At 59.7% G+C, this 49772-nt stretch carries 39 protein-coding genes, 3 tRNA genes and 3 pseudogenes; 21 read left to right on the top strand and 24 right to left on the bottom strand.

All coding sequences use genetic code 11. The features are described 5' to 3' along the window. Both tnpA and A3220_RS10220 read left to right on the top strand, forming a co-directional pair. On the top strand, positions 1-331 hold a 331-nt coding region (gene tnpA, locus A3220_RS10225), incomplete at its 5' end, for an IS200/IS605 family transposase (protein WP_062374703.1). A gap of 263 nt (positions 332-594) precedes the next feature. Beyond that, complete coding sequence (locus A3220_RS10220) at positions 595-1014, top strand: HIT family protein (RefSeq protein WP_044630150.1); 420 nt, start codon at positions 595-597, stop codon at positions 1012-1014. Between the two features lie 2 nt (positions 1015-1016). Here the strand turns inward: A3220_RS10220 and A3220_RS10215 are convergent, their stop codons facing one another. From A3220_RS10215 to A3220_RS10200, 4 genes are read right to left on the bottom strand one after another with little or no spacing between them, the layout of a single operon-like run. After that, a complete protein-coding gene (locus A3220_RS10215) occupies positions 1017-2021 on the bottom strand; it encodes a nickel/cobalt transporter (protein WP_054641560.1) in 1005 nt (334 codons plus the stop codon). A 58-nt stretch (positions 2022-2079) separates the two neighbouring features. Continuing rightward, positions 2080-2706: a DUF1007 family protein gene (locus A3220_RS10210; RefSeq protein ID WP_063610164.1), complete on the bottom strand. Its 627-nt coding sequence runs from the start codon at positions 2704-2706 to the stop codon at positions 2080-2082. 44 nt (positions 2707-2750) lie between these two features. Then, a complete protein-coding gene (locus A3220_RS10205; protein ID WP_062363573.1) occupies positions 2751-3125 on the bottom strand; it encodes a hypothetical protein in 375 nt (124 codons plus the stop codon). After that, entirely contained in the window at positions 3122-3697 is a 576-nt protein-coding gene (locus A3220_RS10200; RefSeq protein WP_054641561.1) for a hypothetical protein, read from the bottom strand. The genes A3220_RS10205 and A3220_RS10200 overlap by 4 nt, the downstream gene beginning before the upstream one ends. Positions 3698-3814: 117 nt before the next feature. On the opposite strand from A3220_RS10200, the gene A3220_RS10195 reads away from it, so the two are divergent. Both A3220_RS10195 and A3220_RS10190 read left to right on the top strand, forming a co-directional pair. After that, positions 3815-4948, top strand: coding sequence for a glycerate kinase (locus A3220_RS10195; RefSeq protein WP_062374701.1), 1134 nt, complete (start codon positions 3815-3817; stop codon positions 4946-4948). A 246-nt stretch (positions 4949-5194) separates the two neighbouring features. Next, complete coding sequence (locus tag A3220_RS10190; protein ID WP_058577861.1) at positions 5195-5671, top strand: Dps family protein; 477 nt, start codon at positions 5195-5197, stop codon at positions 5669-5671. A 106-nt stretch (positions 5672-5777) separates the two neighbouring features. On the opposite strand, the gene A3220_RS10185 is transcribed toward A3220_RS10190, so the two are convergent. Both A3220_RS10185 and A3220_RS10180 read right to left on the bottom strand, forming a co-directional pair. After that, complete coding sequence (locus A3220_RS10185) at positions 5778-7235, bottom strand: aminoacyl-histidine dipeptidase (RefSeq protein ID WP_062374700.1); 1458 nt, start codon at positions 7233-7235, stop codon at positions 5778-5780. 32 nt (positions 7236-7267) lie between these two features. Continuing rightward, the gene (locus A3220_RS10180) at positions 7268-9472 is read right to left on the bottom strand and encodes a GNAT family N-acetyltransferase (RefSeq protein ID WP_062374698.1); all 2205 of its coding nucleotides are present in this window, start codon (positions 9470-9472) and stop codon (positions 7268-7270) included. Between the two features lie 332 nt (positions 9473-9804). Between A3220_RS10180 and dctP the strand changes: the two genes are divergently transcribed. The 4 genes from dctP to A3220_RS10160 all read left to right on the top strand — a co-directional run bounded on the left by dctP (position 9805) and on the right by A3220_RS10160 (position 14678). After that, positions 9805-10908 (top strand): TRAP transporter substrate-binding protein DctP, encoded by a 1104-nt coding sequence (gene dctP, locus A3220_RS10175; RefSeq protein WP_044630143.1) that lies wholly within the window; start codon positions 9805-9807, stop codon positions 10906-10908. A gap of 77 nt (positions 10909-10985) precedes the next feature. Continuing rightward, complete coding sequence (locus tag A3220_RS10170; RefSeq protein ID WP_062374696.1) at positions 10986-11489, top strand: TRAP transporter small permease subunit; 504 nt, start codon at positions 10986-10988, stop codon at positions 11487-11489. Continuing rightward, on the top strand, positions 11486-12814 hold the full coding sequence (locus A3220_RS10165) for a TRAP transporter large permease subunit (protein ID WP_062361834.1): 1329 nt from the start codon (positions 11486-11488) through the stop codon (positions 12812-12814). The genes A3220_RS10170 and A3220_RS10165 overlap by 4 nt, the downstream gene beginning before the upstream one ends. Positions 12815-12977: 163 nt before the next feature. Then, on the top strand, positions 12978-14678 hold the full coding sequence (locus tag A3220_RS10160; protein WP_062374694.1) for an iron ABC transporter permease: 1701 nt from the start codon (positions 12978-12980) through the stop codon (positions 14676-14678). 27 nt (positions 14679-14705) lie between these two features. On the opposite strand, the gene A3220_RS10155 is transcribed toward A3220_RS10160, so the two are convergent. Further along, complete coding sequence (locus A3220_RS10155; protein ID WP_062361828.1) at positions 14706-15803, bottom strand: ABC transporter ATP-binding protein; 1098 nt, start codon at positions 15801-15803, stop codon at positions 14706-14708. Between the two features lie 224 nt (positions 15804-16027). On the opposite strand from A3220_RS10155, the gene A3220_RS10150 reads away from it, so the two are divergent. Beyond that, positions 16028-17053 carry a Fe(3+) ABC transporter substrate-binding protein gene (locus A3220_RS10150; RefSeq protein WP_062374693.1) on the top strand — a complete coding sequence of 342 codons (1026 nt, stop codon included), beginning with the start codon at positions 16028-16030 and terminating at the stop codon, positions 17051-17053. Between the two features lie 113 nt (positions 17054-17166). Here the strand turns inward: A3220_RS10150 and polA are convergent. After that, positions 17167-19933: pseudogene (polA, locus tag A3220_RS10145) on the bottom strand (DNA polymerase I). 173 nt (positions 19934-20106) lie between these two features. On the opposite strand from polA, the gene A3220_RS10140 reads away from it, so the two are divergent. Both A3220_RS10140 and speA read left to right on the top strand, forming a co-directional pair. After that, on the top strand, positions 20107-21066 hold the full coding sequence (locus A3220_RS10140; protein WP_062361845.1) for a homoserine kinase: 960 nt from the start codon (positions 20107-20109) through the stop codon (positions 21064-21066). Further along, positions 21063-22985, top strand: coding sequence for a biosynthetic arginine decarboxylase (gene speA / locus A3220_RS10135; protein WP_062374691.1), 1923 nt, complete (start codon positions 21063-21065; stop codon positions 22983-22985). Before A3220_RS10140 ends, speA begins: the two co-directional genes overlap by 4 nt. Before the next feature lie 88 nt (positions 22986-23073). On the opposite strand, the gene A3220_RS10130 is transcribed toward speA, so the two are convergent. The 4 genes from A3220_RS10130 to A3220_RS10105 all read right to left on the bottom strand — a co-directional run bounded on the left by A3220_RS10130 (position 23074) and on the right by A3220_RS10105 (position 30226). Then, positions 23074-23739 (bottom strand): fumarylacetoacetate hydrolase family protein, encoded by a 666-nt coding sequence (locus tag A3220_RS10130; RefSeq protein WP_062374689.1) that lies wholly within the window; start codon positions 23737-23739, stop codon positions 23074-23076. A gap of 127 nt (positions 23740-23866) precedes the next feature. Next, on the bottom strand, positions 23867-24793 hold the full coding sequence (thpD, locus tag A3220_RS10125) for an ectoine hydroxylase (RefSeq protein WP_062374687.1): 927 nt from the start codon (positions 24791-24793) through the stop codon (positions 23867-23869). 205 nt (positions 24794-24998) lie between these two features. Next, complete coding sequence (locus A3220_RS10120; protein ID WP_062374686.1) at positions 24999-25655, bottom strand: IS701 family transposase; 657 nt, start codon at positions 25653-25655, stop codon at positions 24999-25001. Positions 25656-26677: 1022 nt separating this feature from the next. Further along, the gene (locus A3220_RS10105) at positions 26678-30226 is read right to left on the bottom strand and encodes a DEAD/DEAH box helicase (RefSeq protein WP_062374681.1); all 3549 of its coding nucleotides are present in this window, start codon (positions 30224-30226) and stop codon (positions 26678-26680) included. Positions 30227-30528: 302 nt separating this feature from the next. Here A3220_RS10105 and A3220_RS17955 point away from each other — a divergent pair. The 5 genes and pseudogenes from A3220_RS17955 to A3220_RS10080 all read left to right on the top strand — a co-directional run. Next, positions 30529-30699 (top strand): annotated as a pseudogene (locus A3220_RS17955) (DNA-binding protein); the annotation flags it as partial. 35 nt (positions 30700-30734) lie between these two features. Beyond that, on the top strand, positions 30735-31304 hold the full coding sequence (locus tag A3220_RS10100; RefSeq protein ID WP_011786806.1) for an Hsp20/alpha crystallin family protein: 570 nt from the start codon (positions 30735-30737) through the stop codon (positions 31302-31304). 95 nt (positions 31305-31399) lie between these two features. Continuing rightward, positions 31400-34249, top strand: a pseudogene (clpK, locus tag A3220_RS10095) (heat shock survival AAA family ATPase ClpK). 222 nt (positions 34250-34471) lie between these two features. Then, positions 34472-34966 carry a PAS domain-containing protein gene (locus A3220_RS18315; RefSeq protein ID WP_197746130.1) on the top strand — a complete coding sequence of 165 codons (495 nt, stop codon included), beginning with the start codon at positions 34472-34474 and terminating at the stop codon, positions 34964-34966. 28 nt (positions 34967-34994) lie between these two features. Next, the gene (locus A3220_RS10080; protein ID WP_044630465.1) at positions 34995-35465 is read left to right on the top strand and encodes a phosphate-starvation-inducible PsiE family protein; all 471 of its coding nucleotides are present in this window, start codon (positions 34995-34997) and stop codon (positions 35463-35465) included. Positions 35466-36070: 605 nt separating this feature from the next. On the opposite strand, the gene A3220_RS10075 is transcribed toward A3220_RS10080, so the two are convergent. From A3220_RS10075 to A3220_RS10045, 7 genes are all read right to left on the bottom strand, one after another. Further along, a tRNA-Thr gene (locus A3220_RS10075) sits at positions 36071-36146 on the bottom strand. 72 nt (positions 36147-36218) lie between these two features. Next, positions 36219-36293 (bottom strand) — tRNA-Gln (locus tag A3220_RS10070). Between the two features lie 6 nt (positions 36294-36299). After that, positions 36300-36375, bottom strand: a tRNA-Phe gene (locus A3220_RS10065). 152 nt (positions 36376-36527) lie between these two features. Continuing rightward, a complete protein-coding gene (locus A3220_RS10060) occupies positions 36528-36803 on the bottom strand; it encodes an oxidative damage protection protein (RefSeq protein WP_044630464.1) in 276 nt (91 codons plus the stop codon). 51 nt (positions 36804-36854) lie between these two features. Further along, entirely contained in the window at positions 36855-37952 is a 1098-nt protein-coding gene (gene mutY / locus A3220_RS10055; RefSeq protein ID WP_058577851.1) for an A/G-specific adenine glycosylase, read from the bottom strand. A 103-nt stretch (positions 37953-38055) separates the two neighbouring features. Then, positions 38056-40389, bottom strand: a complete 2334-nt coding sequence (locus A3220_RS10050; protein ID WP_044630462.1) for an AsmA family protein — start codon at positions 40387-40389, stop codon at positions 38056-38058. After that, positions 40389-40871, bottom strand: a complete 483-nt coding sequence (locus A3220_RS10045) for an acetyl-CoA sensor PanZ family protein (RefSeq protein ID WP_044630461.1) — start codon at positions 40869-40871, stop codon at positions 40389-40391. Before A3220_RS10045 ends, A3220_RS10050 begins: the two co-directional genes overlap by 1 nt. Before the next feature lie 173 nt (positions 40872-41044). Between A3220_RS10045 and hisB the strand changes: the two genes are divergently transcribed. The 4 genes from hisB (at position 41045) to hisF (ending at position 43887) form a co-directional block, all read left to right on the top strand. Further along, positions 41045-41638 (top strand): imidazoleglycerol-phosphate dehydratase HisB, encoded by a 594-nt coding sequence (hisB, locus tag A3220_RS10040; RefSeq protein WP_044630460.1) that lies wholly within the window; start codon positions 41045-41047, stop codon positions 41636-41638. Positions 41639-41717: 79 nt separating this feature from the next. After that, the gene (gene hisH / locus A3220_RS10035; protein ID WP_058577848.1) at positions 41718-42359 is read left to right on the top strand and encodes an imidazole glycerol phosphate synthase subunit HisH; all 642 of its coding nucleotides are present in this window, start codon (positions 41718-41720) and stop codon (positions 42357-42359) included. Positions 42360-42370: 11 nt separating this feature from the next. After that, positions 42371-43117 (top strand): 1-(5-phosphoribosyl)-5-[(5-phosphoribosylamino)methylideneamino]imidazole-4-carboxamide isomerase, encoded by a 747-nt coding sequence (gene hisA, locus A3220_RS10030; RefSeq protein ID WP_062361792.1) that lies wholly within the window; start codon positions 42371-42373, stop codon positions 43115-43117. Continuing rightward, positions 43114-43887: an imidazole glycerol phosphate synthase subunit HisF gene (gene hisF, locus A3220_RS10025; protein WP_044630457.1), complete on the top strand. Its 774-nt coding sequence runs from the start codon at positions 43114-43116 to the stop codon at positions 43885-43887. Before hisA ends, hisF begins: the two co-directional genes overlap by 4 nt. A 27-nt stretch (positions 43888-43914) precedes the next feature. Here the strand turns inward: hisF and A3220_RS10020 are convergent, their stop codons facing one another. Further along, complete coding sequence (locus tag A3220_RS10020) at positions 43915-44523, bottom strand: YjaG family protein (RefSeq protein WP_054645224.1); 609 nt, start codon at positions 44521-44523, stop codon at positions 43915-43917. A gap of 140 nt (positions 44524-44663) precedes the next feature. Here A3220_RS10020 and A3220_RS10015 point away from each other — a divergent pair, with 140 nt between their 5' ends. Then, positions 44664-45356, top strand: coding sequence for a type 1 glutamine amidotransferase (locus A3220_RS10015; RefSeq protein ID WP_062374679.1), 693 nt, complete (start codon positions 44664-44666; stop codon positions 45354-45356). Positions 45357-45375: 19 nt separating this feature from the next. On the opposite strand, the gene mnmH is transcribed toward A3220_RS10015, so the two are convergent. From mnmH to A3220_RS09995, 4 genes are all read right to left on the bottom strand, one after another. After that, complete coding sequence (mnmH, locus tag A3220_RS10010) at positions 45376-46464, bottom strand: tRNA 2-selenouridine(34) synthase MnmH (protein ID WP_062374677.1); 1089 nt, start codon at positions 46462-46464, stop codon at positions 45376-45378. Further along, positions 46461-47498 (bottom strand): selenide, water dikinase SelD, encoded by a 1038-nt coding sequence (gene selD, locus A3220_RS10005; protein ID WP_062374675.1) that lies wholly within the window; start codon positions 47496-47498, stop codon positions 46461-46463. Before selD ends, mnmH begins: the two co-directional genes overlap by 4 nt. Positions 47499-47562: 64 nt before the next feature. Beyond that, on the bottom strand, positions 47563-48933 hold the full coding sequence (gene radA / locus A3220_RS10000) for a DNA repair protein RadA (RefSeq protein ID WP_044630452.1): 1371 nt from the start codon (positions 48931-48933) through the stop codon (positions 47563-47565). Between the two features lie 119 nt (positions 48934-49052). Next, on the bottom strand, positions 49053-49772 hold a 720-nt coding region (locus tag A3220_RS09995; protein WP_062374673.1), incomplete at its 5' end, for a group II intron maturase-specific domain-containing protein.

Raw genomic sequence — 49772 nt, 5'->3', positions numbered from 1 at the left:
CAAGGTGTTTACCGGCGCGCATCTCAACTCCCTCGAATTACTTTTCGACCGAGTGTGTCGGGACTTCGAGGCGGAGCTACAGGAGTTCAACGGTGAAACCGATCACGTCCATTTGCTTGTCAACTTTCCACCCAAAGTGGCGGTATCCAGGCTGGTGAATAGTTTGAAGGGGGTATCCAGCCGGCGGATGAAGTTACTACACCCTGAACTGGTGCAGCCCGCCTACCGGAAGAACTCGCTGTGGAGTCCAAGCTACTTTGCGGGAAGTGTCGGAGGCGCCCCCCTGAGCATGGTCAAACAGTATATTGAGCAACAATCGAGGCCGGACTAGGGGCGCTCTCGCGCCCCTCGCTATCCATCCTCGCACTAGAAGAAGTACGGGGTTTTTCGCGATGTTCGATAAAGCTAGTCGCCAGTAGTTTTTTCATGGTGTTCTCCTTAACAAGTCATTCAACATCGGGAAGCTCCGGCGGCAGCCTTACCGCCTGGGAGTGTTTTCAGCGTAACAGGTTTTAATCATTTCGCCTGTTTTCCCTGACATAACCGTTGCCTGCTATGATGCTAGTCTAACCGTTTGGCTTAGGAGCACTCCGTTTGGCAACCTTTGAAATCGATCCACGCTTAGAGGCCGATACCTTTCCCCTCGCCGACCTACCGCTTTGCCGCGCTCTGCTGATGAACGATGCTCGCTACCCTTGGGTGGTGCTAGTGCCCAGAGTAGCATCGGTCAGCGAAGTGTTTGAACTCAGTCAAGAGGAGCAGGCGCAGCTCTGGCAGGAGGCCACTCAACTGGGAGCGGCCATGAAAGAGGCCTTCCAGGGCGACAAGCTCAATATCGCCACGCTGGGCAACGTGGTCAGCCAGCTACATATCCATTTAGTGGTGCGCTATACCGATGACGCCAGCTGGCCCGCGCCGGTGTGGGGCAACGGCACTCCCAAGCCTTATGAGCTCGCCCAGCAGGGGGAGCGACGGGAACAGCTGCTAGCGCAAATTGAGGGGCTGTCGCTTTAAGCTCAACCGCCCAGCATTGAGCCACGCGCGGGCGGCTCGTTGAGTAACGGGCCGCTGGCAGGCTGCGCCGCACCGGCCAGCGCCAAGGAAATCCCCAGCGCAACAATCACTGCCCCACCGGTGAGTGCCACCCAGCCCGCGGCTTTTTCGACCCGCTGCTGACTCTGCTTTTGTAGCCGCTTGGTGGCCCATCCTCGGGCCACGATACTCGCCAGGGCCAGTATCGATACGGTAATGCCCGTGCCCAGCGACATCGCCACCACCGACGCGACCCCCACGTAAAATTGGCCTAAAAGGCTTGCGGCACCTAGCATCAAGATCGCTCCGCTGCAGGGGCGCACACCAATCGCCCCGACGGTCATCAAGGCCGTACGCCAATCCAACGCCTGCTCGGGTTCAAGATGATGGGCACCGCCACAGCAGTGGGTATGGCCGTGGCTGTGGCTGTGGCTGTGGTCATGAGCATGCGTGTGCTCTATCACAGGCTTATTGCTAGCCGCGTAGACGTGGCGCAGCTGCTTCACCGCTCGCCAGCAGAGCCAAGCGCCCAATAGGGCTACCAGCAGAAAGCTGGCCTGCTCCACCCATACCACGCTGCCCATGGCTTGACGCGTCACCCAGCCCAGCCCGTGTACCAATATCGCCACCATCGCAATGGCCGTCACGCCCTGCAGTAGCGAGGCAGCAAACGAGAGCCCTAGCGCCCGGCGAGTCGCACCGCCATGAGACGCCAAATAGGTGGCCAATACTGCTTTACCATGCCCAGGCCCTGCGGCATGAAACACGCCGTAGGCGAAGCTCACGCCAAGCAGCGTTAGCCACGTGCCGGTGGAAGGCGTGCGTGACAACTCGGTAATCGCCAGGGTCAGGCTGCGGTGTAGTTCTCGCTGCCACGTAAGTAGCTGCAGGCTGGCACCCTGTAAGTTCGCCTGTACCGCCCACACCAGCAGCGCCACGCCTAATAGCACCAGGGCACCAGTGGCCAACTGTCGTCCCGTTAACGGCATTCCCCCTCCGCACAAAAGATATAAAGTAACACTTTATACATGACCAGCCAGTAGGCCGCTAGCGGCAATCCACCCGCCCTGTTTCCGCAAAGTGGCGGCCTAATCCCGGTTCGCCTTCCTCGTCCACGTCTAGTAGTGACGCCTGCAACACCTTCTCCGGATCGGGGTCGGCGGGTAGCACGCTTAGCGTGCAATCGGGTTCGCCGTTGAGAATCAGCGCCTGAGGAGAGGGCTCGTCGCCCTCTTCCTCATGTACCATCTCGATGTAGTACGTGGGGTCAAAGACTTGATACTCCAGCACCTGACCGCTCAAAGGCTGGGGTGAGGTCAGCGGTAAAATAAACATAAACGTTAAACGGCCGTCCCGCTCCAGTGCGGTGTACTCGGTGACCTCGCCAAACGTCTGCGGCTTGTCGCCGATCCGCACCTCGGTAAAGTAGTGCTGAGGAGTCAAGTTATTGCGAATCTCACTGCCCAACTGATCCAGCCCCTGCTCCAGGCTCGTGCCTGGTACCTGCTGCAACTCCTCCATGACGACCAAGCTATAAAAGGGGTCCATTCGCCACGTTTGATGAAGCCCGGTGACTGCACCGTCGTCGTTGGTAATGACCCGCACGCTCATATCGATCCAGCCATGGGGGTGCGCCATAGCTAAAGGGCTAGCCAACAGGCTACCCACCACCAACGCCTGACAGGTGCGCCGAACCGATACCCGTGGCCATGCTCTTATCACGGTAATTCTCCTAATTTGCGCTGTAACTCCACGAGCCAGGGATCTAGCACATAAGGCGGTATCGGCTGGCTACCGCGCAGTGCTGACACGCTCACTAAGCTGCCTCCTTGTGCATCGCTTACTTGTAGTTGGATGCGATACTCCGGCCAGCGTGCCAGGCTTGCCTCGGCGCGCCCTAAGGTCAAGTCAGCGTGGCGTATCACATAGCCCTGCTCCACCATCAGTGCCACCGCCTCGCGGAAGGTTTGCTCCATTGGCGCGCTATAGCGCAGCTCGCGCGGTTCAAGGGGTTGCGTGGTGGCACAGCCTGCCAGCCACAGCGTGGCGCATAGCGTGAGCGCTACCCATGAGGTATGGCGGAATGGTGTCATGATGCCCCCTGCGGTGTGACGGATGACGAAAAAGCGTCCTGGAAACGGCCACAGAAATCATCGTTACTGGCGCTATAGGACTCTCGCAGGTCGCCCAGGTGGTCAAAGCGGCGAATGTCCCTTGAAATGCGCAGATGGCCATCGCGGGCAAGCAGCGATACCCGCTCTACCTCAACGGGCTGCTGGCCAAAACCTGGGCCGAAGGAGCCACCCACGCCAATCCCTACGCCGCGACCAATACCAAACCCGCCAAACAGGCGGAAGCCGCTGCCGTAGCCATAGTCGTAGTCATAGCGGTCGTAGTAGCCGATCAGCTCGCGCTCCCGGGAGGCACTCACTAGCCCAAGCTCCGTATCAGTGGTCTCCAACGAAAACCCCCAGGCTTCCAGCACATCGATGCTTGCCGTCAAAACGCTCAGCGTTTCATCCGGTGCAGACTGGTCGGTGGGAGGGTCGGTGGGAAAGTAACAAGCCGCCGCTGGCGCAGGCTCCGCTTGGGGCAGCCGGTCAGGAACCGTCTGACAACCCGCCAGTGCCAACAGGCAGGTAATGCTAAGGGGTATGGCCTTCATGATAAATCCTCTCGCTACCTGCGTGGCTGGTGTGTCACCAAGCAGCGCGCTAAGCTCGCCAACAGACATTAAAAAGAACGACAACACGCTGAGACAACGTTTTAAGGAGGTTGTGCGATGAATGTACTGCTTTGCCCTGACAGTTTTAAGGACGCCTTGGGCGCCGAAGAGGCCGCCAAGGCCATGGTACAAGGTATTCAACGGGCAGCGCCCAACGCCATCACACAGCTCTGCCCCCTGGCGGATGGCGGCGAAGGCAGCCTTGATGCCTTAATTGCCGCCACCCATGCCGAGCGCCGTACGCTCACGGTGCAAGACGCCCTTGGGCGGCCACACCAAGCCGCCTGGGGCTGGCTAAGCGAGCAGCGTACCGCGTTTATCGAGCTGGCAGAAGCCAGCGGCCTGCAGCACCTGACCCACGCAGAGCGCAGCGCCCTGCATACCACCACCTTCGGCGTGGGCGAGCTGTTTCTCGCTGCCCTAGATGCAGGCGCCACCCATGCCCTGCTGCTGCTCGGCGGAAGCGCCACCAACGATGCGGGCGCAGGAATGCTCCAGGCGCTGGGCGCCACGCTACTGGATGCCCAGGGCCAGCCGCTGCCCCCAGGCGGCGGCGCACTCCAGCAGCTTGCGACCCTGGATCTTTCGACGTTAGACCCGCGCTTGGCCGAATTACGCGTAGAGGCCGCCGTGGATGTGGATAACCCACTGCTAGGCGAACGCGGTGCCAGTGCCGTCTTCGGCCCACAAAAGGGCGCGACAGACGCCGATGTGGCAACGCTAGACCGCGCGCTCGGCCACTTTGCCGACCTCACCGCCAAGGCGCTGGGCCGAGACGACCGAGAGCTGCCAGGAGCGGGAGCGGCAGGCGGCATGGGGTTTGCCGCCCACTGCTTTTTGAACGCGACGCTAACGCCAGGCATTGAAATGATCATGCAGCAGGCGAATTTTGCCCAATTACTGAACGATGCAGATTTAGTGATTACCGGCGAGGGCCGCCTAGATGGCCAGAGCTTAGCGGGCAAAACGCCGATTGGTGTCTCCCGCGCCGCTAAGCGCCAGGGCAAGCCGGTGATTGTGCTCGCGGGTAGCCTAGGCGATGGCTGGCAAGCCTGCACGGAAGAAGGCGTTACCGCCGCCTTTGCGCTAGCCGATGGCCTAATGACATTAGAACAGGCGCTACCCCGTACGGCAGAGCTTCTGGCAGACCGTTGCGAAAGCATCGCACGCCTGTGGCTTGCAAGCCGCTGAGCGCGACTTTGAGCGGGTCGTGGAGCGAGCCTTGAAGATAAGCCCCTTGAAATGACGCGCCTGCGCCTACATTTCTTTATTCATCAGCGATGAGTCAGCCGTCGCCAGCTCACCGCTCTAATGGTAGGGCGCTATAGCTGCGATGCAAAAAACCTGTTTTGCATCACAAGCACAGCGCCTTAAGCTAGATCAAACGATTTGATGGCCGTACTTTTTCAGCGCGGCTCCAACCATGGAGGAGCACAAATGGATAATATGAACAGCATTGGCCTACACGAAGGCAGCGCCAGCCAGTTAGCCGAGAAACTCAATCACCTGCTGGCCAACTATCAGATTTTTTACATGAATGTGCGTGGCTACCACTGGAACGTGAAGGGCAACGACTTCTTTGAGCTGCATGCCAAGTTTGAAGAGTTCTACACTGACCTGCTGACCAAAGTAGATGAAGTGGCCGAGCGTATTCTCACCCTGGGGCATAAGCCGGTACACGCCTACAGCGATTACGTGAAGCTGTCGCGCATCCAAGAAGACAAAGATGTCCACGATGGCAAGACCTGCGTGCAAGGCGTTCTGGCAGGCTATCAAACGCTGATCGAACTGCAGCGCGAACTGCTGGCGCTAGCGTCCGACGCCGACGACGAAGGCACCGCCGCCCAGGCGGGCGACTACATCCGCGAGCAGGAAAAAACCGTGTGGATGCTCAACGCCTATTTAGGCAAGTAAGTTCGGTGAACAGCCGCGATTAATAACGCTGCGGCTCTTCGTCCCTAATAAAAACGGCACCTTCGCGGTGCCGTTTTTATTGCTTTTTTGCTGCTTTAGCATGGCGTTACTTCGCCAGCGTTTCCACTAGATCGCGCAGCATGGCCCAGAACTCCGCCACGGACTCGATCTCCACCCGCTCATCCGGCGAGTGCGCGCCGCGAATCAGCGGGCCAAAGGAAATCATATCCAAGTGCGGGTATTTGCTGCCCAAAATACCGCACTCTAGCCCTGCATGGATCACTTTCACCTCGGGCTCGTGGCCCATCAGCGCCGCGTGGCGCGCCTTGAAGGTGGCCAGTAGCGGGCTATCCGGGTTGGGTGCCCAGCCGGGGTAGCCGTTTTCGACTTTCACCCGTGCGCCCATTAGCCCAAACAGCGCCTGAAAGCGCTCGGCCATCGCTTGGGCAGCGCTATCGTGCAACGAACGCACCAGGGCGCAGAGGTGGAAACGCCCCTGCTCGACGCTTAACACGCCCAGGTTGTTGGAGGTTTCGACTACGCCTGGCACGTCTGCGCTCATGCGCTCGACGCCGCAGGGGGCGGCATGAAGCGCGGCCAGTAGCATGGCGCTAGCGTCCAGGGTCAGCGGCTCAGCGTCGGCCTGTTCGGCACGGGCGGCGGTCAATACCAAGCCGCTATCGCCACTGCCCAGCTCGGCTTTGAGGGTCACGGCCAGCTTCTCAACGGCCGCCAGGGCGGCGTCCATATCATCGGCGGGCAGCGCTACCTGGGCAAAGGCTTCACGGGGAATGGCGTTGCGCAGCGTGCCGCCCTGGTAGCTCACCAGGCGGGCACCGAAGGCCTCCAGTGCCCACAGCACGCGCACCAGCAGGCGGTTAGCGTTTCCCAAAGGCTTATGGATATCCATGCCCGAGTGGCCGCCTTTCAGGCCGGTGAGCGAGAGAGAAAGGAGTTGCTCGCCCTCCTGCAGGGCAGCGCTGGGCAGTTGAGCGTCAACCACCACATCCGCGCCGCCCGCACAGCCGATATACACCTCGCCACGGTCTTCGCTATCCAAGTTGAGCAGCAGCGAGCCCTCCAACCAATTTTCAGCAAGATTCAGCGCACCGCCCATGGAGGTCTCTTCTTCCAGGGTGAACAGCGCTTCCAGCGGGCCATGGGTCAGCTCGGGGTCTTCCAGTACGGCCAAAATGGCCGCCACGCCCATGCCATTATCCGCCCCTAGAGTGGTGCCTTCAGCGTAAAGCCATCCCTCTTTGACCACGGTGCGAATGGGGTCACGGGTAAAGTCGTGCTCATGCCCCGAGTTGGCCTGGGCCACCATATCCAGGTGCCCCTGCAGCACAATACCGGGAGCGCCTTCACAGCCGGGCGTTGCGGGCTTGCGAATGCGCAGGTTGCCAAAGGCATCCCGGTCGTGGGTAAGCCCCTGAGTATCGGCCCAGGCTTCTAACGTCGCCACCAAAGCGGCTTCATGGCCGGAGGGGCGTGGCGTGTTACACAGGGTGCGAAAGTGCTGCCATACAAGGCGTGGTTCGAGCGCTGCTAGATGTGCGTTCATGGAAACTCTTCATTATCGATAACGGGCTTACTTTACCGCTCTGGCTCACTGGGGAAAAGCGCACATGCTTCGATCACCTGCTGTACAGCCTGACGTAAGCATTGTACGGCCTCTTTTTGAGCCTTAGCGAACGGCTGATTTTGGTAGGCCCAAGCAGCGAGCTGCTGATGCGCCTGCTGGGCCTCACCTAACGGTTGGCGGCTGGCTTCACGCGCCAGCGCCTGCAGCGCCGGGCGAGCCAGGGCGGGGTCGCGGCGGGCATAGGCTACGTCGTGAACAGCCTGATGCTCGGCTGCGCTAAGCGGCTGGCCGGAGAGCGAGGTGAGCAACAGCGCCACCACCGAAGCAGGCAGTGTTGCCAATTCAAACGCCAACAGGCCGGGTAGCGAAGCGGCAAAGCCTGCGGTTAATTCACCGAGCACCGACTGACCCTCTTGGTTGAGCGGTTTGGCGACCATCACGGCGTATTCGCCAGTGGCGGCTTCTCGGGTAATGCCTAAACGCACCGGCACAAACCCCAGCGCCAGCCAAAATTGGAGCAACCCTGCCTCAGCACCAAAAGTAGCCCCATACAGCACAATACCTTGCTGAGCAGCGCTGACCATATCCTCTTCCAACAGCTGCCGCCCCAGCCCTTCGCGACGGCGCTGTGGGTGGGCAGCAATGCGCGCCACCCGCCGCCAGCGGGCGGTTAGCGCCTCACGGCTGCCGCAATGGGCCGCCAGCGACTGCGCCAACAAATGCCCCTGAGCTCTGCGCTCGCCTCGCGCTACCTGCTCGGCAAGCGCGGCCTCAAAGCCGCCCTCTTCTCGCGTGATCAGCACCGCTTGGGGGTCAGCCCCATCGCTGCCTAGCATCATGCGCAGCGACGTGCCGGGGCCATCCAGCAGTTGGCGTAAATCACTCGGCGTGGTGCGGTAGTGGGACTGCACCAGCAGGCCAAACATCTGTTCCAGCAAAGCCCCCCGCTCCGCTAGCTGCGCTTGGCTAATTACCATGCTGGGAAGCCGCTCGCCCTGGTGTGGCTCTACTTTGGGCAGCGGCGCATCGAGTAAAAGCAGGTGCTGAATGACGGCTTCCAGCGGGTCACCGGCTGACCAGCGTATTGGCGCTTGCAGCGTCAATTCACGCCACTGGGGCGCTTGGCGGTCCAATATATCGCGAAAACGCAGCGCAAAGCCGCGCCCCGAGCCTTCGTAGCCATGCACCGTCGTGGCAAACGCAATGCGCGGAAAAGCCGCCAGCCAGCGGGCCAGCAACGACGCCGGAATGGCGGCGGCTTCATCCACCAGCAGCATACTGCCGCTGCCTCCTAACGTGCCCTGTTCTATCTGTTCTGTCAGAACATCCGGCGGCAAAAAGCGCAGCCGACTGCCGATGGGAAGCGACACCTCGGCGGGGCCGTGGTGCTGTGCTTCAGGGCACAGCGCCGCCACTCGGCTAAAGACGCTCTCCACTGCGCTAAGCCGAGGGGCCGTAAGCAGGAGTTCTACGTCACCGCTTTGCTGCAGTAAGCGCGCGCAGGCTATGCCCAAAGCGGCACTTTTGCCTCGTCCCCGGTCGGCAGTCACTACCAGCGGGCGGCGGCGTTTGAGCTTGACCAGCGCGCTCACTGCGCTGGCCTGGTCTAGGGTGAGGCAGTCAGCATCGTCCCATTGCGCGGCGGCTGCTTGCCGTTTGCTCAACGCGGGTAGCCATAGCGCACCACCAACGGGCCAGTGGATCACGGCGTTAGACTCGCCCAACTGACAGGCCAACCGCGCTAAATAGTGCGCGCTGAGCGCTTCCCACTGCCAAGGGTAATCGGCAAAGCGGGCGTAGTCGGGATCGGGTTGGCTGCCCCACGTCGCTGGGGTGACCAGCACCAGCAGACCGCCAGCGCTGACGGTGCCCGCTAGTGCGCCTAGGGCATCTGGATCTAACCCTTGGTGGCCGCTGGCATCCAGGATCACCAGCTGATGCTCTGCTCCCAGCCGGGTGCGCGCTTTGCGGCTTGGCAAGCTCGGTGCTACCGGCGCTTGCTGGCCATCCCCTATCCACAGTGGCGCACTCCAGTCGAGTGCTTGCCATAGCGCCAACGCCTGCTGGCGCGCCTGCTCTGGAGCACCGTTAAGCCACACTAACCCCCGCCAGCCGCGCCGCTTTAAACGGCGGGCATAGCTGGCTAACACAGCAGCTTGTTGTGCAACGGCAGTGCCAGCCGGTGAGGTAGGCTCAGCGTGGTGCGGCCTGCCCATGGCAACTCCTTAAAATAAAAATTCTCTTACAACTTTGGTTTAACAAATAGGCGCTTTTCAACGTTTTATCACCATATCCCCCCTGTGGAAGTGCACCTAATAGCATTTTAAAGCGATGTTTTGACTGCCATTTTTCAAATAAAACGGCAACAAAGCCCGCGTTAGCTTCCTTGTATTACTGATATTGCGCTGCAGCGGGGGGTATGTGCTAGCTTAGCGATGCAGCGCAGGATGTTTTACTTTACGTAAACGTTAGCCTGCCCGCTGTACTTTCCTGCTTTCAGGTCATTAACACTAATAACGCTAACCGCCAAAGTACCAGGAAACATACAATGAAAAAGACTACAAAATTCGCATTGACCAGCCTTGCCGCTGGCGTCGCTTTCGCCGCGCTCACCTCCACCGCCCAGGCACAAGAGCAGTGGACCATGACCTCCACCTGGCCGGAGAACCTGGATCTGATCAAAATCGACCAGCACTGGGCAGAGTTGGTTAACCAACTAGCGGGCGACGAAGTTCAAATTAACTTCCGCGCAGGCGGCACCTTGATGCCCGGCACCGAAGTCTTCGACGCCACTGAAACCGGCGCTATCCAAGCCGCAGGTGACTGGCCCGGCTACTGGGCAGGCTTAAACCCAGCGTTCTCGCCGCTGGCCACCACCACCAGTTTGTTCAACGGTGTCGATTATCTGAACTGGATCCAACAGTGGGGCGGTTTTGAGCTCTACCAAGAGATCTATGGCCAGTACAACATGGTTTACCTGCCCTACGGTATTACCAACAATGAATCCGGCTTTATGGGCCGCACGCCCATCGAGAGCATCGCCGACCTAGAAGGCAAGCGCCTGCGTCTTTCTGGCCGTGACCAGGGCCGTGTGCTTGAAGAGTTGGGCGGCTCACAGGTCACACTGGCTGGTGGCGAAGTGTACCAAGCCATTGAGCGTGGCGTGATTGACGCAGGTGAGTTCTCCACCCCTGGCGTTGACTTCAATGCAGGCTTTGCCGAAGTGGCCGACTACTGGGCGACCCCCGGCTGGCACCAGTCAGCGAGCGTGTTCGGCGTTATGATCAACAAAGATTCTTGGGATGCGCTTTCTGAAGAGACGCAAGCCAAGCTGCGTATCGCTGCCGAAGCCACCATGGCGTGGTCACTCTCCTGGTCTGAGCGCGAATCCACCGAAGCGACCCAGAAGTTTATCGACGCGGGCGTGACCATCAACCAGTTCTCTGAAGAGGATCTGGCGCGTATCCAAGAGATCACTAACGAGGTCATCGTTCGCGGTGCCTGTGAGAACCCTGACCACGCCAAGGTCTACCACTCCATGATCACTTACTTGCAGGAGTATGCAGCCTGGCGTGATGTGACGGCCCCGTTCAACATGAGCCGCACCATGGATAACCTGCCCTCACTGGAAGAGATCGAAGCCTGCCTATAAGGCATTCACTATAAAAGCGTAACATTGCCGCCCCAGCACCTGCCGGGGCGGCCTTAGCTCAGTTGCGGAGATCTTCCATGAATGCGATTGCCAAGGCGATCGATGCGATTAACGAGCTGTTTGGCCGCATTATCGCGCCGTTAATTGCCATCATTACTCTCATAGTGCTTTACGACATTGTGTCGCGCTTTTTCTTCGGCCGCCCAAGCGACTGGGCGTTCGATGTTACGAAGATGCTGTTCGGCGCTCACTTTATGCTCATGGCGGCTTACGGGTTGCGTCATCACGCCCACGTTGAGGTGGATGTGGTGAAGCGTTTGCTATCTCGTAAGAAGCAGGCTGTGCTGGATCTCATTGGCTACCTAGTTTTCTTCGTGCCGTTTATTTGGCTACTGCTGACCTACGGCTGGCGCTTCTTTGAGCGCTCCTTTAGCCGTGGTGAAACCACCTACGGCATGGTCTCGATTCCCGTTTATCCGGTGAAAGGGGTCATCGTAGTGGCAGCCGCGCTGATTTTGCTACAGGCGATTGCCATTGTGCTGCACGCCATTATGCAGCTGCGTGAGGAGAAGTCCGCATGAGTGCAGAACTACTGACGCTGGTGATGTTTGGCGGGCTGCTGGTCGGGCTGTTTATGGGCCATCCGCTAGCCTTTGTGCTGGGCGGCATGGCGGTCATCGGCGCGTATCTAGGCCCCGGTATTAATACCCTCGGCATTATTATTAATAACGTTTATGGCAACGCCATGGACAACTATGTGCTGGTCGCCATTCCGCTGTTTATTTTGATGGCGCGCTTTCTCAACGACTCCGGCGTGACGGAGAAGATGTTCGACGCCATGCGCCTGCTGCTGGCGAATGTGCGCGGCGGTCTGGCCTTAACCGTCGTTGTTGTTTCCGTACTGCTGGCAGCCACCACCGGCATCGTCGGGGCGTCCATTGCGGTAATGGGCATGATCGCCCTGGTGCCAATGCTCAAGTACGGCTACAACAAAGAGCTAAGCGCGGGCGTGATCATGGCCAGCGGCTGCCTGGGCATTTTGATTCCGCCCAGCATCATGCTGATTTTGATGGCCAGCTACTCGCCTGTGTCGGTGGGTGCGCTGTTTGCCGGGGCGCTGATTCCAGGCCTGCTGCTGGGCGTGATGTACGCGCTTTACGTGGTGCTGATCTGTTGGCTAAAACCCAGCTATGGCCCCAAAGTGCCTAAAGAGGAGCGCGCTGAGGTAAGTACCAAACAGCTGCTGGTGATGCTGGGTAAATACGTCGTGCCGCCGATGTCGCTGATTTTGGGCGTACTGGGCGCACTGTTTACCGGGATCGCTACCGCTACGGAAGCATCCGCGATTGGTGTGTTTATCGCTTTCCTGCTGTTCTTGATCTTTGGCGACCGCAAGCTCTCTACCTGCTACAACACGCTGATCGAAGCGGGTAAAACCACCACCATGGTGATGCTGGTACTGGTGGGCGCGACGGCGTTTACCGGCGTGTTCTCCATTGGCGGCGGTATGACGGTGATCAGCGACTTCGTACTGGCCATGCCAGGCGGCACCTTTGGCGCGCTGCTGCTGATGCTATTCCTGGTCTTTATCCTGGGCATGTTCTTGGATTGGACCGGCATCGTGCTGCTGAGCTTCCCGATTATGCTGCCGATCATTGCTCAGATGGGCGTGGACGTATTGTGGTTCGTGGTGATGGTGGCTGTGGTACTGCAGACCTCCTTCCTCACGCCACCGTTTGGCTATGCCCTGTTCTACCTCAAAGGGGTGGCACCGCCAGGGGTTGAGATCGTTGATCTGTACAAAGCGGTGGTACCGTTTGTAGCGATCATCATTCTGGCCTGTATCCTGATGTCTATCTTCCCCAGCTTGATTACCGGGCTACCTAGCATGATGGTGGGCTACTAACACATCAGCGGTTAGGCCTGCGCTAAATCCCTCCGCTTTGCGGGGGGATTTTTTTGCCTGCCCGAATGCTGGCTGCACCCTTTTGGCACAGGTGATACTATTTGCAACCGCTATTTTTTCGCATTGATGAGCCATGCTGCCCCTCGTCCAAGGAGACAACGACGTGTCTACGCCTGCCCGCCGGTCACCATCGGCTCTGCTCTCAGGTTTTGCTTCCCGCATCACGCTGTCGCTAAGCCCTTGGTCAATCGCGCTGTTTTTGGTGGCGCTTATTGTGGCGCTGCCTATTTTGGTCGTGCTTGGCCATATCGTGATGCCCACCGAAGGCGTTTGGCAGCACCTGGCCAGCACCGTGCTGCCCCGCTATCTCTCGAATACGTTCTGGTTAGTGCTATGGGTAGGCTTAGGCACCCTGGTGATTGGCACCGGAACGGCGTGGCTGGTGGTGATGTGTCGCTTCCCCGGCAAGCGCCTATTTGAGTGGGCGCTACTGCTGCCGCTGGCGGTGCCGACCTATGTGATTGCTTATGCCTACACCGATTTTCTACAGGTGGCGGGGCCGCTACAAAGCCTGCTGCGGGAGTGGTTTCACTGGCAGGTCGGCGACTACTACTTCCCCAATGTACGCTCGTTGGGGGGCGCTGCCACGCTGATCACCTTCGTGCTTTACCCCTATGTGTACCTGCTGGCCCGCGCTTCCTTCTTAGAGCAGTCGGTGTGCGTCTTGGATGTTGGTCGCACGTTAGGGCGCGGCCCCTGGCGTTTATTTGCCAGCGTTGCGCTGCCGCTGGCACGCCCGGCGCTGGTGGGTGGCGTGTCGCTGGTGTTGATGGAAACGCTCAATGAGTTTGGCGCGGTGCAGTTTTTTGGGGTGGATACCTTTACCACGGGTATTTACCGCACCTGGTTTGGCCTAGGCGAGCCGATTGCCGCGGCCCAGCTAGCCGCCTGCCTGCTGACCTTCGTGATCGCCTTCGTGCTGCTGGAGCGCTGGTCGCGGGGTAAGCGCCGCTACTTCCATACCACCAACCGCTATCAGCAGCTGCCGGAGTATCGCCTGCACGGCTGGCACGCAGTGGGCGCGACGCTGGCTTGTCTGCTCCCCGTTACCATCGGCTTTATGCTGCCCAGCGGTATTCTGCTGGAAATGGCGATGACTACCGGCGACAGCCTATTTGGCACGCGTTTTATCGGCTTTGCCATGAACAGTTTAAGCCTGGCTACGGTGGCAGCGCTGATTGCGGTGGGGCTGGCGGTGCTGCTGAGCTACGGCGTGCGGCTGCACAACTCCCCCAGCGCGCGACTGTTTACCCGCATTGCGGCGATGGGTTACGCCATTCCTGGCTCGGTGGTGGCCGTGGGTATTTTGATTCCGTTTGCCTGGCTGGATAACGCGCTCAACACTTGGCTTCACACCCATTACGATAAGATCATCGGGCTGGTGTTTAGCGGCACGGCGTTCATCTTGATTTACGCCTATGTGGTGCGCTTTTTGGCGGTGTCGTTTAACGCAGTAGAGGCGAGCCTGGGCAAAGTGACGCCAAGCATGGACGCCGCCTCGCGCACCTTAGGGCAAACTGCCGGCGGCACATTGCGGCGCATTCATACGCCACTGATGCGCAGCAGCCTATTGGCCGCGGGCATTCTGGTGTTTGTGGATGTGATGAAGGAGCTGCCCGCCACGATTATTTTGCGGCCGTTTAACTTCGACACGCTGGCGGTGCGCGCTCACAGTTTGGCGTCCGATGAGCGCTTGGCGGAGGCGTCTACTGCATCGCTCACCATTGTGGTGGTGGGGATTCTACCGGTAATTCTACTCAGCTTGGCGATGCGCCGGGCGCGCCCAGGCAGCCAAGCCGAGTAATTAAAACACGCAACTAACGCGGAAAGACTAACGCGGAAAGATAAATACCTGGGTGTGGTCGAGGTCGATATCAATCGGCTGCCCCTCCTGGGGCAGGAAGACCCCTGGTACCCGGGCGTGCAGGTGCGCTTCTTGGCCATCAGCACCGTGGGCACATAGGTGAATCAAGCTAGTGCGGCCCAGTAGTTTCGCCATCACCACGTGGCTGTGGCTGTGGGTTTCCGCAGGCAGGTCGCGCTCTTTGATACGCAGCGCCTCCGGGCGGATCATCACCTGGGCCTGGCTACCCTCTGGCAGCCAGCTGGCATCTATGTCGCCTACCGGCGTTTGTACCACGCCTCCTTCCACCATCCCTTCAAGCTCGTTCACTTCCCCAAAGAAGGTCACCACAAATGGGTCGACGGGAGCGCAGTAAAGCTCCCGCGGGGTACCCGTTTGGACGATTTTGCCATCGCGCATCAAGGCGATACGGTCGGCCATAAACATCGCTTCTTCCGGGTCGTGAGTCACCAGCAGCGTGGCAGAGCCCAGCTTTTTCAACACGTGCAGCGTATCGTCGCGAATCCGGTCACGCAGCCGAGCGTCCAGGCTGGAGAAGGGTTCATCCAACAGCATTAGCTTGGGCGTAGGTGCCAGAGCTCGGGCCAGCGCCACGCGCTGCTGCTGACCGCCGGAGAGCATATGCGGGTAGGTATCGGCGTAGTCAGCCATGCCAAGCTGGGTTAATAGCTCCAGCGCACGTTCACGGCGCTGGCTGGAGGGCAGATGCTTTAAGCCGAAAGTGACATTTTCCAACACGCTAAGGTGGGGGAACAGCGCCGAATCCTGAAACGCCAGCCCGACGTTGCGCTTTTCCGGCGGTACATGGCGTTTGCCGGGGGCGGCAATGGCCTGCCCTTCCAGGCTGACGGTGCCTTCTTGGACCACTTCCAGCCCTGCCGCAATGCGCAGTAGCGTGGTTTTACCGCAGCCGGAAGGGCCAAGCAGGCAGACCACTTCGCCCTGAGCAATGTCGAGATCAATACCTTTAACAACTTTGTTAGCCGCAAACGTATGCTGAACATCGCGTAGCGACAGCGCCGATGCAGGTGCTGCCACCTCAGAAAGGGACACAGTTGCCGTCATTCGTTCACCCATGGTTTGTTCGCCGGGAGAGCGCTGACCGCTCAGCCATTGCGAACACGGTTGAAAGTTATTTGCATTCTATTTTCTATTGGCGTGAGATGCACGTCTAGGCACAAAAAGTGATGCGAGTCATTAGCATTTCGCTTGACGTTCTTCGAACAAGGCGTTTCAATAGCACACGCCGTTAATGCAACTTATTATCATAAACATTCAGGGTATTTGTTATGAAACAAGCACGTCTTACGGCCTCCGTAGCTGCCATCATGGCCGGTTCTGCGTTCGCCAGCAGCGCACTCGCTAATGAAGTCAACATCTACTCCGCACGCCATTACGACTCTGACGAAATTCTCTACCAAGCGTTCACTGAAGAGACAGGCATTGAAGTAAACGTGCTGGAAGGCGATGCCAACCAACTGATGGAGCGTATGCAGCGTGAAGGCGTGGCTAGCCCCGCCGACGTTATGCTGACCGTAGATGCAGGCAACCTGTGGCGCGCCGAGCAAGACGGCATTTTTCAAAGCGTAGACTCTGATGTTCTCAACGAGCGCCTGCCGGAATCCATGCGTCATCCAGAAGGCATGTGGTTTGGCTTTAGCCAGCGTGCCCGTGTGATCTACTACAACCGCGAAAACTTCGACCCGAGCCAGATCTCTACTTACGAAGATCTTGCCGACCCGCAGTTTGAAGGCCAAGTATGCATTCGCTCTTCCAACAACATCTACAACCAGTCACTGTTGGCATCGCTGATTGAGCACCACGGCGCAGAGGGTGCGCAAGAGTGGGCTCAAGGCGTTGTGAATAACATGGCCCGCGACCCAGAAGGCGGTGATACCGATCAGATTCTTGGCGTTGCCAGCGGTGAGTGTAACCTCGCCGTCGCCAACCACTACTACTACGTACGCCTGCTGCACTCTGACGATGCCGCCGAGCGTGAAGCCGCGCGCAAAGTGGGCGTGATCTTCCCCAATCAGGATGACCGCGGTACCCACGTGAACGTCGGCGGTGCAGGCCTGGTCGCCAACGCGCAAAACCCGGAAAACGGCATTCGCTTCCTGGAGTTCCTGGCCTCTGACCAAGCGCAGGAAGTGCTGGCCGAGCGTAACTACGAGTTCCCGGTGGTAGAAGGCGTGAAGAAAAACCCAGTGCTGGAGTCTTGGGGCGATTTCGCTAAAGACGACATCAACATCAGTATCCTGGGTGAGAACAACCCGGAAGCGGTACGTATCTTCGACCGCGTTAGCTGGCGTTAAGCGCGGCTTGAGCACACGCTTTTGAAGCCGGTGCTTAAGTAACGCACTCAACACAACCCCCCGCAGCGACCGCTGTGGGGGTTGTGTGTTATTGGCGAGTGCTCTCTCGTTCGTTAGTGGGCTTCATCCCAATTCGCGCCGCTTTGCGCTTCCACAATCAGCGGTACGCTGAGCGAGGCCGCGGCCTGCATGCGTGTCTGCACTTGCTCAATAAAGCGCTCTACCTGCGCCTCGGCCACCTCGAACACCAATTCATCGTGTACCTGCATGACCATCAGCGCATCGAACTCCCCTTCCGCTAGCCACGCATCCACATCAATCATGGCCTGTTTGATAATATCCGCCGCCGTGCCCTGCATCGGCGCGTTGATGGCCGTGCGCTCGGCCCCTTGGCGGCGGTTGCGGTTTTGCGAGTGAATCTCTGGCAGGTATAAACGCCGCCCCATCACGGTTTCGACAAAGCCATCCTCCGCCGCCTGGGTACGAATGCGGTCCATATAGCGGGCGACGCCTGGGTAGCGGTCAAAGTAGCGGTCGATGTAGGTTTGGGCCTGGCTACGGTCAATACGCAGCTGACGAGCCAGCCCCCAAGCGCTCATGCCGTAAATCAAGCCAAAGTTAATCGCCTTGGCGCTACGCCGCTGGTCGGCAGTGACTTTTTCCAGTGAGGTTCCGAATACCTCCGCCGCCGTGGCGGTATGGATATCGCGCCCTTCGGCAAACGCCTCCAGCAGCCCTTTATCTTCCGAAAGGTGCGCCATAATACGCAGCTCGATCTGCGAGTAGTCCGCAGCCACGATGCGATACCCGGGGCGGGCCACGAAGGCCTGGCGAATCTTGCGCCCCTCTTCGGTACGGATGGGAATATTCTGCAGGTTCGGGTCCGACGACGACAGCCGCCCGGTGGCCGTAACCGCCTGATGATAGCTGGTGTGTACCCGCCCGGTGGTTTTATTGAGCAGGCGCGGCAGCTTATCGGTGTAGGTAGATTTCAGCTTGGCAAGCCCACGGTGCTGCATAATCACCTTGGGCAGCGGGTAGTCCAGCGCCAACTCCTCGAGCACCGCCTCCGCCGTGGAGGGCGCGCCTTTGGGGGTTTTCTTGATGACTGGGATTTTCTGCTCTTCAAACAGAATCTGCCCCAGTTGCTTGGGCGAGCCCAAATTGAACTCGCGGCCCGCCAGCTCAAAAGCTTCACTCTCTAACTCGCGGATGCGCTGTTCGAGCTGCTGGCTCTGCTCGTACAGGCGCTCGGCATCCACGGCCACGCCGTTACGCTCGATGCGCGACAGCACGCTGATTAGCGGTAGTTCAAGGTGGTCGAGCACCTCGGCCAAGCGCCCTTCCCGCTCCACTTGGGGACGCAGCGTGTCCTGTAGGCGCAGGGTGATATCTACATCCTCGCAGGCGTAGGGAGCCGCTTGCTCTAGGGCAATCTGATTAAACGTCAGCTGCTTGGCGCCTTTGCCCCGCGATCTCTTCAAACGAAATGGTTTTCTCGCCCAGGTACTTCAGCGCCAGCGAATCCATATCGTGGCGCGTGGCGGTGGAGTTGAGCACATACGACGCTAGCATGGTGTCGGCAAACGGGCCAACGACAGAAATGTCGTAGTTCGCCAGTACGGAAATATCGTACTTGAGGTTTTGTCCAATTTTGGTTTTGGCCGGGTCTTCCAGCAGTGGCTTTAACGCTGCCAGCACCGCTTTGCGATCAAGCTGCTGGGGGGCATCCAAGTAATCATGGGCCACCGGAATATAGGCAGCTTCCCCGGCTTCCAGCGACACGCCAATACCCACAATTTCTGCATCCATGTAGTTGAGGCTGGTGGTTTCCAAGTCGAAGCAGAAACGTTCGGCCTTGTTGAGCCGTTCGAGCCACGCCTCCAGCTCGGCCTGCTCGGTAATCACATGGTCGTGGCGCTCGGTCGGCGCCGTTTCCGTCGTGCTGTCGGTTGTTTCCGAGACGGGCTCACCGCCTGCCACATCGTCCACGCCTTCGTCGTTGCCTTCCAGCAGCTCTGCTAACCACTGCTTGAACTCCATCTCCTTATATAACTCGACCAACGCTTCGCGGTCCGGGTGGGCAATGTCTAAATCATCCAGCCCCACCGGCAGGTCGCAGTCGGTTTTGATCGTCGCTAACTGATAGGAGAGAAACGCTTGCTCGCGGTGCTCTTCCAGTTTTTTGGGTAACGTTTTCGCGCCGCGGAAACCGAGGGTGGTCACGCGCTCTAAATCGCCATAAATCGTGTCTAAACCGCCGCCCATACCTTGCAGCAGGCCAATGGCGGTTTTCTCGCCCACCCCAGGCACGCCGGGGATGTTGTCCACCTTGTCGCCCATCAGTGCGAGGAAGTCGATGATGAGTGCGGGTGGCAGGCCAAACTTCTCCTCCACGCCCGCTTCATCGAGGGTTTCCTCTTTCATGGTGTTGACCAGCGTGATGTGGCCGTTCACCAGTTGGGCCATGTCCTTATCGCCGGTGGAGATGACCGCGTCGCGGCCAGCCTGAGTGGCTTGGTGCGCCAACGTGCCAATCACGTCATCCGCCTCGACCCCTTCGATGCACAGCAGCGGCAGGCCGAGTGCTTTGACACAGGCGTGCAGCGGTTCGATTTGGCTGCGTAGGTCATCCGGCATGGGTGGGCGGTGGGCCTTGTACTCGCTGTACAGCTCATCGCGGAAGGTTTTACCCGGCGCGTCGAACACCACCGCCATGGGGCTATCGGGGTAGTCTTTCATCAGCCGTTTGAGCATGTTCAGTACACCCTTCACGGCTCCGGTCGGCTGACCGTTAGAGGTCGTTAGCGGCGGCAGCGCATGAAACGCGCGGTAGAGGTACGAAGAGCCATCGACGAGCACGATTGGGGCACGGGCCATAACCAAATTCCATAGTCAGCAAAACGGTAAGGATGTCTGCTCTCTATGATACGCGTTCAACGCCGGGCCTGCAGAAAAGAGCCCTAAAACTCGCTACTCTTCACCACACAACGCTGCCAACTCGTGCGGCAAGCCGCTACAATAATCGGCTTAGCAACCTGGGCGAGATTCTCATGGCAGTATTCACCCCGCTTAGCGACGCACAGGTCGCCGCGTTTTTGGAAAAATTTGATGTTGGCAGCTTTGTTGCGCTTCAAGGCGTGGCAGGCGGCACGGAGAACTCGACGTTTTTCGTGACCACCGACCGCCGCGAGCTGGTGCTCACCCTGTTTGAGCAAGGCGAACACGAAGAGCTGCCGTTTTTTGTTGAGTTGCTCGATTACTTAGACGAGCACCGCTTACCGGTGCCCGGCACTATTCATGACCGCGAAGGCGTGGCGCTGCACAGCCTGGCGGGCAAGCCTGCGCTGCTGTTCCCGCGCCTGCCGGGCAAGCACCCCAGCGCCCCCAACCTTGCCCAGTGCCAAGCGCTGGGCAGCACGCTTGGGCAGATGCATAAAGTATCGCAGCACTTTCCCGGGCATCGCCCCAACCCCCGTGACCTGCACTGGCTGCGGGCGGTACACCATAAGGTGCTCACCTACATCAGCCCTGACGATCAAACACTGATGAAGAACGCAGTGGATGATTTCGAGAGCGAATTTAGCCAGCATGGCGAGCTTCCCCAAGGAGCAGTGCATGGCGATTTGTTCCGCGATAACACGCTGTTCGAGGGCGACGCCCTGGGCGGTATTATCGATTTTTATAACGGCTGCACCGGTGACTTGCTGTTTGATCTCGCCATCGTGATCAACGACTGGGCCTCCAATGAGGACGGTTCGCTGAACGCCGAGCGTTACAACGCCATTTTAAGCGCCTATCAAGCGCGACGCCCGCTGACCGAATCCGAACGCACGCTTTGGCCGACGATGCTGCGTATGACCGCACTGCGTTATTGGCTGTCACGGCTGCTGGTGGTGTATGTCGACCCACCGGCCCATGACTTAACTCCCCACGACCCCGAGCGCTTCCGCATGATTCTTAAAGCACGCATCGCGTTTGGCGCACTCCCGATTCCAGAGGCATCTTCATGAGTGAAATGGCAACGACCAGCAGCCCCGCCGTGCGTGCCCGCCGCACTTGGAACATGGACCAGTGGGGCAGCGGCTACTTTGATGTCGACGACCATGGCCAAGCCCTGGTACGCCCGCTGGGCAGCGATGCGGAAGGCCCGGCGCTGCCTATCAGTGCGTTAGTCCGTCAGTTACAAGCGGCGGGGTTACGCTTACCGGTACTGGTGCGCTTTAGCGATATTCTTCACGATCGCGTCGAACAGCTTTGCGGTGCCTTTGACGCCGCCATGCAGGACGTGGACTACCAGGGCGGCTATACCGCGGTTTACCCGATTAAGGTGAACCAGCAGCGTCGGGTGGTAGAAGAGATTCTCGCTACCTCTGAGCGTGGTAATGGTCGCGTAGGGCTCGAAGCAGGCAGCAAACCCGAGCTGCTGGCGGTGCTGGCGCTCTCCGACGGCGGTTCGTCGCTGATCGTCTGCAATGGCTATAAAGACCGCGAGTACGTGCGCCTGGCGCTGCTGGGCGAGAAGCTCGGCCACAAAGTGTATCTGGTGGTGGAGAAGCTCTCCGAGCTGGAGCTGATTTTAGAAGAGGCCCGCGAGCTGGACGTAACCCCGCGCATTGGCCTGCGCGCGCGGCTGGCCTCGGTGGGTAAAGGCAAGTGGCAGAATACTGGCGGTGAGAAGTCGAAGTTCGGTCTCACCGCCAGCCAGATTCTGGAAGTGGTCGAAACCCTACGCGCCCAGGACGCTCTGGCCAGCCTGCAGCTCGTGCACTTCCATCTAGGCTCGCAGATCGCCAACATTCGCGATATTCAGCGCGGCCTGCGGGAGTGCGCGCGCTTCTATCAAAACCTGATGAGCCTGGGCGCACCCATCGACACCGTCGATGTGGGCGGCGGCTTAGGGATCGACTACGAAGGCACCCGCTCTCGCAGCTACTGCTCGGCAAACTACTCCATGCAGGAGTACGCCCGCAACGTGGTTAGCGCGTTCTCACAGCTCTGCCAGGAAGCCGACCTGCCCCAGCCGCACCTGATCAGTGAATCCGGCCGTTCACTCACCGCCCACCATGCGGTGCTGATCACCAATGTCATTGGTGAAGAGCGCGTCAACGACACGCCGCCAGAGCGCGCGACCCAGGAAGAAGATCCGCAGGTAGAAGAGCTGTGGCGGGTGTTCGACCAGTTGGCCGAGACCCAAGAACCGCGGGTGCTGGTCGAGGCATGGCACGACCTGTTGCAGGCAGTTAGCGAGCTACACGACCGTTTCGTTCTGGGTCTGAGCAGCATCAACGCCCGCGCCGAAGGCGAGCGCCTCTACATGGCCGCCTGCACGCGCCTGCGTGGAAAGCTAGATACCCGCAACCGCGCGCACCGGGAAATCATGGACGAGCTGGCCGAAAAATTGGCCGACAAGCTGTTCGTTAACTTCTCGCTGTTCCAGTCAGTGCCAGACGTGTGGGGCATCGAGCAGATTTTCCCCGTGCTACCACTCAGCGGGCTGGACAAAGCGCCCACCCGCCGTGCGGTGATCCAGGACATCACCTGCGACTCTGATGGCCGTATCGATAGCTATGTGGATGGCCAAGGGGTAGAAACCACCCTGCCACTGCCTGAGTGGGCCAATGACGACGAGCGCTGGTTAGGCTTCTTCCTGGTGGGCGCCTACCAGGAGATTCTTGGCGACCTGCACAACCTGTTCGGCGATACCGATTCGGTGGATGCAGCGCTAGGTGAAGATGGCGAGTGGGTGCTCTCTAACCCGCAGGCGGGGGATTCGGTGGCCAACGTATTGGCCTACGTGAACTTCGACGCCCGAGTTTTGAAGCAAAAACTCACCGAGCAGCTGGTGACCAGTGGCTTCTCTGCCGAGGAGCAAGCCCACTTTGCCGCCAGCCTGGCCGAAGGCCTAGAGGGCTACACCTACCTGGAGTAACCCTTCACCGGCTTAACGCGTTTCACAAAAAAGGCCACCGAGCGTATCGGTGGCCTTTGTTTTGCGTGCTGAACCCGTGAGCGGGTCGTTACTCAACGACGCTGGTCGAAATCTCCAGGCCGCCAGTCAGCGTTAAGCGTAGCGCCGCGCCGCGGGGTAGCTCGCCGACTCCGGCAGGCGTGCCGGTCAAAATTACATCGCCTGGCTCCAGGGTGAAGTGACGGCTCATTTCTGCCACCAGCGTGGGAATAGCAAAAATCATATCCGCGCCTTCGCCGTGCTGGCGCTCTTCACCGTCGATTTCTAGGGTGAAAGCCAGCGCGTTCCAGTTAGGCACGCGGCTCAGCGGCAAAAAAGGCGACAGCGGGCAGGCACCATCAAAGGCCTTGGCGATTTCCCAAGGGTGGCCTTTCTCTTTTAACTTGGTTTGCACATCGCGCAGGGTTAAATCCATCGCAAGGCCAATGCCTGCAATAGCACGCTCGGCTTCATCTTGCGTGGCGTGGGTGAGGGTCTCCCCTACCAGTAGCGCCAGCTCGACTTCATAATGAACATCGCCTCGCGAAAATGGCGGGTCGAGAGGCTTGGTTAAGTCCACCACGCTAGTGGCGGGCTTGATGAACAGCAGCGGCTCACTGGGAACCGGGTTATCCAGCTCTTTGGCATGTTCGGCATAGTTGCGGCCGACACAGATGACCTTGCCCAGCGCGTGGGGAAACTCCTGACCATCGGTAAACTGTGGAACAAAACGCATGGCGGGTCTTCTCCTTCTCGTTATGCGTGCCGTATTCGCAACGACAGGCGCATTAGTCTACCCCAGCCATGCCCATGTTCCACAGTATCGACCGCGTATTTCCGAATTGCAGGAGTATCTGGATCGCTTATGCCTCAGGATACCCGCTCTCCTCAGGCCCATGCGCCAAGAACGAAGGACGCTGTTTAGGCGCGGCAAACGGGGCAACGCAGCGGTTATCGGGCCGATTGAACACGAAGAACACGTTGCTGCGCGGATCCAGCGAGAGGTTGACGTTGGACGCATGCAGCGTGTTGCAATCGAACAACAGCAGCCCGCCAGCTTTCCCTTTGGGGGCATCGATGCCGTATTTATCGACCAAGTGTGTCAACGCCTCTGGGCTCGGCACGCCCACTTCCTGCGCTTTCAACGAGCGCTTGTGGTTGTCTTCCGGCGTTTCTCCCAGGCAAGGCACGAATTCCATATGCGAGCCCGGAATCAACATCAGCGGGCCATTGAACTCGTGGTTGTCGGTCAAAATCAGCGAGGCGCTGACCGCGTGCATGTTGGGCATACCATCTTCAGCGTGCCAGGTCTCGAAGTCCGAGTGCCAATTGAAGCCTTTACCGGCAAAGCCCGGCTTGTAGTTGATACGCGACTGATGCACGTAGGGGTCGTCACCGATGATCTGACGAGCCGCACCAGCCACGCGCTCGTCGCTGGCAAGCGCCCCTAATCGCTCAGAAAGGCGATGCACGGCAAATAGTGAGCGAATCTCATGGCTTTCTGGCTCGGTGATGCTGAACGCCTTATCGCGATAGGCGTCGTTGCTCAGCAGGGCGTTCATCTCTTTGCGAAGCGCCTCCAGCTCTTCGCCATCGATCAAATTGGGAATGAACAAATATCCCTTGCGTTCGAACTCATCGAGCTGAGCCTCACTCAGCGGTCCCGGTAGCGCACGCCCTTTTACGACGCCATCCTGGCGGGGCTGTGTGAGTGATGCAGGGGCTTGGGCCACGCGTGTGGGATAAGCGTCTACCACCCTGGCATTGCCCGCCGTGGGCACGTCGGCCATCTCGCTATACTGTTTTGTGGGCGGTCACATGGTTAAGCGGTGTGGTGTATTGCTGACTGTCATCTAATCCACTCCTTGTATGATTAAACTTCAGTTAAAACGTGTCTCATTTAGAAACACAGCGCAGTAGATAGGGTAGCTAACCTTTCTGCGCTTGCAACCTAGGATGGCTCCTTTCATAACGTGGGTTATGACATTCACCTCCTCATCTCTGACTATCGCAAAACCAGCGTTCGCCCTTGCTGCCTGAGCCAGCGGATAGGGTCTGCCATGCGTCATCCGGCAATGCCGCTGCGATCTCGTCCGCTCGCGTGTAGTGGAAGCTCTGCCACCACAAGGACTCGTTACAAGCCACTTCTAAAACAAAGGGTTGTGAGCTCTCCTCCAGCCACAGACGCAGGCTGCGGTTACCGCCATAGACGCTATCCCCCGTCACCCAGGCGGCCGGTATGTCCTGATCCATCGCGCACTCCAGCATCCGGCGAGCGAGCTCGGGTTTGCTGGCAAATTCGACGTCATCAGGGATGCCCGCACGCCGACAACGCTCGCGGTCCTGTGTCCAGGATTTGGGCAAGTACAGGGCGCGATCCAGGAAGGCCTGTCCCGCCGGGCTAGCGTAGAGAAGAAAGACCCCGATCTGACTATTTTCGATACGGCCAGCGGTGCCACTGTACTGGCGTTGCACGCCGGCCGAGTGCTGGCCTTTCTTGGTAAAGCCGGTCTCGTCCAGGACTAGGACACCCTCAGGCGAGCCCAGCGTATCGATGACCCATTGGCGGAGAATATCGCGTGCTACGTCCGCATTCCAGCGGGCACGATCCAACAGGTACTGCCCCCATCTGGGGTGGCATCGCCGAGCCATTCGGCAAGATGCCAGCTATTCTTACGTTCACACTGGCTGAGCAGCCCCTGGATGTAACGTAGAGCTCGAGCGCGCGTTTCCGAACGCGGAAAGAGCGGGCCTAACCGCTCTGCCAGGTCATCCAACAATGCTGAGACAGAAAGATCCAGTTCTTGCATCCTTCACCCTGTAATCGCTTCCATATCAACCACATGCATTGTAGCTTATTCAGTTACGACTGTAGTACTAGACCAACCTAAGCCCCAAGCACGATCATCACACTAAGACCCAACACGCCATAGGCAACCAGAACCTCTAGTGTAGTATTGTGTAGGTGGCCATACTGGCGTGTTCGGTCAGGAAGCCATTGACACTCAGCCAGCCCAAGTGCCGAGTCCACGCCCACCTCCCCGAACGCCAGCAACGCGCAGCGAAGCTCACGCCCGCCAACATTGTTGCTCCGAAGAACATCGCAGGATGCGGGGCATTCATTACACCAAAGTCGGGCCGAAATCGCGGGTTATCGAAAGCCTGACGCCAGTGAGCAATGCCATACTCACCCACCGAGACCACCAGCATCAGCCCCAGAAGTGCGAGGCCCCAGAACATCAGGGTATGGCGTGTGCTGCCCCGCCATCATTGACCAGCTCAGCAGCTGCACGAGAACCGCCGCGAGCAATAGCTATAACGGGGCTGTGCTCCGTATACCTCTTCGTATACCTCTTCCCCAGACCAATACCGCCACCAAACCAGTCAAGGCCTCCAGTGCCGCAACTAGCGATTCGACCGAGAGATAAGGGAGCGTCTCGGAAAGAATGGCCAGGCCCACGCCCTCATGCTTCAGAGCAAACAACAGATGCGAGAGGAGATCGTCATCGGCAGGCGCTCGCTCCGGCGGCAGGACGCCCAGCGCCAGGTGCCCATGAAGGTGCACATCACCAACGTTTTTCATCTTCATGCTCAGGAAGCGAGGTATTTCGTTCACTTCAGCAGGAAAATCTTCAGCCAACAACCAGAGGGGGATTTTTTCTTAACCCATCTCACTACACTACCGGCGCAAAGAGCAGCGCCAGATCCTCCTCGTCGAATAGCGGGCCGTCGCTCTTGTGCTCGGCGCCACCCTCAAGGATCGAGGCGGCGAGATCGGCCTTGCGCGCCTGCAGGTCGAGGATGCGCTCCTCCACGGTGCCGGCGCATACCAGCTTATAGACGAACACCGGGTTCTGCTGGCCCATGCGGTGGGCGCGGCCGGTGGCCTGGGCCTCCACCGCCGGATTCCACCAGGGATCGTAGTGGATCACGGTGTCCGCGGCGGTGAGGTTCAGGCCCGTACCGCCGGCCTTGAGGCTGATCAGAAATACCGGGATCTCGCCCTGCTGAAACAGCGCCACCCGCTGCGTGCGGGTCTTGCCCGGCGTGTCGCCGGTCAGGGTGGTGAAGGGGATGCCGTCCTTCTCCAGCGCCTCACCGATCAGCGTGAGCATCTCAGTGAACTGGGAGAAGATCAGGATGCGCCTCCCCTCCTCCACCAAGGGCCCCACCAGTTCGCGCAGTTGCTCCAGCTTGGCCGAGCGCTTGGTCTTGCGCACACTCTCCAGTTTGACCAACCGCGGGTCGCAGCACACCTGGCGCAGCTTGAGCAGCGCATCGAGCATCACGATGCCGGAAGCGGCCAGGCCGCGCTCGGCCACCGCCTGCTGCACCCGCTGGTGCTGGGCCAGGCGCAGGCTCTCGTAGAGCTCGCGCTGGGCGCCGCTCAGGGTGACCTCGCGACGGGTCTCGGTCTTCTCCGGCAGCTCGGCGAGCACCTGTTGCTTGGTCCGGCGCAGCATCAGCGGAGCGATGCGCCGGGAGAGCCGCTGGCGCAGCTCGACGTCGCCCTCTTTCTCGATGGGGGTGCGAAAGCGCTGACCGAACCACTGCTGGCTGCCCAGGGCGCCCGGGGCCACGGCATCGAGCTGCGCCCACAGCTCACCCAGGTGGTTTTCCAGTGGCGTACCGGTCATGGCGATGGCGCGGGCCACATTGAGCTCGCGCACCGCCCGCGCGGTCTGGCTGGCGGCATTCTTGATCGCCTGGGCCTCGTCAAGCACCAGCAGGCCGAAGTCGTGCTCGCGCAGGCGTTCGAGATCGCGGATCAGCAACGCATAGGTGGTCACCGCGAGGTCGGCACCGGGAAGCGCCTCCTCGAACTGGCGCTCGCGCTGAGCCTTCCCCCCCTGCAGGGCGACGACGTTGAGCTCGGGGGCGAAGCGTTCAGCCTCGGCGCACCAGTTGCCCACCAGGCTGGTGGGCGCCACCACCAGGGTCGGGCCGGTCAGCGCCCCGCGGGCGCGCTCATCGAGCACATGAGCCAATACCTGGACGGTCTTGCCCAGGCCCATATCGTCGGCCAGGATGCCGCCGGTGCCCAGCTCGGAGAGAAAGCGCATCCAGGCGATGCCTCGGGCCTGGTAGTCACGCAGCTCGCCAACTAAGCCCGGCGGTGCCGGCAGGCTGGCGGGCAGCTCGCGCAGGCGCCGGGCCAGTTTGGTCACGTCGTCTCGTCCCGCCCAGCACTCGTGCTCGGCCAGGGGCGCTACCTTCTCGGCGGCGGTCACCGGCAGGCGCACCGCCGCCTCGGGGTCGCTCTCATCATTCAACCAGTCGAGGATGGGCGCCATCAGCGAGCGCAGGCGCGAGAGCGGCATCACCAGGCGGCGATTCTCCGGCAGGGCCAGCGTCCAGCTGGCGTCCTCTGGTTCATCAGCGGCCGGCTCCAGCGGAAAGCCGGGATCCCGAAACAGGCGGCGCAGGATCGGCAGCAGGTTGAGGCGTTCGCCCTCCACCTCGATATCCAGCGCCAGGTCGAACCAGCCGTTGCCGGCCGGCTCCAGCTCGCCGTACCAATCGTCCGGCTCCACATAGGTGGGTTCTTCGGGAAAGTCGTCGCTGAAGTGAACCAGGCAACCCGCCTGGCGCAGCCGGGCGATCATCTCCCACCACTCATCGGGGCCGGCCAGGTGGGTCGACCATTCGAGGATCGTGGCCGGAGGACCCTCGGCATTCGGCAGCAGCAGCGACCAGTCAGGCAGCTTCAGATAGGCCGGCACCAGCTCGGCCTCGCGCAGCCACTCCAGGGTGATCATGCCCGATGGCAGCCCGCGCACCAGCGCCAACTCCGCCTCGGCATCGCGCTTGATCTTGAGTCGCTGGCCATCACGGTACCCCTGCACCCAGTCGCCGGGCTCCGGGACCACCTCGATACCAGCATAGTCAAGCCCCACCACCGCCGCACCGACTTCCACCCAGCGCGGCAGAGGTGCACCGTCACGAAAGCCCAGCTGACCTGCGGCTACCTGCATGGTGACCTTGAGCCGCGGCACCACATCATCCAGCTGGCGCTCCTCGACCTGATGCGGCGCCGGCAATGTCTCGGCCAGTGCCGGCGCCTCACCCAGGCGCTCACTCAACCAGCCACTCATCTCGGGGGGTAGCGGCGGCGCCTGCGCCACCCTTTTAAGCCACTCGGGACTACCGGCCAGGCGGCCGAACAAGCCCTGCTCAACGTCCAGGTAGCACAACTCGCGCCCACTACGCAGCACAAGCGCCGTTTGCGAGAGCAATCCTTCTGGCTGCGTATCCAGCGCCAGATGCTGTACCCCCTCTTCATCCGCCTGCCAGCGAGGCGCCAGCTGCCCGGCAGGGCCCAGTTCAAGAACGGGGCCCGTCTGCTTTTCATGGAACAGCAGTGGGAGCTCATCGCCTTCAAGCAGATTCCACAGCGCCCGCCCCTGCAGTGGCTGGTCGATGACCGCCGCACGGCGCATCTGACCTGATATCAAAGTGGACTCCTGAGGGCCGTGCAAAAGCAGTGTCAGGGCCTCCTCCTGGGCCGCAGGCCAACCACCCTCGGGCACTGGCACCAGGTCGGAGGCCGCCTCGATGATCCGTGGCGCCACCCACCCCGAGTGGCGATGGCTCTGGCGCGACGGACGCACCCACACCGGCACCACCCGCAGCACCGGCTCACGATAGGCACCGGGCGCGCTCAGAAACAGGGCGAGGCGATACTCATCGCCGACGCGCCGCCCTTCTGGTTCCTCCTGCAAGGCAGGCCGATCCGCCCGCTTCAGCCACGCTTCCCAGTCGCGCTTCAGGCGCTCGCGCTTGGCCGACGCCAGTTCGGCCGACGACGAGCGCTTGGCAAGCGGTGGCGCAGGGGGCGAACCGGGAGACGGCTCGAGGCTTTCCTCCGGCGAGGCGAAGCCCTCTTCGCCCATCTGATTCATGAAGGTCGCGATCAGCGCCACGGCATGCTTGCAGCGAACACCGACTGGGCAGTTGCAGAGAGTAAAGAGCCCCTTGTCGAGATCCTTGGGGTCAAGGTAAACCCGGGTCATGTAGGCCTGCTTGCGGCTACCGGCAACGCGCCCGAAGATTCCCAGCATGTCACTGCCGACCTGCAGGTTGAACCCATCATGCACACGCCCCTTGTGGGCATAGCCCAACCCACGCGATAGGGTGGCGGCATCAAAGGCGGTCGGCCAATCCACTTCCATCAGAGCCAAGTACAGATCCAGGGCAGGGTCTTCAGGATAACGCTCCGACATATTGGCTCCTTGAGGTCGATGTTACAGGGAACATAATGCTACCACGATCCCCCACGCTCATCGTTGCCGCGCCTCCTGTCCCCGGCACAGAAAACACATGGGGGTTGGGGGAAGTGCGCCTTGAGCTCAGGAGGGAGCACCATCGCGGTGGCAGCCAACATTTGTTTCCTGGCTGCTTACGATTGACTCACATCAATCTGCCCAGCAGATCGCGGGATGTTGACTCTTGACTTTCTGCATGTTAGGCGCCATATCTTGCAAGGTCTTGAAAAAAATCCTCGATTGAGGCTGCACGAAGGCGGAAATTGTGGGGGGCATGGCGGTTTCGTCAAAGTGAAATCGATCGATGGATCAATGATCAGACCCAAGCAGGCAGAAAGAAGGAGGTGATACGTACAGATGAGCAGCCGAAGGCAGCGAAACATCCCGTGTTGCCTGAGAGCGCTATCCATAGCCGCAGGCAAACGGAGTGAGCGAGATTCTTCAACTTTTCTTCTGGAGGTGTGACATGGACATTGATTTCAAGAAATTGGCTCCCTGGAACTGGTTCAAGAAAGAACAGGAAGAACAACAGAGCGCTGCCTCGCTGCCCGTGCAGCGCAATGACCTGCCGGTAGCAGGCGGTCCCGTCAGTCCCATCCTGCAATTGCATCGCGAGATCGACCGCCTCTTTGACGATGCGTTTCGAGGCTTCGGTTTTCCAGCGCAGGCCATGCCGCGATGGCCGTCGGACTTGCCGGGCATGCTGAAGCCGGTACTTGACATTCAGGAAACCGACAAGCAATACAAGATTTCCTTGGAGGTTCCCGGCGTCGAGGAAAAGGATATCCAGATCACGCTCGACAACGACGTGCTGATGGTACGGGGCGAGAAGCGCCAGGAGCAGGAAAAGAAGGAGGGTGGCTTCCATCGCGTCGAACGCTCCTACGGCAGTTTCCAGCGTGTCCTGAACCTGCCTGACAACGCCAACCAGGAATCGATCAAGGCCGCATTCAAGAACGGCGTGCTCACGATCACGATGGACAAGCGCGAGGCCAGTGCGCCTAAGCAGGGCCGCTCGATCCCGATCAACGGCTGACGCCGATCGGCTCGTCCTCCGAAAAAACCAGGTGAAGATCGAGGCGCCGTTACCTTCGGCGTCTCGTCAAATCAGTCCTCTTAAGGAGCATCAGCATGGCCAGAAAACAATGCCGAGTCTGCGGCCAACCCGCCACGGTGCGGGTGGAAACCAATCTCAATGGTCGCCACAGCACTATGCAGTTGTGTGACGATCACTATCGCCAACTGGTGCGCCAGCAAAAGCGCACCGTCTCACCGCTGGAAGCCTTGTTCGGCTCGCGCAGCGGGCTGTTCGAAGACTTCCTTGGCAGCGACTTCTTCCGCATCGGTGACGACGCACCGTCCATGGCAACCGATACCGACGAGGTCGTCGATGCCTCGTTTGGCGAACCCGCCCCGGCTGCTACGGGTACAACGCGCAGGCGCGGCAGTGGGCTGGCCAGCCGTATCAGCGAACAGTCCGAGGCTTTGTTGTAGGAGGCCGCCAAACATGCCGCCGAATTTGGCCGCCCTGAAGTCGATACCGAACACCTGCTGTTGGCGCTCGCCGACAGCGACGTGGTGAAGACCATCCTGGGGCAATTCAAGATCAAGGTCGATGACCTCAAGCGGCAAATCGAATCCGAAGCCAAGCGTGGCGAGAAGCCGTTCGAGGGCGAAATCGGCGTGTCGCCCCGGGTCAAGGACGCGCTCAGCCGTGCTTTCGTGGCCTCCAACGAACTCGGCCACTCTTATGTCGGGCCGGAGCATTTCCTGATCGGGCTGGCCGAGGAAGGCGAAGGCTTGGCCGCCAACCTGCTGCGCCGTTACGGCCTCACACCGCAGGCGCTGCGTCAACAGGTGAGCAAGGTGGTCGGTAAGGGGGCCGAGGACGGTCGCGCTGAGGCGCCGACCAACACACCTGAGCTCGACAAGTACTCGCGCGACCTCACCAAAATGGCGCGTGACGGCAAGCTCGATCCGGTCATCGGCCGTGCGCAGGAGATCGAGACCACCATCGAGGTGCTGGCCCGGCGCAAGAAAAACAACCCGGTGTTGATCGGTGAGCCCGGCGTCGGCAAGACCGCCATTGTCGAAGGACTGGCGCAGCGGATGGTCGCCGGCGAAGTACCCGAGACGCTGCGCGACAAGCGCTTGGTGGAACTCAACATCAACGCCATGGTGGCAGGCGCCAAGTACCGCGGCGAATTCGAGGAGCGCGTGCAGAAGGTGCTCAAGGAAGTGACCGAGCACCAGGGCGAGCTGATTCTCTTCATCGACGAGGTGCACACCATCGTCGGTGCCGGCCAGGGTGGCGGCGAAGGCGGGCTGGACGTGGCCAACGTGTTCAAGCCGATGATGGCGCGCGGCGAACTGAACCTGATCGGCGCCACCACGCTCAACGAGTATCAGAAGTACATCGAGAAGGACGCCGCGCTGGAGCGTCGCTTCCAGCCGGTGATGGTGCCCGAGCCGACGGTAGCGCAGACCATGATGATCCTGCGTGGCCTGCGCGACACCTTCGAGGCGCACCACAAGGTCAGCATGACCGAGGATGCGATCATCGCCGCCGCCGAGTTGTCGGACCGCTACATCACCGCGCGCTTTTTGCCTGACAAGGCCATCGACCTGCTCGACCAGGCGGCCGCACGCGTGAAGCTGTCGGCCACGGCCCGCCCGGTGGCGGTGCAAGAGCTGGAGTCCGAACTGCACCAGCTGCGGCGTGAGCAGGACTATGTGGCCTCGCGCAAGCAGTACGACAAGGCCGCCGAGCTGGGCAAGCGCATCGAGGCCAAGGAGACTGAACTCAAGAAGCTCGTCGAGGAATGGGAACGCGAGCGCGCCTCGGGCAACGCCGAAGTCAAGGCCGAGCATGTCGCGCAGATCGTCTCGCGCCTGACCGGCATTCCGGTCAACGAGCTGACGGTGGAAGAACGCGAGAAGCTGCTGCATCTGGAGCAGCGGCTGCACGAGCGCCTCGTGGGCCAGGACGAAGCGGTGCGCGCGGTGGCCGATGCCGTGCGGTTGTCGCGGGCGGGCCTGCGCGAAGGCAGCAAGCCGGTGGCGACTTTCCTGTTCCTCGGACCGACCGGCGTGGGCAAGACCGAACTCGCCAAGGCGCTGGCCGAGTCGATCTATGGCGATGAAGGTGCGCTGCTGCGCATCGACATGTCCGAGTACGGGGAACGCCATGCCGTGGCACGCCTGGTGGGGGCGCCTCCGGGTTACGTCGGCTACGACGAGGGTGGCCAGCTCACCGAGAAGGTGCGGCGCAAACCCTACAGCGTGTTGTTGCTCGATGAGATCGAAAAAGCGCACCCCGACGTCTACAACATCCTGCTGCAGGTATTCGACGACGGGCGGCTCACCGACGGCAAGGGCCGGGTGGTGGATTTCACCAATACCATCATCATCGCCACCTCGAACTTGGGCTCGGACATCATCCAGCGTCGGCTGAAGGCCGGCGGTGCCGGCGGCGAGGAATACGAGAAGGCCAAGTCCGAGGTGATGGACGTGCTGCGCGGACACTTCCGCCCCGAGTTCATCAACCGCATCGACGAGATCATCGTCTTCCATGCGCTGGGCAAGGAGGAGATCCGCCATATCGTCGGCCTGCAGCTCGATCGTGTGGCCCGCAACGCCTCCAGCCAGGGCGTGACGCTGACCTTCGATCAGACCTTGATCGACCACTTCGCGGAGGAAGGCTACAAGCCCGAGTTCGGCGCGCGTGAACTCAAGCGGCTGATCCGCAGCGAGCTGGAAACCGCGCTGGCGCGCGAGATGCTGGGTGGCGGTATCGGCAAGGGCGATCACGCCAACGCCCGCTGGGACGACAAGGCCGAACGGGTGGTCTTCGAGCGCCAGGAGCCACCCGCGCAGCCGGCCGAGCCTGAAAAGCCCGATGCCGCGAACGTGGCCGAGGCACCGCCTAGCGACGAGAGCAAGGCTACGCGCAAGAAGAAGCCGGCGGACGGCGAATCTTGAGCGATGGGTGGCTGTCGTGTTCGACCCCAACGGGCTGACATGGGCAGCCACCCTCGTGTCGCTGGCGGTCGCTATCCCACCGCTTGCCGGTCTGGCCCACCTGGTGGGACGCGCCACCGGCCAGTCGATGCATAGCGACCCCAGCCACACAATCTTTGACGAAATGCGCTCCGAGTTGCAGAAACTTTGGAACCTCTGTTTCACCCCTAAGGAGCGTCACCTTTGAACGAGACGCCTCAAATCTCAGCCCGACACGGCGACCAGATTAACCAGAATGCCCATTCTGGCAGTTGGCATCTCGATCTTGGCTCGCAACTCCTCACTTGCTCCGATGAAGCCTGCCGCGTGCTCGGCCTGGATGTTGGTGCGCCAATAGCCTTCGAGCGATTCCTGCAGTGCATTCACCCTGAAGACCGCCCCCTCTTCGATAGGGCATGGGATGCTGCCATGTGCGGAAAGTCCCTTGATCTGCAGTATCGTATCGTCAGCGGAGGGCAGGTTCGCTGGATACACCTGCGGGCAACATTCAAGGGCGACGCCTCTGGTCGGCCCAGAGCGGCAGACGGGACGGTAGAGGACATCACCGATCTCAAGAGGGTCGAGCAGGCGCTGAACTCTATGCGCCGACAGCGAGAAGAGTTGGCCAGCCACGTTCCCGGTATGCTTTACCAATACCGTCTTCGTCCGGACGGCAGCTCGGACTCCCCGTTCCATTAACGTTTCATTGAAAGAGAGAGCAACGCTTATGCATAAAGAACCTGGCCACACGACCCTTGACGAGATGCGCTCCCAGTGGCGGTTGATGACGTTTTACGAGCGCTTCGAGCAGGTCGTCGCTCTCGTTCTGTCGGCGGTCATTGCCGTCATCATCGTGGTGTCGCTAATTCAGTTGATTCGGCTCGTCTTCACGCTGCTCGTCATGGATGCACTGAATCCAACGGATCATAAGGCTTTTCAGATGGTATTCGGTGCCACCATGACCCTCCTGATCGCGATGGAATTCAAGCATTCGATCGTCAAAGTGGCGCTGCGTAAGGAAAGCATCATCCAGGTCAAGACCGTCATTCTGATCGCGATCCTGGCACTGGCCCGCAAGTTCATCATCCTTGACCCCGACATTGATCCTGCCAAACTGGCCGCCCTGGCGGGGATGATACTGGCCTTAGGTCTGACCTATTGGCTCATGCGTGAACGCGACGACCGGATAAGCGAGTGATTGGATCATGGCTCTTTATCGTCTAGACGATCGACACGATGCTAGGTCGTGGCACCGCTGGCGAGTTATTGCCAACTACTTTGGCCGCTTGGCGACAATTAAAATGGCCGGTTGGGTGGGGTAGTTGTCGGCCACAAACTGCCTGATGGGACATTTGTGGCCGATTAAGCGAGGTGGTATCTAAGACTCCCGGCCCCCTAGGTAAGCACCCAATTTATAGCGCCGACCTGCGCCCCAGAACGACGCTTCAACCACCATGTTACAGGCGCGTTGAAGCTCTCGAAGGGTAATAGGTATATAGGGGGTGGCGATCAGGTGTGCGTAGCCAGCAGAAAGCAGACCGTTTTTCTTTGGTGGCAACGACCATCCCAGCCGCAGCACCCAGGCAAGAAAAAATCTCTAGGCTCTTCCAGCAGGCCTGAGCGCTACACGGGGTCGCAGAGTCCCGGAATTCGTGCAGCTGTGAAATGGCTAGGTCTTCCTTACTTTTATCGAAGGCCTAGTACCTTGCAGTATTTCTATACCCACCATAGACCCAACAAAAAAGGCCACCCGCTTGGGTGGCCTTTTGTATTCTCTAATGCTTTGCTTTTCAACCACTTAAGTGGTGCCGACACCAGGAGTCGAACCCGGGACCTACTGATTACAAGTCAGTTGCTCTACCAACTGAGCTATGTCGGCGCTTCGCATTTTCTTGAGAACTTGATTGGGTTGCCGTTAGACTAGCCAATCAACAAGAAATCTTGTTGGCAATGGCTGGGGTACCAGGATTCGAACCTGGGAATGCCGATACCAAAAACCGGTGCCTTACCACTTGGCGATACCCCAACGTTGTGGTGGCCAGAGACGGAATCGAACCGCCGACACGGGGATTTTCAATCCCCTGCTCTACCAACTGAGCTATCTGGCCCTTGCCAACGGTGCGTATTAAACCAAAAGCTCCTCTTTTCGTCAACACCTTTGTGAAACTTTCTTTCTAGTCACGTGCTTAGGGCACATCAGGCGTTGAACCAAAAGTGGCAAAGGCCACGCCATTCGTGGCTTTGCGCTGCGTTTCTAGGTTTATGCCTGGCTGGGCGGCACGTACCCTTCTGCTTGGTCGGTGGTTTCGTTATCTAGAAAGCGCTGCATCTGATCCATTAGATAGGTGCGTGCTTCTGGCTCCAGCATGTTGAGGTGCTTCTCATTGATCAGGCGGGTTTGCAGCGCCTGCCACTCTTCCCACGCTTTTTTAGATACCGTGGCCTGAATCTCTTGGCCCTGCTTACCCGGCAGTGGCGGGAACGGCAGCGCGGGTAGCTCTTGTTGATACTTGCGGCAGAATACCGTGTTGCTCATGGCGTGCTCCTATTGAGTACGTTGTGTGTAGGTGGCTGTCAGCCTGTGATGTTAGTAAGAAGGCCCTGGGGTTGGGTCTAGGGTAAATGGTGCCAACTGGCTTAACAGCGATTTAACCGGTGCCGCTAAGCCTAACGCAGGCGGATGATTAACGTCATACCATACGCCGCTTTCGCGAACGCCGCTGATTCGTTTGCAGGTAACAGGCTGCGGCGTAATCATCAGCTTAAAATGGCTGAAGGTGTGGGTGAAGCTGGGCAGCGCAGCGTGGCGCTCGGGGGCTTTGGTGTTGTCTTCCAGCCAGTCGTTGAGTTCGCTGTGGCGCTCAAACTGCGGCAGGCTCCATAAACCGCCCCATAGGCCGCTAGGTGGCCGCTGCTCTAGCCATACGCGCCCTTGTGGGTCGCGTAGCATCAACATAATGGTTTCGCGGGTGGGGGTGGCTTTTTTGGGCTTAGATTCTGGGTAGCGCTGCGGCTCGCCTTGGGCGTAGGCGCGGCATACGTCATTAAATGGACAAATCAAACAGTCGGGTTTGCTGCGCTTACACAGTGTCGCGCCAAAATCCATCACGGCTTGGGTGTAATCCGCCAGCCGTGTGGTGGGCGTAAAGTATTCGGCCAGCGCCCACAGCGAGCGTTCTACTGCTGGCTTGCCCGGCCAGCCCGCTACCGCGTGTAGACGGGTGAGCGAGCGCTTTACATTGCCATCCAGAATAGCGGCCTGCCGGCCGGTGCTTTGGGAGATAATCGCGCCAGCGGTAGAGCGGCCAATACCAGGTAGCGCCATCAGCGTTTCTACGCTCTCGGTGGGTAGCTCGCCACCGTGCTCTTCCATGGCGACCTGGGCCGCTTTGTGCAGGTTGCGGGCACGGGCGTAATAGCCCAGGCCCGTCCAGTGGTGCAATACGTCATCTTGCGGCGCGGTGGCCAGGGCTTCCAGCGTGGGGAAGCGGGACATAAAGCGCTCAAAGTAGGGAATCACTGTAGTCACTTGGGTTTGCTGCAGCATAATTTCAGACACCCAAACCCGGTAGGCGCTGCGCGGCGACTGCCAAGGCAGGTCGTGGCGGCCATGCTTGTTAAACCAAGTGAGCAGCCGGTGTTGAAACTCTTCCGCCGGTAGGCACGGCGTGGGCATATCGGCCATCGTTATTCCTTAAAACACTCGCTATGAACGACAGCGCCGGCGGTAAGGCCGGCGCGTGCGGTGCGTGATGCATTAACGCGGCTAGGCGTTAAGCAGTCTTTGGTTAGTTAAACAGGCGACGAATACCGTCACGCAGCTCTTGGCCTGCGCCTTCGCCTAAGCGCTCATCAATGCGGTCGATGGATTCACCAATCCGCTCTTCTAGCTCTTCTTCTACCCGGCTCCCGGCTTCGTTACGCAGCAGATCAACCACCGATGCTTCGAAGGCGGTGCGGTCGAAGCGGCACCACTGGGCTTTATCGTCACCTACATGGCCTTCACAGCTTACCGGCAGCGACAGCTGCTGAAGCCGTGGGTTGACTTGGCAGGCGGCGTCAGCGGTATCCACTAGCCGTGCGTTCGCTTGAGTCGTGAAGTTGAGGCTATTGAGGTTGAAGTCGCCCTCCCCTTGCACGTTGATACCCGGTAGCGTAATCAGCAAGTCGTCACTTTCAACCACGCCGTTGCGCACCTGGAAGGTGGCTTCAAAACGCTCAAAGCGGGTGTCCGGGTGCCATTCTCGCTCCACCTGCTGGCCTTCTAGCTGAGCAACCAGCTCGCACATCTCTCGGGAGATGTTGGTGCGTAGAATCGCGCCATCGTTGAGCCGCGCGGTTAATTCGCCGTTGAGGTTGCTGGTGAGCACATCGCGGCGGTTGCCTTGGGTAGTCAGCGCGCCGTCTAGATTGAAGCGTCCGCGCAGCGGGGCCTCTTCTTCGCTGAAGGTTTCGATTAACGGTGCTACCTGCACATTGCTAATGCTGGGCGAGAGCTGCCACTCCAGTACATCACCAGTGGCATCCAGCTGGCCGGTGGCGCTCAATTCCCCTTCGTAGAAACGGGACTCAAAGGCAGTGAGGCGGTGGTTGCCGTTTTCACCGCGCAGCGCCAGCTGAGTATCGTCAAAAGTCAGCCCAGCCAGTAGCAGTTGGTCGACGCTCAAATCGCCCTGAAGGGTGAGCGTACTTAACCATGCCTGGGGCAGCAGCGTTCCGCTGGTTTGAGCAAAGGCTTTACGCAGCAGGCCACGGCTGGCTTGCTGCGCGGTTTCGGGGCCAGGCAGGTAGTGATCCAGATTGAGCGTATCGCCTTCTAGGTTGAAGGAGAGCTGGGTACCATCCAGCGCGGCGGCAATATCGCCGGTAAAGGTGCTGTCATCTACCACCAGCGAGAGGCGCGGCAGGGAGATACGCTTCAAGCTGCCTTCGATGGGGCTGGTGAGCGCGACATCGCTAAGTGCGGCTTCGCTGGCAGTATTGAGCTTCACACCCGTGCGGGAAATCCAAGGCCGCAGCGTAAACGGCGCGGCGGTCAGTTGCCCGCTGTACTGCGGCGCGTCCAGCAGTTGCTCGACATTCAAGTGGCCGCTTACACGCAGGCCGTCCGGCCCGGTGAGCTGAACCTCTTTAAGCTGCGCGGTTTGGGCGGCAAAATCGGTTTCCAGGCCAAATGCTAGGGCAACGGCAAGACTGCCTTGCCAGTTTTCTGGGTGGCGCAGCCCAGCTTCCAGCACGCCTTCGGTAACGCTTAGTTGTTGCTCAGCTAAACGGGCAACAATTTCAGCCGCTTTTAAGCTGAGCTGCTGCGGTTCGCTCGCTTCTCCCTGACGGGTATGCGTGGTTAGCTGGGTGTTTTCAAAGATGATCTGTTCATCTTCTAGGCCAAGCCGCAGGCGTGTTTCAAGATTTACCTCGCTGGTCATGTTTGGCGCGCGCTCAAGCTCTTCGGCATCCAGCCGGTCATGCTTAGTAAGCGTGAACATGGCTTTTAGCGGGAAGGAGCGTACCGGATTCACATTGGTGCCTGAAATATTCAGCGGCTGAACCCGCCAGAGCGCTTGATTCTGCTCATCGCGGTAACGAATATCAGCATTTTTTACTTCGACGCTGGCGATGCTTAATACCACCGAGAGGCTGCCTGCATCGGCATTGGGGCCAGCACTTGCCGGAGCTAGCACGGTTTCAGCGGATTCGTTGTTGTGCTCAGAGAGTCGCTCCAACAGCGGCTGCCAGTTGCCCTCGCCTTCAGCGTTCTTCTCCAAATTGAGGCGCATGCCATCCAGCGTCAGGCCATCCACGGCAATCTCTCCGCGCAGCAGCGGAGCAAAGGCAACGCTCACTTCAGCACGGTTAATGGCGGCGAAGGCGGTTTCATCTTGTGCTTGATCAGGCAGCCAGGCGCGCGCCTGCTCAACGCTGACACCAATACGAGGGTAAAACGACCAGGTAATCGGGCCTTCCAGAGCTAAGTTCAGGCCGGTTTGCTCCTCGACCACAGCGGTTAAGCGTGGTTTGAAGTCTTCTGGGTCTAAAAAGGTGGTGACGTACACCACGGCGGCCACTGCCACAATGGCTAAAATGCCTATGGCGGCCAGCAAAATACGTAATAGCTGTTTCATTACCCTTTTCCTTGTGGGTCTAGCTCAACAAAATCACTGGTCGCCGGCAGGTCCGGGGCAGAAGACGAGGTCTCGGCAACGGGTCGAAAGCCTAATTTCGATAGCAGTACTCGGTCTGCCAGCGGCAGAGTGGTGGTAGCAATACGCAGTACGCGGCCATCTTGCTTGGCTTGCTCGCCCACTAGCGCCATCAGCCGTGAGCCGACACCGCGACGACGCGTAGTTTTACGCACGCATAGCTCAGACAGCCACCAGGCGCGGTCGTCGGCTTCTTGCACCGCCACCGCGCCTAACAGGCGGTCATTGAAGTGGGCACAGGCAAAAAATTGCTGTTCCTTTAAATGCTGTTCGATAAATGGCAAAACCGTGGGAGTGGGCATGCGCTCTTGGGGCGCGTCTTCATATATGCGCACTAAGTCGATGCGCACCTGCTCTTCTGCTTCCCAACGGGCCTGGTCGACATATTGCAGTGTCACCGGCATGGTGAAATCCTCGTTGCCAACGCAGCTAGGCTGCTATGTTAGCGCCGCAAACAGCGGCGACATTCCCCGCATTGTAGCGGATGGGGGCGCCGATTCTCTATAATGGTTGTTTTGGCCGCAGTTGCCGCCCGCCGATTATTCCTCAGAGTGCGCCCCGGCGCAGGAGATGCAACATGTCAGCGCGTATTGCCACGGTAAGCCGTGACACCAACGAAACGCAGATTACGGTCAGCGTCAACCTTGACGGCGAAGGCCGCTTGAACTGTGAAACTGGCGTTCCGTTTCTAGACCACATGCTGGATCAAGTGGCTCGGCATGGGATGGTAGATCTCGATATTCATGCCAAAGGCGACCTGCATATCGACGACCACCACACCGTTGAAGATTTGGGCATCACCCTGGGCCAGGCATTCAACGAGGCCATTGGCGATAAGCGCGGCATCTACCGCTACGGCCACGCTTATGTGCCGCTGGATGAGGCGCTCTCTCGGGTAGTGATTGATTTCTCCGGCCGCCCCGGCCTTTATATGAATGTCGAGTTCACCCGCGATACCATTGGCAGTATGGATACGCAGCTGTTCTGGGAATTTTTCCAAGGCTTTGTGAACCATGCTCGAGTGACGCTGCATATCGACAACGTAAAAGGCTTTAATGCTCACCATCAGGCCGAAACCATTTTCAAAGCCTTTGGCCGCGCACTGCGTATGGCCGTTGCGGAAGACCCGCGCATGGCTGGGCAAATGCCCTCTACCAAAGGCAGCTTATAATGCCGATCGTTGCGGTTAGCGGCGTAACGGCACGCCTCTCGCCTACGAATCTATCGCCCACGACCTTAAGGAGCGCTTCATGACCATTGCGGTAATCGATTATGGAATGGGCAACCTACACTCCGTGGCTAAAGCGCTTGAGCACGTCACCCATGAGAATGTGATCATCACCCGCGACCCACGGCGTATTCTGGGCGCTACCCGCCTAGTACTGCCCGGCCAGGGCGCCATTCGTGACTGCATTGGCGAACTCGAACGCACCGAACTGCGCGGCCTAGTGGATGACGTGTTGACCCGCCAAGCCAAACCGCTGCTGGGCATTTGTGTGGGCCAGCAGATGCTGATGGAGCGCAGCGAAGAGAATGGCGGCGTGGACTGCCTGGGGTTTTTCCAAGGCAGCGTAGACCGCTTCCCGGCCAATATGCGCGACGCGCAAGAGCAGCGCTTGAAAGTACCGCACATGGGTTGGAACCTGGTGAATCAACACCACGAGCATCCGCTCTGGACAGGCATCGATAATCATGAGCACTTCTATTTCGTGCACAGCTATTACGTGAATGCCGCCGACGATGCCCAGGTATTCGGCACCACCCAGTACGGTAGTGTGAGCGCTCATGTGGCGATTGGCCGCGACGCCACCTTTGCCGTGCAGTTCCACCCGGAAAAAAGCTCCCGTGCGGGCCTTCGCCTGCTGGAAAATTTTGTCACCTGGACGCCCTGAGAGGTTTCACTATGTTGGTAATTCCCGCGATTGATCTCAAAGACGGCCAGTGTGTGCGCTTAAAGCAGGGCCGCATGGACGATGCGACCTCCTATGGCGACGACCCGGTGGCCATGGCCGCGCGCTGGGTAGAAGCAGGCGCGCGCCGTTTGCACCTAGTGGATTTGAACGGTGCCTTTGAAGGCAAGCCGGTGAACGGTGAGGCGGTCACCGCCATTGCCCGCGCTTACCCTAACCTGCCGATTCAAATTGGCGGCGGCATCCGCTCGGCAGAGACGATTGAACACTACCTCAGCGCTGGTGTTTCCTACGTGATCATTGGCACCAAAGCGGTCAAAGAGCCTGAGTTTGTGGGTGACATGTGCCGCGCCTTCCCCGGCCATATTATTGTTGGCCTGGATGCCAAAGATGGCTACGTCGCCACCGACGGCTGGGCAGAAGTCTCCACCATCAAAGCAACCGAGCTTGCCAAGCGCTTCGCTAACGACGGTGTTTCCAGCATTGTGTACACCGATATTGCCCGCGACGGCATGATGCAGGGTGTCAACGTGGAAGCGACCGCTGCTCTTGCCCGCGAAGGCGGTCTGCCGGTGATCGCCTCCGGCGGTGTAACCAATCTGGACGATATCCGCGCCCTGTGTGATGTGGCCGATAGCGGCATTTTGGGCGCAATTACCGGACGGGCGATTTACGAAGGCAGCCTGGATGTCGCTGAAGCCCAGCGCTTAAGCGATCAGTTGAGTGGAGGTAGCGAATGAGCTTAGCCAAACGCATTATCCCCTGCCTGGATGTGGATGCCGGGCGCGTAGTGAAAGGCGTCAACTTTGTGGGTATTCGTGATGCGGGCGACCCGGTGGAGATCGCCCAGCGCTATAACCAGCAGGGTGCCGATGAAATCACCTTTCTTGATATCACCGCGAGCCACGAAGACCGCGCCACCACGGTGGATATGGTCGAGCGGATTGCAGGCGAGGTGTTTATTCCCTTAACCGTCGGCGGCGGCATTCGTACCTGCGACGATATCCGCACCATGCTGAACGCTGGGGCGGATAAGGTCTCGATCAACACCGCGGCGGTGACGAACCCTGAGTTTGTGCGTGAAGCCGCCGAGCGTTTTGGCAGCCAGTGCATTGTGGTGGCGATTGACGCTAAAAAAGTGTCTAAGGAAGGCGAGCCTGACCGCTGGGAGATTTTCACCCACGGCGGCCGTCGCCCCACCGGCCTGGATGCGGTGGAGTGGGCCAAGGAAATGGTCGAGTTTGGCGCAGGCGAGCTGCTGCTGACCAGTATGGATCGTGACGGCACGAAGATTGGCTTTGACCTAGGCGTCACCCATGCCATTTCTGAGGCGGTGAGTGTGCCGGTGATTGCTTCCGGCGGCGTCGGCAATTTAGATCATTTGGTGGATGGCGTGCTGAAAGGCGGTGCCGATGCGGTACTGGCCGCGAGTATCTTCCACTTTGGCGAGTACACCATTCCAGAAGCAAAACGCTATATGGCCGAACGCGGCATCGAAATGCGTTTATAAGCCGCGCGACGTTTTAGGCTGGGGCAGTTACTCTGCCCCGGCTTCCTCATCCAGTGTTAGCCCCAAATTACTAATGCCGTTATTGCGCCCAAGCGTGCGAATCTCTTTGAGTGTTGTTTTATTGATCGACCCGCTGACCGCTTCCAGAACCGCATCTTGGAAGTCGTTTTCGTCTTCCATCAGCGGATGGTCGCGAATGATCAGCGCCAATGCTTGAGCGTCCACTTCCCCTTCGGTGAGTTCGATGAACGCCCGTACACCAGCCCGCGAGGTGCGGCTGACATCCAGCACGGCTTCGGGGGATTCGCCTTGCAGCGTATCGAGTAACGCAGAGATCGACACGACCGCATCCAGCGCCCGACGTGCGCCAAAACTCTCATCGCCCTCCGGCGGCTCGCATTCGGCCAGCTTTTCCGCTTGGCGGGCAAAGTCGATGCTGGCGTTGGGTACGCTAAGGCGCTCCCATACAAGATTCAGCACAGTGCGCAGGGTGTGCCCATCGCCATGGCCGCTGGTTTGCTCATAAAGGGCGTAGTTAGGTAACAGCCGCTCGCACAGTGCTGCCATAAAGGCTTGCTGGGCGGGCAGCGGCAGCAGTTGAAGCCGCTGATAAAATCCTGGGGGTTTAGCCACCATGCTGAATTCCTGAGTCACTAGGTTTGTGAAACTGAGTCTATGAAACTGAGTTGGTGAAATGAACGCGATGCGTTATCGTCGCACCCACGCAGCGGGCGACCCCGCGGCGTTTGATGTGCTCGGCCGGCGAGGAGATTACCATGCATATTCATCTGCTACAGCACGGCCCTGACCATGGTCCCGCCCGTCTGACCGACTGGCTTGAGAGTATGGGCCATAGTTACACCGTTTTTCACCTCTACGCGGGCGAACTCACGCCTCGCCCTGGGGAGTGCGATGCGCTCATCGTGCTAGATGGCCCCGAAGCCCTGTTGAGCGAACCGCCCGCTTGGCATAAAGCGGAGCGCAAACTGATCAATCGCTACTTGGACGGCCAAAAACCTATTCTGGGCATTGGCCTAGGGGCGCTATGGATCGCGGAAGCGCTTGAGGCGGTCGTCGCCCCAGGCACCTACCCCGAAACCGGCTGGCATACTGTCACCCTAGCCCCGGAAAGCACCTTCGACCTACCCGAGCAGTTTGAGGCCTTTATGTGGCACCGCCTGGTGTTTAGCCTACCCGATGGCGCGCTACCATTAGGCGGCAGTGCCGCCTCCCCGCTGCAAGGGTTTAGCTGGGACGCAGGCCGCGTGGCGGGCCTGCTATGCCACTTTGAAACGACCCAGGCCAGCGTAGCACCGCTGCTGAACGCCAACGAGCGGCCCACGGCGAAAAGCCCTTCCAGCGGGCTCTTTGTGCAAACCGATGAGCAGATACTGGAAGACCCCACGCGCTTTCAGCGCTTGGCACCGCTGTTAGATCGCGTCATGACCCAGTGGCTGAAACGCGCTTAACCCCCACCACCTGCCGCCGCTAAGCACTCCACTGTTTGGCAGCGGCGAGACAGCTCTCCCAATCTCCTATATGAAGTTCTGTGGGCCGGTTTCCCTGCTGTTTCTCCAAGTGGTAACGGTAGAGCGGGTCGTAATATTCGGTCAGCAGCGGGGCAAGCCACGCCTCATGGGCTTGGATATCCCCGGCGGCATGGGCACGGAAAGCCATGGCCTGCATACGTTGCAAACGCTGTAGCCGGGCATTGCCCAGGCGTTTTGCCAGCCGCTCTAACGCGCTCGCCAGTTGACGCTGCATGCGCTGCCACCCTTCCTCTGGGCCAAAGCGAGCGGCGTAACCCTGCTCTAGCGCTTCGATATAGTCGCGGCGTAGCTGATCTAGCCGCCAATCTAGCGGCATTTCGATACGAATACGCGGCGCTTGCTGTAGGGCATGCCAAAAATCGAGCGGGAGATTGGCATTGCCAATCTGTCGGGACTCATCTTCCAACACAAGCTTACCCGGCTGCCCAATCAAACGCTGGCCCAGCGCGTGCTCAAAATCGATTTGGGTGGTGGGTTCGTCGGGCTGCCGCCCAAAAGCAGAACCTTTATGATTGGCGCAGGCTTCCAAATCAATGCCGTTGGGCAGTTGGTTAATCAGCTTCGTCTTAGCGCAGCCGGTGAGCCCTGCCACCACCAGCATAGGCTGCTGCGCGGCTTCGTCAATCCGTTGGCAGAGCTGCTGGCGTAGCGCTTTCCAGCCGCCTTCAATGCGTGGGCGATGAAGCCCTGCATCGACAAGCCACTGCTGGGCAATTTGCGAGCGCAGACCACCGCGAAAGCAGTAGATCCTCGCATCCGGGTGCTGGGCTAAGTAGGCCTGCCAAGCGGCGACACGCGCTTGCTTTATTTCACCGCTGACCAGCCGCTCACCCAGCGCGATGGCGGCTTGCTGGCCCTGCTGCTTGTAGGCAATGCCTACCTGGTGGCGCTCTTCATCCACCATCAGCGGTAGGTTGACCGCCCCCGGCAGGCTGCCTTGGGCAAACTCTACCGGGGCGCGTACATCAATCAGCGGCGTGTTTGACGCAATCACCTCAAGGGACGCAGGCGTGGTCGGCAGGGTCATCCAATAACCTCGATTTTAGCGTCTCCCTGGGGTGCTTTTAGGGTACCGAACGGCTCCAACGTTAGGCCGTACTCACGACCAATACGCTCAACGTCATCTTCCCATGCGGGGTCTACGCTAATCAGCAGCCCGCCAGAAGTTTGCGGGTCGCAGAGCCACTGCCAGTGGGCTTCATCCATGACGGGCAGCACGCTACCCAGGGCGTCGCGATTGCGTACGGTGCCGCCGGGCACGGCACCTTGGCGGCGATAGCCTTCCGCTTCAGCTAACCGGGGCAGACGGCGGAAATCAATCTGCGCCATCACACCGCTGGCACTGCACATTTCGGTGAGATGCCCTGCCAAACCAAAGCCGGTAACATCCGTCATGGCGTTGACGCCCTTCACTTTGGAGAGCGCGATACCAATGGTGTTGGGTTTGAGCATGGTTTCACGGGCTAGGCCATGATGCCCGGCTTCTAGCAAGCCGCGCTTTTCCGCTGTGGTTAATAGCCCGACGCCCAACGGTTTAGTGAGAAACAGCAGGTCGCCGGGCTTAGCTTGGCTGTTGAGTTTTAAGTGCTCAAGATCGACCAGCCCGTTCACTGCTAAACCAAACATCGGCTCAGGGGCATCAATGGAGTGACCGCCGGCCAGGGCAATGCCCAGTTCACGGCAAACGGCCTGGGCACCCGCCACCACATCACCGGCGATTTCTGGGCCAAGTTTATCCAGCGGCCAGCCTAAAATGCCCAGTGCCATGACCGGTGTGCCACCCATGGCGTACACATCGCTAATGGCGTTGGTCGCGGCAATACGGCCAAAATCAAAAGGGTCATCGACAATAGGCATGAAAAAGTCGGTGGTGGCAATCATGCCGCGACCGTCGCCGAGATCGTATACGGCGGCGTCTTCACGCCCCTGGTTGCCCACGATCAGCCGCTGATGCCCGGCTGCAGGTCCGGCCTTGGCGAGAATGCCATCGAGTACGTCCGGGGCGATTTTGCAGCCGCAGCCCGCTCCGTGGCTATATTGGGTTAATCGAATCGAACTCATCATCCCTCTCCTTTTTTGAACGTGGACTTGGCTTTAGCTGCCCTTATGATAAGCATAGCTGAGGTTACAGTGCTTCCAGAGCATCGCTCAATTTATCCACGGGAATTACTTCCATTCCTTTCGGCGCCTGCTTGGGCGCATTGGCACGGGGCACGATGGCCCGTAAAAAGCCGTGTTTGGCGGCTTCTGCAATACGCTCTTGGCCGCTGGGTACCGGGCGTATCTCGCCAGACAGGCCCACTTCGCCAAACACGACCAGCTCTTTGGGCAGAGCCCGGTTCTGCAGACTGGAAACCACCGCCAGCAGCACGGCGAGGTCGGCGCTGGTTTCCAGCACTTTGACACCGCCCACCACGTTAAGAAATACATCCTGATCGCCGGTAAACAGTCCGCCGTGACGGTTAAGAACGGCTAATAGCATGGCGAGGCGGTTTTGATCTACCCCCACGGCAACGCGGCGCGGGTTACCTAGTGCCGACTCGTCTACCAGCGCTTGGACCTCTACCAGTATGGGTCGCGTACCTTCCCACACCACCATGACGAGACTGCCCGGCGCTTGCTCCTCTTGACGCGAAAGAAATATCGCGCTGGGGTTTTTTACCTCTTTCAGCCCCTGCTCCAGCATGGCGAACACGCCCAACTCATTGACCGCGCCAAAGCGGTTCTTCTGCCCACGCAGCGTCCGAAAGCGGGAGTCGGCACCGCCTTCCAGCAGCAGCGAGGCGTCAATCATATGCTCTAGCACTTTGGGACCCGCAAGGGTGCCATCCTTGGTGACGTGGCCCACCAGCAGCAGCACGGTATTAGTCTGCTTGGCAAAGCGGGTAAGCGCGGCAGCGGATTCGCGTACCTGGGCAACGCCGCCAGGGGCAGAACTGATATCTTCCAAGTGCATGGTTTGGATGGAATCAATCACCAGTATTTCCGGTTTCTCCCGCTCGGCCACCGCGAGGATCGTCTCTACGCTGGTTTCCGCTAGCATCTTCAGCCCGTTAGTGGGTAGCTGCAGGCGGTGGGCGCGCATAGCCACCTGGGAAAGCGACTCCTCCCCCGTGACGTAGAGAATACGCCGCTGCTGGGCAAGCTTACAGGCAGTTTGTAGCAGCAGCGTCGATTTACCAGCCCCTGGGTTGCCACCCAACAAAACGGCGGAGCCCGGCACCAAGCCGCCGCCTAGCACGCGGTCAAACTCTGCAAAGGTGGAGCTCAGCCTTGGCACCTCGCTTAAATCGACATTACTGAGGTCGACTACATCTCGTGATAGATCGCCTGCGTACCCGGCGCGCCCGGTAGTGGTGCCGCTACCGGGCCGAGCGCTTGCCAGCTTGACCTCCGTTAGCGTGTTCCACTCTTGGCAGCTCGTACACTGGCCCTGCCATTTACGATACTCTGCACCACATTCAGTACAGACAAAGGCACTTTTTGCTTTTGCCACCGCCTTGTTGCTCCTGTCTATCGCGCCACGTTGATATAGTGGGCAGAATCGAGTAGGGGCCGGGGTCACCCCCGGCGCCCTCCCACACCACCGGGCATACGGTTCCGTACCACGGCGGTTCATGAAGAACGACTAAGCCATCTTACCGTATCGAGTACCGAGATCAGACCCAGACGGTCGAACCACTTCCGTGGCAGGGCCTGATTCATGTGCGACGCTCCGGCGTTCCACCAAGGGCCTCGACCATTTCCCGCTGACTTCCAGGCACGTTGCTCGTCCAGACCCAGTGCCAGGAGTTTCCGGCGCCAGGTTTGTGGGCGCTTCCATTGCCGCCAGATCACGCAACGTAGTCGGCGTCGCATCCATTGATCCAGCGCTTCCAACGGGCGCTTCACGTCGACGAGGCTGAAGTAGCTGGCCCAGCCCCGTAGGACCGGGGTCAACTCTTCGATCACGCGCCGTATGTTGCGCCCCCTGCCACGCTTGAGGATCTCGCGGACACGCTGCATCAGGTGCTGCAGGCTGGCCTTGGCCAGCGTCAGCTTCGGCCGCCTGTGCCGGGTCAGCGTGTAGCCCAGGTACCCCCGGTTCCAGGGGCGGTCCACTGCGCTCTTGGCGCGATTGACCGTGAGCTTGAGTGAGCTCCCGAGAAAATCACTCAGGCTGGCCATGACGCGCTCACCCGCTCGCTGACTCCTGACGTATACCTGCAGGTCGTCGGCGTAGCGGCAGAAGCGGTGACCGCGGCGTTCCAGCTCCTTGTCCACGTCATCCAGCAGGATGTTCGCTAGCAGTGGGCTCAGCGGCCCACCCTGGGGCGTGCCCTGCCGGCGTGGCGC

Source organism: Halomonas sp. KX33721 (assembly GCF_001596805.1).
GTDB lineage: Bacteria > Pseudomonadota > Gammaproteobacteria > Pseudomonadales > Halomonadaceae > Vreelandella > Vreelandella aquamarina.
The sequence above is the reverse complement of the archived record's forward strand: the minus strand, read 5'-3'. Positions and strand labels throughout refer to the sequence as shown.

Excerpts from the sequence above, each read along its gene's own strand:
- A3220_RS10185 (WP_062374700.1), bottom strand. The coding sequence starts at position 7,235 with ATGAACGCACATCTAGCAGCGCTCGAACCACGCCTTGTATGGCAGCAC.
- A3220_RS10015 (WP_062374679.1), top strand. The coding sequence starts at position 44,664 with ATGCATATTCATCTGCTACAGCACGGCCCTGACCATGGTCCCGCCCGT.
- A3220_RS10215 (WP_054641560.1), bottom strand. The coding sequence starts at position 2,021 with ATGCCGTTAACGGGACGACAGTTGGCCACTGGTGCCCTGGTGCTATTA.
- A3220_RS10020 (WP_054645224.1), bottom strand. The coding sequence starts at position 44,523 with ATGGTGGCTAAACCCCCAGGATTTTATCAGCGGCTTCAACTGCTGCCG.
- hisA (WP_062361792.1), top strand. The coding sequence starts at position 42,371 with ATGTTGGTAATTCCCGCGATTGATCTCAAAGACGGCCAGTGTGTGCGC.
- A3220_RS10130 (WP_062374689.1), bottom strand. The coding sequence starts at position 23,739 with ATGCGTTTTGTTCCACAGTTTACCGATGGTCAGGAGTTTCCCCACGCG.
- A3220_RS10165 (WP_062361834.1), top strand. The coding sequence starts at position 11,486 with ATGAGTGCAGAACTACTGACGCTGGTGATGTTTGGCGGGCTGCTGGTC.
- A3220_RS10140 (WP_062361845.1), top strand. The coding sequence starts at position 20,107 with ATGGCAGTATTCACCCCGCTTAGCGACGCACAGGTCGCCGCGTTTTTG.
- hisB (WP_044630460.1), top strand. The coding sequence starts at position 41,045 with ATGTCAGCGCGTATTGCCACGGTAAGCCGTGACACCAACGAAACGCAG.
- speA (WP_062374691.1), top strand. The coding sequence starts at position 21,063 with ATGAGTGAAATGGCAACGACCAGCAGCCCCGCCGTGCGTGCCCGCCGC.
- A3220_RS10080 (WP_044630465.1), top strand. The coding sequence starts at position 34,995 with ATGCATAAAGAACCTGGCCACACGACCCTTGACGAGATGCGCTCCCAG.
- mutY (WP_058577851.1), bottom strand. The coding sequence starts at position 37,952 with ATGGCCGATATGCCCACGCCGTGCCTACCGGCGGAAGAGTTTCAACAC.
- A3220_RS10190 (WP_058577861.1), top strand. The coding sequence starts at position 5,195 with ATGGATAATATGAACAGCATTGGCCTACACGAAGGCAGCGCCAGCCAG.
- hisF (WP_044630457.1), top strand. The coding sequence starts at position 43,114 with ATGAGCTTAGCCAAACGCATTATCCCCTGCCTGGATGTGGATGCCGGG.
- A3220_RS10150 (WP_062374693.1), top strand. The coding sequence starts at position 16,028 with ATGAAACAAGCACGTCTTACGGCCTCCGTAGCTGCCATCATGGCCGGT.
- hisH (WP_058577848.1), top strand. The coding sequence starts at position 41,718 with ATGACCATTGCGGTAATCGATTATGGAATGGGCAACCTACACTCCGTG.
- A3220_RS10120 (WP_062374686.1), bottom strand. The coding sequence starts at position 25,655 with ATGGCTCGGCGATGCCACCCCAGATGGGGGCAGTACCTGTTGGATCGT.
- A3220_RS10105 (WP_062374681.1), bottom strand. The coding sequence starts at position 30,226 with ATGTCGGAGCGTTATCCTGAAGACCCTGCCCTGGATCTGTACTTGGCT.
- A3220_RS10170 (WP_062374696.1), top strand. The coding sequence starts at position 10,986 with ATGAATGCGATTGCCAAGGCGATCGATGCGATTAACGAGCTGTTTGGC.
- A3220_RS10200 (WP_054641561.1), bottom strand. The coding sequence starts at position 3,697 with ATGAAGGCCATACCCCTTAGCATTACCTGCCTGTTGGCACTGGCGGGT.
- selD (WP_062374675.1), bottom strand. The coding sequence starts at position 47,498 with ATGAGTTCGATTCGATTAACCCAATATAGCCACGGAGCGGGCTGCGGC.
- A3220_RS10100 (WP_011786806.1), top strand. The coding sequence starts at position 30,735 with ATGGACATTGATTTCAAGAAATTGGCTCCCTGGAACTGGTTCAAGAAA.
- A3220_RS10180 (WP_062374698.1), bottom strand. The coding sequence starts at position 9,472 with ATGGGCAGGCCGCACCACGCTGAGCCTACCTCACCGGCTGGCACTGCC.
- mnmH (WP_062374677.1), bottom strand. The coding sequence starts at position 46,464 with ATGACCCTGCCGACCACGCCTGCGTCCCTTGAGGTGATTGCGTCAAAC.
- A3220_RS10155 (WP_062361828.1), bottom strand. The coding sequence starts at position 15,803 with ATGACGGCAACTGTGTCCCTTTCTGAGGTGGCAGCACCTGCATCGGCG.
- A3220_RS10045 (WP_044630461.1), bottom strand. The coding sequence starts at position 40,871 with ATGCCGGTGACACTGCAATATGTCGACCAGGCCCGTTGGGAAGCAGAA.
- dctP (WP_044630143.1), top strand. The coding sequence starts at position 9,805 with ATGAAAAAGACTACAAAATTCGCATTGACCAGCCTTGCCGCTGGCGTC.
- A3220_RS10060 (WP_044630464.1), bottom strand. The coding sequence starts at position 36,803 with ATGAGCAACACGGTATTCTGCCGCAAGTATCAACAAGAGCTACCCGCG.
- A3220_RS10050 (WP_044630462.1), bottom strand. The coding sequence starts at position 40,389 with ATGAAACAGCTATTACGTATTTTGCTGGCCGCCATAGGCATTTTAGCC.
- thpD (WP_062374687.1), bottom strand. The coding sequence starts at position 24,793 with ATGGCCGACGTGCCCACGGCGGGCAATGCCAGGGTGGTAGACGCTTAT.
- A3220_RS10205 (WP_062363573.1), bottom strand. The coding sequence starts at position 3,125 with ATGACACCATTCCGCCATACCTCATGGGTAGCGCTCACGCTATGCGCC.
- A3220_RS10195 (WP_062374701.1), top strand. The coding sequence starts at position 3,815 with ATGAATGTACTGCTTTGCCCTGACAGTTTTAAGGACGCCTTGGGCGCC.